We start from the raw sequence: 57,671 nt of genomic DNA on the forward strand, positions 1-57,671 counted from the left end.
CGCCTAATGCCGACTCTATACATTTGCTATGTGGCTCTCTACCGCTGTGGGCACCACGACACTACCAGGCTCCAAATAAGAGAAAGCCCGACTAGCAATAGTCGGGCTTTTTTACGTCTGCAGGAAAGTGAAAATATTAGTTATAAGCCGTCAGCTATCAGCTGCACAGCGTTAACTTGACCACCTTATCATGGGTTGAGTATCTCGAAATCTATGGGTAAAAGAACGCGACGACCACCTCAGAGCCTAATACATACTCTACCGCTGTAGGTACCGCGACATTCTACTGCGTTGTCGCTAAGAATAACGTATCAGCATCAGGTAGCAAATCCATATAATACCAATCCGCAATAATACTCAATCATTTTGCGGGGCTAAACGTGCCGCTACCTGTGTTAAAAAATTCTCATTTAGAACAACTAAATAGCGAATTTTTTGCCTAGCTATCACCCCGTTTTTCCTGCCTCAAAATAGACCGCTTAATTAAGCGAATTGGTATAAATTGGTAATAAATACTCAAATAAGGGGATTGCACCCTTATTTTTGCATGATACATTTCTGATCTTACTTGAAAAAAAACCAATGAGCCCAAAGTCTACTTAATCAACACTTATTTTAATAGAGCCTATCATGTCGTTATTACCTTCATCTTCCAGCGTTAAACAATTCGTATATTTAGCACAGCAAATAAGAGAGCATGAGGGTAATGCTGCAAAAGCCAGTGGTTGTGATCTGTTTAGCCTAATGGAACGAGCGGGGCATGCCGCCTTTTTAAATTGGAAGTCATTCAATGCACAGCAGACTCTAGTACTAGTAGGGAGTGGCAATAACGCAGGAGATGGCTATATTGCGGCTAGCCTTATTAAGCAAGCCGATAGACATGTAGTGGTGTGTGCCGTAGATGAAAATAAAGAATTAACCGGCGATGCTGCAAAAGCACAAAAGCGCTGGATTGATGCCGGTGGTGAAATTTGTAACTTTAGCGCTGATGCACTCGATGAGTGTGATGTAATCATTGATGCATTACTGGGCACTGGTCTTGAAAATACGGTACGCGATAATGTTGCCACTTTAATTAAAGCGGCGAATGAAAGCACTAAACCAATACTCAGTATTGATGTGCCATCAGGTATAAATGCTGATACAGGCCAACCTTTAGGTATTGCAATTAAAGCCACTAAAACAATTACTTTTGTAGGGGTAAAACAAGGGTTAACAACGGCTGCGGGTAAACAGTATGTTGGTGAACTTATCTTTGATGACTTGGCTATTGGCGAGTCATTCGTAGAATTAGCAAGCCCTTCGGGTAAGCTTATTAATATCAATAGATTTAAAGGCTTAGGCCCACGTGCTCTGAATAGTCATAAAGGTAGTTATGGAAAATTACTGTGTATTGGTGGGAATCAAGGAACGGCAGGTGCTATCAGATTAACAAGCGAGGCAGCGCTTAGAGCTGGTGCTGGAATGGTCAGAGTGTATACCCATGAAAGCTTAATTATGCCAGTCAGTTTTGGCCGACCAGAGCTTATGGTAAGTAGTAATAACTTGCAACACGCATTGGAGTGGGCAAGCTGTGCTGTTATTGGCCCAGGCCTTGGACAAGACGAATGGGCGCAAAATACCTTTAATCAAGTCATTGAGTATTGTACACGTAATAATATGCCTTTAGTTATTGATGCTGATGCACTTAATTTACTCGCTAAACAAGCTTCACCGAAAATGCCCATGCGGTGTGTACTTACCCCGCATCCGGGCGAAGCCTCTCGATTATTAAAGATGTCGACTGGGGAGATAGAGTCTGATCGGTTCAGCTATGTTCAACAATGTGCTAAACGTTACTCAGCAGTTTGTATTTTAAAAGGCGCAGGAACTTTAATAGCCGATGGTAAGCATACTTGGGTTTGTGAAGAAGGAAGCCCTGCGCTTGCTGTTGGCGGTAGCGGTGATGTTCTTACTGGTATTGTAGGGGCATTACTTGCTCAAGGGTTAGATTGTGCTGAGGCGACTTGCTATGGTGTTACACTGCATGCTAAAGCGGGTGATATTGCTGGGCAAAAAAATGGAGAGCGAGGTATGCTACCTAGCGATCTGTTTTGTATAATAAGGCGGTTAATTAATAATATAAAACCATAAGATAAAAGCATTCATATTAATTTTGTTCTTTTTTGATAAATCCATTAACCTTCTTATACTTAGTTAACGCTGTTTGGTTGTAACTGAGGTTAAAAATGTTAATACAGAAAAAAATGTATGCGGGAAGCTTATTACTTATCGTTTTCTCTTTGCTCGTTTTAACCGTAATTATGCAATGGGTAATAACGCCAATTATAAAAAATGAAGCTATTTCTGCAGCTAAGTTACAGGCTAAAGTAATCGGAGAATCATTTGCTAAGGATTTAGGAAAAAGTGCAGCATTAACTAAAAGCTTATCTGTTGTTGCTCAAACACTTCCCCTTGATAAAGATCAATTTATTAAAAATTTGGCACCGTTAATTGCTAGTGGTACAGGTATTGCCGGTGGTGGAATATGGCCAGAGCCAAATATGTTAGATGCATCAGCACAAAGGGCATCTTTGTTTTGGGCTAAGGGCGATAATGGTCAATACACTTTATTAGATGACTACAACCAAGCTGATAGCAGTCCATATCAACAAGAAAGCTGGTATACAAGTGCTGCTAACGCTCAACCAGGCGCATGTGTTTGGTCTGAGGCTTATGTTGATGCAGTTTCGAATGTGCCTATGGTAACTTGTTCCGTTAAAATTGAGCGTAATAATCAGTTTTGGGGAGTCGCTACTTTAGATATAGAGCTTTCTCATATTGAAAAGTCACTCCTTGCTGAAAACCAAGCAACCGGTACCTACAGTTTTATTATTGATAGTGCGCAGCAGTTTGTTTCTATTCCTGCATTTAGAGATACGAATTTAGCCATGCTAAATTTTTCACAAGCTGTAAGTAAAGATAGCTCTTTACAGCCTTTAGTTAACGCCTTGAAAAATGAAGATAGACTCGTAGCTGAGTTTAGTTCAGGTGTCATAAAGGGGGATAGCTCAATTCTAGTGACATTCTCACTGCCGGAGCAAAAGTGGCGCTCTGGCGTGATAATTCCAACAGCGATTGCAAAAAAAGCAGCTAATACGCTGACATATTATTTGTATGGTTCATTCATTGTACTCATTGTTATATTTATATCGGCATTATTAGTCTTTGGTAAGCGATTAGTTAAGCAAATAGAGCAGACTTCGGCGCAAGTTAGGTCATTAATGCAAGGGCAAACAGATTCTAAATTACCAATATCAGGGGATGATGAAATGAGTCATCTTTGCGAAGCTATTAATGATTACGGTGATCATCTTATTAAAATTCTTGGGCTGATTAAAGAAGAGGCGGCCTCAGTAAAAAACAATGCTGAATCTATTGATAACTTGAGTAGTAATAGTCAGCAACGCGCACATGAACTAATGCAAGAAAATGAACTGTTAGCCACGGCTATCAATGAAATGTCGATAGCGGCTTCATCGGCATCAGAAGATATTGGTGGCGTTGCAGATATCACCGCTAAGTCATCAGATCTTGTAAACTCTGGATTTAATGTTATTGAACAAAACGCAGAATCTATCCAGCTGTTGTTCAATAAACTAACTGAGTCGTCCAATGCAATATCACAAATCTCTGAAGATTCACAGCAGGTTGGTTCGGTATTAGATGTGATTATGAATATTTCTGAGCAAACTAATTTACTTGCGCTTAATGCTGCTATTGAGGCTGCTCGTGCTGGTGATTCTGGAAGGGGGTTTGCGGTCGTTGCTGATGAAGTTAGAACACTGGCACAAAGAACGCAACAATCAGCTGGTGAAATTGAAACCATGATCAGTCAGTTACAACAAGCGGCTGCAAAAGGAGTCAGTGTTATTCAAGAATGCCGAGAGTTCTCAGAAGTGGTCAATGATCGTTCAAATACAACACGCACGCAATATGAAAATATAGTCGATGCATTTAACGACATTAAAGGGCGCTCAGCAAGTATTGCCGTAGCCACTGAAGAACAGGCTCAAGTAACCGTCAATGTTAAAAAACTAGCGGAACGGATCCGAGAAATATCAGGGCAAAATGCCGCCGATGCCGAAGACTTTAGAGAAGTAAGTAAAGCCTCTAATAGTCAAGCACAAAGGCTATACGACATTAGTCAGCAGTAACTCAATAAAAAAATCCAAGCCTTGCTTGGATTTTTTATATAAATTTGTTTATTAATTTAAAATTGTGAGGATTTAAAAGTCTATCTATGAAGCTCGCCAGCTCTTTCTGGTTGATAAGTTACCTCTTTAATAGTTACTGTTATTAACCCTCCGCCTGGCTTTGGCCATTCAATTTGATCTCCTTGTGAAAGGCCAAGCAATGCACTACCAACAGGGGCTAAGATTGATATTTTGTTGCCACTTGAGTCAATATTCTTCGGGTAAACAAGCGTTAAAGTAAACTCCTCACCTGTAGACTCAACAACAAAGTTCACTGTTGAATTCATAGTTACCACGTTTGAGGGAACTTCGTGTGGCTCCACTATGTTAGCTCTACCAAGTTCTGCTTCAAGTTCTTTTTCACCCGCAAAACTGTTCGCAGGTAATGATTCCATTAGCGCATACAATCGATCTGCATCCAGTGATGAGATGATTATTTCAGGTTTAGTATTCAACTTAATATCCTTAATCATGTTAAATAAAATTTACTCTGGGTATAGCTTGCAGGAACTCAGTTGCATTGGAATACACTGAGATAATTTTATTGTTGCCTTAGTGAGTATATTTTATCTCTATTGCTAAAAACCCAGCCGAAGCTGGGTTTTTATTTGAGCTAAGTGTTTAGGGGATGATTACATCATGCCGCCCATGCCAAATATAAGTTATTGATATTAATGCTAGTTTAGGTAATTTAAGTATGGGGTACCCTGTTTTGTACCCCCGAGCATGAGTTATGACTTATTTTTTAATAAATTAGTAGGCAACAGATCTAGTCCCAGTTCCTTTAAGTACGAATTATGCTCATCTAAGGCCTTAGAAATATCTTTTTCAATACTTGTCAGTTGCTCATGCACTTCTTTTAAATCGACTTTAGCCTCGGCAACTGCGGTACTAACATAACGCGAGATATTCAGGTTAAATTCGTTCTTTTCAATTTCCTCTAAGCTAACTCGACGTGCATAGCGCTCCTCTTCTTTACGAAATTGATAGGTATCAACGATCTTGTCAATATCTTCATCACGCAATTGATTTTGGCGCTTGCCGCTACCAAAATGCTCACTAGCATTTATAAAAAGTACATCATCGTATTTTTTGCATTTCTTCAAAACTAAAATACAAACAGGAATACCTGTTGAAAAGAACAAGTTTGAAGGTAGACCGATTATCGTATCAATATGCCCATCTTTCAGTAATTTAGTACGGATACGAGCTTCGGAGCCTCCTCTAAACAGTACACCATGAGGCAGTATAATTGCCATCGTTCCTTCATCACTTAAGAAGTGGAAACCGTGAAGTAAAAAGGCAAAATCGGCAGCAGATTTAGGTGCTAGCCCGTGGCTTTTAAAACGGAAATCTTCTCCTTGCGCTTCAGTTGGTTCCCAACGATAGCTGAAGGGTGGATTTGCGACTATCGCGTCACATTTTAACTTTTTAGCAGGGTTCATTTCATTGAGCATATCCCAGTCATTGAGAAGGGTATCACCGTGGTGAATATCGAACTCAGTATCTTTAACCCCGTGTAGCAGCATGTTCATTCTGGCGAGATTATAAGTTGTTATGTTCTTCTCTTGTCCGTATATTTTACCAATGCCATCGGTGCCAAGACGTTTACGAACGTTCAATAATAATGAGCCTGAACCACATGCAAAATCCATTACTTTATCTAATTTTTTCTTAAGTCCCGTTGCAGGCTCTTGACTATCTAAAACCACTATACGCGACAAAATATCGGAAATCGGTTGAGGAGTGTAAAACTCCCCTGCTTTTTTACCGGAGCCAGCTGCAAACTCACCTATTAGATACTCATAAGCATCACCTAAAATATCTGTATTTGTTGAAAACTGGGCAATACCCTCAGATATTTTTTGAATGATAATGCATAACTTAGCGTTACGATCTGCTGGCTTTTTGCCTAACTTTTCTGAGTTAAGATTTATTTCCGAGAATAGGCCTTGAAAACTACTATCAAAGCTGTGATTTTCAATGTATTTAAAACCTACCTCTAAGGTTCGCAGCAATTCATCATCTTGCTTACGTGCCATTTCAGCGATACTTGTCCATAAATGATTTGGCTCAATGACATAATGCAACTTACGGCGCATTTGTTTCTCAAAAAAGGCTTTATCTTGATCAGATAATTCTTGGTAAAAAACAGAAAGTGGTGCTCTTTTATCGTCCTCGTCAAGATTGGGATAATCTCTGCCTAATTCCTTTTTTGCTGCTGTTTCATAGTTATCCGACAGATAACGTAGAAATAGAAATGACAACATATAGTCACGAAAATCATCAGCATTCATTGCCCCGCGTAAGCTATTGGCGATATCCCAAAGGGTCGTGCCTAATTTGTTAAGTTGTTCTTGCGTCATGTTAGTTGGTCTCTGCTAGCTGTTCTATCTGCTCTAATTGTGCTGTTGGCTGTTCTTGTGCCTCAGCTTCTGGAAAAAGTTCTGGGTTAAATCGGTAGTTATTTAAAAAGTCACTTAAAATACGTCTAAAGTGACCCTTGTTTTCATCAGTCATTTCCATGGGTTCAAATAGGGAGTAATTACCATGGCTCAAAATATTGATTATTCGTGCATGCAAAATACCATCAGGATCATCTTGCCCTTGTTTTATACACGCAGAAAAACTTTTAAAACCATGAAAAGTTGCGGTTTTTTCAAGAATGCTACGCAGAATAGTGAAGTGATATGTAAATAAACCACCGGATTCAGATGCTTGGTATAATTGCTCTAATAAAGCTACATGATGAAAAAAAGGGGTTGAATTTGTATAACGTAATTTATAAGTCTGAATAGCTTTGTCATAGCTTAAAAAATAAGGTTGGAGTTTTTTCTTTTCGTTAAGCTCATTCCACATCACATTGAAAAATAAAGTGTGATGTGATGAAATTACCGTTTTGATTGTACCATTCGCATTTTTAAGTAATTGAGCTAAATGGCTAGCTACAGCTATTGCGTTGTTGTCATCCAATGATGAAATAGGATCATCTATATACAAATATTTAACCCAATCATAGGCTTCCTGTTGATCTACTGCTAGTTGAGCTACAGCCAAAAAGAAACACCAAATAAAAATATTCTCTTCCCCACGAGAAACTTTGATTTGTTCAACAGTTTCAGCACCTGCTACACCCATTATTTCCCGAGTGAAACTCACAACGGAATTATCATAATCTATAATAAAATCAAAATCTGCATAGCGACGTAAAAGTGGACGTATACGATTTTCCATTTCTAACTCTTGCAAGCCGTTAAAAAACCGGGAGTCTTGATTGAGCTTTAATACTCGTTGTTCGTCATTTTCTAAATCGTTGTCCCATCGGAATAGATCTTCAGTAAAGGCATTAAAATAAAGAGTATCGCGGTTGTCATCTTGTTTACCTATATCTTTAAACGCCATTGATAGACGCGTTTTACCAGTGCCATTGTAAGCAAATAGTAGAACTTGATTAATGCTAAGTGTTTTATTACCACGTTGAACTCCATTGTCCAACACATCGCGTAACCGAGCGGATACAGAGTCTAGTGAAGGGAAAATTAATTCACTCATACATTTATTTCATCCATTTTGGGTAAAATACTTTGTATCAAACCCTTTTTGTGTAATTTGAGTGTTTCTACCTTTTTATTTTGCAAAGAAATAAGTTTATCTAGCGATGAAAGAAAATTTGCAATTTTTTGTTGTTCATTAGGATTCGGGATATAAAATTTATATTTAATGAATCGCTTGCCATTAATAGAATTTATAGTTGCCCCTAAATCAGAATTCACCTGTTTTTTATAAGCATAGGTCTGAAAAAGTTGAAAGAGGAACTTTGCGGAGGGTGCTCTAAAAACGGTCATAAATGCGCCATGAGTGCAGATTGGTAATCCATCTGGAATTAATGCATTCTTCCCAATTAGCTTTTTAGAACCGTTGCGGACACAGATCAGAATATCATTTGGTTTTGAAAGGTTGATACCATTTACACTTGGGTCGACATAGACATTGTCATCAAGTTTGATTTCATTATCCTGAACATTTGATGATCTAAGAACTAGTAACCCTTCATCTTTAACATCAGTAGGCTTGTACGTTAGACCAGAAACAAGCTCACCTAATTCATTCAATGACGTTTCCTTCCAAGCTTCGTCTTCGTTAAATTCAGGAAACCTTAATTCTGGCACCTTTTCTCCTTCTACGGGGAAAAGTTGTTGCATAAGAGCTTTTTTATATGTTTTTAAGACTTCGTATTTTTGGCTTTGCGCAATGATTAACTGCTCTAAGGATGATAAGCAATCAGCAACTTTTCGTTGTTCAAGTAATTCATTTGGTGTTGGTAGTACGATGCTAAAAAAATCATTTGGTTTAATATTTAATAGTCCATCGCTTCTTGCTCCACTTGTAATAAAACGGCGTAATTGTTTCCCATGAGCATTACTGTCAAAATATCCCTGATAGAAATCTGGGATATAGTCTTCCTTGAACGTAAAACTTAGAAAAGCATTTGGAGCTGCTACTTCATCAAACTCCTTTAGTTTGTATACACACCCTTGAGCAAATTTTTTTGAATTTCCTTTGTTGTATGAAAAATCTCCTCTTTTTAGATGGATGTAATTTTTATATTGTTTACCAGAAATATCCCTACTAAATTTTGAAGTCTGCGAAACAAAGCCTTTACCAGCTGTAATACTTACAGTGATCAGTTTTTTTTCACCTACTTTAGTAACTATACGATTACTTAGTTCGGATAATGTTAATGGTTCCCATGGTAAAGACTTATTAAATTCAGGAAACCTCAACTCTGGTGCTAAGTATCTTTTTTCTTGCTTACTCATATGCTGCTAGCCCTGAAATTTCACGCCCTTGGGCTAATTTATGTAAGTGTGGAATGAGATCTTCCATTAATGCTCGCTCTACTGACCCACGCTCGCGCCAACTTAACTCAAGTGGCTCTAGAAAGTCAGTTAATTGTTCGCCATCAAAAATCATACGGTGCATTATGTTATCGACAAAGGTTTGAAGGTTTTCGTGATCAAGTGAGTGTTTAACTGCTATGTCATTTAATTCTTTGGTGAATTTATTTGCTTTAAATAGTTGATAACCTTCTCGAATTTGCTTTTCACTCAGCGCTACGTCAGTACTTAGGCTATTGATATAGTCAATAATATCGTCACGCTCTTCCATCAAATTTGCGTTGGCGTTGATCATATCGATTAGCTCTTTACGGGTCATTTTTTGTCTACTTGAACTCTGAGTTGAGTTAGCTATTAATCCAACAATATAATCATAATCAATTACTGCTGAAGCGAAGAGTACAAACTCAAAATCTAACTGTTGAACTTCATCTGTTGTCTCTTCACTATTTTGATCTTGTTTACGTTTAAGCTCTTGGGCGATTTCTAAGTATTGCCCTTTAAAACCACGTAAAGCGTCTACAGGTAATGCTTTTTCAACTGCTTGATGTTGCTCATTATTAAGCTCTGTATATTGATCAATTTGGGTCTTGAGCTTTTGTAACTCTTTAAAGTGGTTGATGAAGTCAACTTTGGCCGCATCGCCTTTTAAGTTGACTACATCAGATGGCGTGCATTCTAAGCCTTTGCCTGCCATAAAGGTATTTAACTTTTCAACCGCTGTTTTGTACTTTTCAACTACGACAGGCGCTGGGTCGACTAACCAAATCTCTTTGTCTTCATTTTCAGGGTTGTGACCAGAGAAACGAGCTATGGCTTTATCAACTTCGTCTTCTTGGCCGCGAAAATCGAGAATATTGCCCCATGGCTTGCTATCGTTTAATACACGGTTAGTACGAGAAAATGCTTGAATTAATCCATGATATTTAAGATTTTTATCCACATAAAGGGTATTAAGATATTTTGAATCAAATCCTGTAAGCAGCATATCGACCACTATGACAATATCGATTTTATTTTTATGTGGATAATCGGCGTTACTATATTTTTGGTCTTTAATACGTTGCTGTACATCTTGGTAATATAGGTCGAACTCGTTAATGGTATGATTAGTACCATATTGAGTATTGTAGTCGGCCAATATAGCTTTTAATGCTGCCTTTTTCTTTTCTGGTTCAACCAAGTTGTCGGCTTTTTCTTGTGGTAAATCGTCTTGTAATTGCTTTATGTCTTTTACGTTTTTTTCTACCGTTTTTACATCTGCTCCTTTATCGTCAGTCGTATTTACAGTATCTCCATCTTTTTCTTTTGGCGGTAGTGCGGGAGGGGAGAATACACAAGCAATATTCAGCGGCTTATAATTACCATCCTCAGCTTTCTTTTGCGTTTGTAAGAGCTTAAATTGCTCTACATATTCAATAGCATTATTAATCGAAGCAGTGGCTAATACTGCGTTAAAACGGCGTTCATTAGTAGCAGAGTCGTGTTTCGCTATAATCTCTTGCACCACCGCTTCTGGGGGGGGGATTACTTTTTTAGGCTTCTTCGTTTTTTTGGTACTGTTTCCATTATCTAAGCTCGCCTTTGTATTATTTTTACCAAAATAATCGATATGAAAACTCAATACGTTTTTATCTTCTATGGCATGAGTGATTGTATAAGCATGTAGTTCTTTTTCGAATATGGCCTCAGTGGTGACATACGATGCTTGCTTGCCATCCACTTGGATATAATTTGAGTTGTCAGTAAATATTGGTGTACCTGTAAAGCCAAATAATTGCGCTTCAGGGAAAAAGCTCTTAATAGCTTTGTGGTTATCACCAAATTGAGAGCGGTGGCATTCATCAAATATAAAGACAATACGCTTATCTCGTAGGGGTTCTAAGCGTTCTTTAAACGTTTGCTTACCTTCTTTGGTTTTGCTTTTATTGCGAACGCTGTTTTCGTCAAGAGCAAGGCCAAGTTTTTGTATAGTGGTGACTATAACTTTGTCAGCATAATCTTCTGAAAGCATTCGTCTTACAAGGGTTTCGGTATTGGTGTTTTCTTCAACACAACCTTCTTGAAACTTGTTAAATTCTTCTCTGGTTTGACGATCTAGATCTTTACGATCAACAACGAATAAGCATTTTTCAATATCTGGATTATCTTTTAAAAGCGTTGATGCTTTAAAGGAAGTAAGCGTTTTTCCTGAACCCGTTGTATGCCATATATAACCATTGCCTCGATTTTGATGGATACAATCGACAATAGCCTTCACTGCATATATTTGATATGGACGCATCATTAATAGTTTTTGTTCTGATTGCACCAGTACCATATAGCGGCTGATCATTTGACCCAATGTACATTTAGCTAAAAAGGCGTTGGCAAATTTATGTAAATCTCCAATTTTTTCGTTGTCTTCCTTAGCCATTTCATAGATTGGTAAAAATCGCTCATCGGCATTAAAACTAAAGTGCTCATTTCTGTTATTCGCAAAATAATAAGTACGGTGTTCATTACTGACAATAAATAACTGCATGAAACACATGAGTGTATTGCTATAGCCATTACCGATATCACTTTTATAGTTAACAATCTGCTCCATAGCACGACGTGTAACAATTTGATGATTTTTTAACTCGATTTGTACGACTGGAACACCGTTAATAAGCAAAATAACATCGTATCGATGGTGGCTATTGTCAGTGTTTATGCGTAATTGATTGATGACTTCAAATTCGTTTTTACACCAATCTTTGATATTAACTAAGGTGTAATGCAATGGCGTGCCATCTTCACGCTGAAAATAGCCTTGCTCACGCAGTGTTTGGGCGGCTGTGAATACATCGGCTGTCACTATTTCATCACGCAGACGCGCAAACTCAGCGTCTGTTAGTTTTACATAATTTAGTGCTTCAAATTTTTTACGGAAGTTTTCTTCAAGTGCCGCCTTATCGCGGATGTCTGGACGGTAGGTATACTTGAGGTCTTGAAGCTTGGTGATCAGGGCGTCTTCGATTTGTTGTTCTTTAGCCATTAATATCGTCCCTAGTTTGTTTTTGTATCCATGTGTTAATATCTTTACGCCTGAAGCGCCAACTGCCGCCAACCTTGAAGCCGGGGAGTTTGCCCTCAGCAGCTAATCTATAAGCAGTTTTCTCAGTAAGTTTGAGGTATTCCGCAAGTTCTTTAAGAGTGAGTATTTCGTCAGACATTTTGAGTTCCCAATTTTCTTGCGTATAGATTATGAGAAAATTGGGGAATAAACAAGAATTATAGGTTTTTTTGGTGAGACTTGGTTAACTCTTTTTCATGTTGTAGAAATTCACTCGCTAGCTTTGTGCCTTCATCTCGTTCACACCAGCTAGCAACAGCCTCTAGTCTAGTTCGCTCAGTAATATCCTTTCCTTCACTAAGCAGCGAGAGATCTGTTTCTTCAGAGTTGAAAAACCAATGGCAAGCCTGTTTGTGCCTGCTTCCTGCAACATAGCTATTTGCCCTATCAAAGTATGAGTTAGCTAGAATTAGACTGGAGTCAACTGTAAGCCCTTGAGCAGAGTAAATAGTGCTAGCATACGCCTGTACAACAGAGAAATTCCCTTCTTCAGATTTATAGTCATTGGTCGATATTAAAACTTCACGCTTATCATCCAGCTCAATTCTAAAGACCCAATCATCTCTATTTTTCTTAATATCTAAGATAGCCCCCTGCATGCCATTACTTAGCCCTAGAGGGTAATCATTTTTAGACAACCTGACTCTATCCCCAACAGCAAATTTCTGTTTGAACGTTTTATCAGATACAGAGCATTCAAGCTCGACAATATCCTCTTTTACTAGCTTCCTTTTTTGAAGATCATCCCGTATTAGCTGGCTAATAGCTTTTACATCTCTCCACGACTTAGCCAGTACTAAACGAGTCATATCAGGATTAGCTTCTTCCAGAGAAAAATATTTATCAACGAGGCTACTCAATGTTTTCACGTAGCCCTCATTAAACGCCACAAAACCTTTTTCATGTAACTCTATAAATGCAGGTAACGCTGTTCCAACCTTGAATTGGTTGACGATTGTCCTTGACCAGTCAGACGATTGTCTTCGAATATTCTCTAATTGAGCAGCTTGAGCTATACCATTGTTCAATAAGTAATTAAACGCTCCAGCTTGTTCTATTGCTTGTAGTTGGAATGGGTCGCCCGCTAAAACAATCTTCGTTTTAGTCTCTGAAGCCATTTTAAACAACATGTTTAATTGAAATAATGTAAGTAAACTTGCCTCATCAACGATGAGCGAAGCATGATGTTGTAAGCGATTAAAACCTGTTTTGTATTGGGTTATGAGCTTATCAACGGTAAACGTTGATATGTCGGCACTCTCAGCCAACGCATCAGCAGCTTTTTTACTCACGGAAGCACCAATAATAGATTGCCCTCGCTCGGCATAAATATATTTGGTAGCTAAAAAACTTGTGCTTTTACCTGTGCCTGCCGTACCTGCAATAAGCACTAATTGTTGAGTGTTCGTTGCCAATTTTGTTGCTACAACTTGTTCATCGTCCAGTTCAAACCCCAAACGCTCTTCAGCTTTATTAAGTCCTACTTCAAAACTACTTGCAAACTTAATAGGTATAAAGAACTTTGTGTTGCTTAGATCAATGGCTTGCTGAATCATCGTTTGCTCAGCCTGCAAAGCTTCAGGTGTTGTGAAGCATTGATTGTTACTTTTATCAAAGCCAATCTTGATGACTCTGTCGCTATTTTTTGTTCTATCCGCTAGCATTTTCACGTCACGCGCGGTCAGAAATGACGCTTGGCCTTTAATAGCTAATCGTTGATATAGATCTTGCTCCCGAAAATAAGTTTTTTGAGTTGTCAGCTCTTTCAGCACTTCTGTTGGCAAAACATACATTTGTGCAGATATAGAATCTTGATCCAAGCTTCGCTTGGGGGGAGCTAAACTACCAATTTCTTTTGTCCATTTTTCAAATAACTCCTCTGTAGTTAAAGTCGATTTTGATTGCCTTCCTTGCATCGATAACTTGTCGCCTGTCCTGTTTGAAGAGTTTTTGAGTCTCAATTTATTGAGTTTTTCCGATATCTCTCTTTCTCTTGCAGAGTACTCTTCTATAAGCTCATCTGAAATACCGGTAATCTCAAAAAAGTCACCTTCTTGTGTTAACTCATATCCGAGTTTCCTTAGGTTTTGAGCGAATTGGCAACGATAGATAGCGCCAGCCGCCATCTTCCATTTGTAAAAATGTTGGTAGTTCAATGTTCCCCATGATCCGTCATCACGCTCGCACAGGTTATATACTAAACAATGAGTATGTAGTTGCGGCTGCTCGGCACGAGACTCGTAGTGAGTATGTTTAGAAACCAAGAGGCTATGCACTTTTTCGAGCTGGTATCCATTTTTCCCTCTTCGAGTGAAGGCAGCTTTCTCTTCCAAGAATGAAATAGCGGCATCCACCGCCTTTTCGTGAGCTTCAACTAGCTCGTCTTTATTTAATACCATCGTGAGAGAGGCACTTTTACAAGCTGAGAAAGTAAAATCTTGTGCGCCCATGTGATTTCTACCGTTATCTTGATAAAGTCGTGTTTTGCCATCTGGACTGTATCCTCTGATAAGATTCCAGTAGTGTTTCTCGGTGACTTCGTCAGGTAAATTTAGAGTTGGCTTCAATGAGCCAGCCCAATCACCAATTTTTCCGGTTTCCAGATATTTTGCGTAATATTTTGGGTCAGCAGCTTTGAATATCGTTAACAACTCGATTCCCTCCGCCTTTTTATCCGATTGGGAGTCCTATCGTCATTTTTTGTCTGATCAACTTTGGAGCTACTTACCGTTCTTTCTGCAATTTTATTTATTTTTGGATAAGGCCAAACCAAGCGGAACACCGTGTTATAGCCATTAACGTACAGAAAGCCTGAAACTCCTTTTTTACTTGGCGCAGGCAAGTTAACTAGATCATTTGGCTCTACAGCAGCTTTTCGTTCTTTCTGCCACGTAACTAGGGACTCTGAGTTTTTAGAATTTATGCTTGGTCGCTCAATAACCTGTTCTCCTAGCGACTTACTAAAAAAGTTTGCGTCTTCTCCTGTGCTGCTCATTGCTAAGCAAACTAGATTACCGCACATGCTCAACAGTGAATTGGTTTGATCTTTACCGTAAATATCGTATATCTGATGAACCGATTGCGTTCCAATAATTGTTCTAGCTTCATACTCGCGACTTGTAGAAAGCCACTCATTTAAAGCTTCTGTTTTTGGTAAGTTTCCAAACTCGTCTAATACTAACCATGTAGGCTTGTAGTTAATTCCTCCTGTTGATAGAAATTCAGTGCAGAAGACAGAAAAAAGTGCTGAGAAATAAGGTGCTGCAAGTGATCTATAACGATTATCGGATTGAACAATTACTTTTGCAGTGGAGCCATTACCTGAAACATATTCAGTCAGCGAGAAAGCTTCAGAATTTGGATCTTCTAGTTTTGCTAACTGTTCAATCCAGCCGATGTTACTTGTCAGATTCATCATTACGTTAGCCGAAGTTTCATTGCCCTCCTTGATAAACCTGATCAACGAAGGGCGATATACAGCGAGTAATGCTTTTAATTCTTCTTCATCCAAAGTTGTAAGCGCGACAAAATCCGACCAAGTCCAATATCCCTTTTTATCTTTCAGACTAGTTACCAACCCTGTAAATAACTCTACCGCTGATTGATGCCAAAATGGCTTATCTTTGTCAGCAATAATCATGTGTGCAAAATTATGGATTTTACTTTCAGTATCTAGATCTTTCGCAACATCCCATCGAACGCTTCGTGAATCCCAAGGTGCTATGAGTACAGCTCGTTCATCATATAAAAACTCGGTATATTCTTTCTTTTCATCAAACAAGAAAATATGTTCTTTTTTGTCATCAATTTGAGCAAGTGAGTATTTAAAGTAAGTAGTTTTCCCTGCCCCAGTTGTGCCAAATACCCCAGTGTTTCGCTTTTCTCTCAGCCTCGAAATCTGCACTAGAGGATGTAGTCTTATTCCAATATCAGTGCTTTCATGAGCGAGTTTAGTTTTAGCCGTTCTCTTGATTTCACTAACCTCTCGCAACAGGGTAGGGCCAGAGACATGAACTTCTGCCGTTTTACCTCCTTTTTTGTAGAAAAACTTCTTGGTTAAATAACCAGCCACAACTAATGCGATTAGCAATGTGATCGTTAAACATCTAATGAACTCAGATAGCAAACTTTCAGACCTGAGAAAGTCCACATATTGGGGTAGTAGTGATAATTGAGCTAACTTGTAAGCATACTTCAAGTGCTCACTAATACTTCCTAGATTTGAAAAGCAAGGCCAAATGACAGCCAAGGTTAAAATGTAACTAATGCAGAAAAGCAATGAGAATCCAAAAGGAATGACTATCCAGTCATTCCTTTTTAAGCTTGGAGGCTGGCTATGAAGAGGCATCACAATACCTCTTGCATAAATGAGTCATTGCAGGCTCGCTTTGCTTTTTCTTTTTCAGAGGAGCTGAGTCCAACCGTTGCCGAACAAATTTCGAAAGTCTTCCGCAAAATTCTAACTTCAGTGTCATGTAAAAGTTGCTCATATGATTTTGCATTAAGAGCTTGTTCCGCTAGATAGCGAAAAGTTTCGGGCATGGACATGCCCATTTGGTCTGCAAGAGCTAATATTTTTGACTCAAGCGGTTTACTGGTGCGTACGAAATACCCCTTATTATTTGTCATCGCAACTCTCCTTACAGCTGATATCAAAGATATCTCTAAACCTTTCAGCAACTTCAGGCTCATAAACCGCCATGTCTGATATCAGACTCGATATCTTTTTAAATTGCGGTTTTCCTTGGCTTATAGCTTGAATTAACTCTTGGTAGATATCATCGAAGATGCAACGGGTATATTCATTCTCTAGAGCACCAGAGAGACCATTAGAGAAGTCAAAATCTACTAAGACATAGTCTATGAAGCTTTGGTAGCTGAGACCCTCCACAGCCTCTAAATAGCTTAGAAAAAGCAATAGAATCTGGCAGTGAAGCCTATCACTCAGAATAGATAAGTTTGAAGGCTCACCATTTAGAAGCCTTTCAAGCTCAATACTAAATGACACTAACTCACGATCTGAGAATACTTCATTCGTCAGCTGCTCTACTTTTGTGACAGCTTTACCGAAATGAAAAGCTAATTCTAAAGACTCTATATCAGACTTAAAATTACCTCCAAACATCCAACATTGACTAGCAATGTAAATAAATCTAGCGTTGTTGTTATACATTAAGCAGCCTCCTCTAAAGATTCTAACCACTCAAGAATGGTGCTTTTTCTCCAGCCCAAAACACGATTACCTATATAAAGTGGCTTAGGCAGAATTTTGTCCCGATTCCAGCGAAAAACTGTACTCTTGCTGATGGATAGCATTTCCATAATGTCTGCGATTCGTAAAACTTCTTTGTCTTTCATAAATAACCTCTTCTGTTAGTAGATGAAATCTATGCTAATTGAATGAAAAGTCTTGCGCAGGAACAGTTTTTCTGTTTAAAATGAGAAAAGTTTACTTGACATTTGAATATAAGATATAGATTAATTTTGACCTTAAAAAAGAAATCTCCATTTTTAAAAATTAAAACTGTCCTTTGGTGTCACCAAATTTTAAAACTTTGGGGAATAACTGACTCATCAATATTTCTGAACAATAAAAAAGCTAATGATTTACTTATTGAATATCGGGACAAACTATCAGCTGACGCATACGACTTGATATCTGACCCAGACATCAAGTGGACTAGGTACATAAAAGGCGCAACATCTCCTTATCAAGAGCAGAACTCAAATTCTGCATATCGCAGGATTTTACTTGAAGTTGATACGCTTCTACCCGGCACTAAAAACTACTTCCTTGATGGCCCACTAGGAACTTTCACCGTACTGGAATCACATTCAGAATTAGAAGCCCACAGGAATTTTGCATTAAACGTTAAAACTTATTGTAAAGAATATGAAGGCTTTGTCAGAGAAGCCGATATTCCCTCAGAAGGGTTTGAGTCGGATCATTATGAGTGGATTGCTGACTGGGAAGAAATTAGAGAAGAACTGGTTGCTAGTGACTCCGTTAAGAGCTTTAGAGCATTGCAAGGCATTGTAGGTTATACAGGGCCTAAGCGGCAGTTTTACGACAAAGACGAAATGTACGACGTTCATAGCTCAACAATCGGAAAAAATGAAGAAAGTTTGTTTTGGATACGTCTTCAAGCGGCATTCATCGATGCTAAATTTTACGAAAAGTATAATCAACTCATTGAGCTTCTATTCATAAATAGGCGCGGTATACATTATTTTTTGAAGCATTACGGTATTGATAAGCAATACTGGTTCAAATCAAATGAAGTGTGTACGGCTTTTTCCTACCTATCTGAGAATAGTCAAGACTTTGTGATTGAAGAATATGACTACACCTTCTTTCAAGATAACTTCTTAGCTCTGAAATCACAGCCACAAATTTCGATAACATTATTACCGCAGGCTAAATTGGAGAAACATTACGTTCAGAATAGCTACGAAGAATTTTTCGAGGAAAAACTCCGAGCTATTGAAGAATGGAAAAAAGAAAACAGCTAGGAAACTGCGTTTTCTTTTAGTTTTTCTAAATAGTCTGACCATTCTTGCATCATCTTTCTTCTTTGAGATAGATATTTGGCTCTGTTATAGGCTCTTGATGTTTCGGTACCTGTTAAATGAGCTAGTTGGGTTTCTATAATGTCTGATTCCCAACCTTGCTCATGCAGGATCGTTGACGCTGTGCTTCTGAATCCATGAGCTGTCATGACATCGGCTCCATAACCGAGAGATCTCAGACGATTTGTCATTACATTCTTGCTAATTGGATTATTACTGTTGTGCTGGCCGGGAAATACAAAAGGCGAGTAGCCTGTAACTTCTCGCACTGCCTCCAGCTGCTTCAACACCTGAGTAGACAATGGTACTAAGTGATCGCGATCACGTTTCATAAGATCTTCTGGAATTCTAATCAACTTATCTTCGAAATCTACGAATTCCCATTTTAGATTCCTTATTTCATTGGGGCGCAGAAAAACTCGTGGGATTAGCTTTAGTGCTTCCGCAGTGCAAAATGTACCACTGTCAGTGCTGTCGATATCAGTAATTAAATTGGCTAGCTCCTTGGGCGTCACGATAGCAGCAAACGATTTAACCTTTGGTAGGGGAGATAGAATATCTTTAAGAACTAGCCCTTGAGCAGGATTGTGACGTGTTAAACGCAAGCCCAGCGCAAAAGCAAAAATGCGGTTTAGTATAGACAAGATGACAGGTGCTTTTTTAGGGTGTCCCGATGATTCAATATCCAACATCAACTCTGTGATGTGGCCTGCATCTATTTCGTCCACTGCTAGCGAGCAAACTTTTTTGGAGTCAATGGTAAGCCATCTGTAAATGCGCTTTGCGTGATCTTCGCTCCAAGACCCCTTTTGTTTTTCCCACCACTTTGTAGCAACAACAACAAACGTTTTTTCGCCAATTTCTGAAGATTTCTTAAGAGCTTTTCTCTCTGCCATGGGATCAATCCCTTGTGACAGCAGTATTCGTGCATCTTCAGCTGACTTTCTGGCATTAGCTAGCTTTATTGAGGGGTACTGACCCAATGCCATTTCTTTGTTTTTTCCAGCGTATACGTACCGAAACCGCCAGAGCTTGGAACCATTCGGTTTTATCAATAAATACAAGCCTTTGCCATCATGCTTCTTTATCTGCTTCTTATCTTCTGGGCACTTTAAGCCATTGATTTCTGCTGCTTCAATAGGCATTACTTTATTCCTTTCGGGGTATCTAATGGGGTATATGGGAGAATATACTGGAATTGCTGTTCTATGGGTAGTGGCAATACCCCGTAAAGTACCCCGACAAAATCGAGATCTAAAGAGCTTTTATGAAACCTAATGAAATGAAAGTAATAATAAAAAAGCCCGAAAAACATAGTTTTACGGGCCTTTTTGAAATCGAATGGTATTCGATGAAATGGTTGTGGGTAGATTACATCATGCCGCCCATACCACCCATACCACCCATGCCACCCATATCAGGAGCGCCCGCTTCTTCTTTAGGAATTTCAGCGACCATTGCTTCTGTGGTGATCATTAGACCGGCAATCGATCCTGCAAATTGTAATGCAGAACGGGTTACTTTCGTTGGATCTAGGATACCCATTTCAATCATGTCGTTGTATTCGCCAGTGGCTGCGTTGTAACCGTAGTTACCTTCACCGCCTTTCACTGCGTTAATCACAACAGATGCTTCGTCGCCTGCGTTTGTAACGATTTGACGAAGTGGTGCTTCCATCGCGCGAAGTGCCACTTTAATACCGTGGTTTTGGTCTTCGTTATCGCCTAGTAAATCTGCTAATTTGCTAGCAGCACGCACTAAGGCAACACCGCCACCTGGTACAACACCTTCTTCAACCGCTGCGCGAGTTGCATGTAATGCATCTTCAACACGATCTTTTTTCTCTTTCATTTCAATTTCAGTAGCGGCACCTACTTTGATTACTGCAACACCGCCAGCTAATTTAGCCATGCGCTCTTGTAGCTTTTCTTTATCGTAGTCTGAAGTCGCTTCTTCAATTTGTGCTTTGATTTGTGCAACACGGCCGTTAATACCGTCTTCTTCACCAGCACCATCAATGATTGTTGTGTCATCTTTAGTGATTACTACGCGTTTAGCTGTCCCTAAGTCTTCAACTGTTGCTTTTTCAAGCTCAAGGCCGATTTCTTCAGAAATCACAGTACCGCCAGTTAATACCGCGATATCTTGTAGCATTGCTTTACGGCGATCGCCAAAACCAGGTGCTTTAACCGCTGATACTTTTACAATACCACGCATGTTATTCACTACTAGTGTCGCTAACGCTTCACCTTCAAGGTCTTCTGCGATGATGAGCAGAGGTTTACTTGCTTTAGCAACCGCTTCTAATGTTGGTAATAATTCACGGATGTTAGATATTTTTTTATCTACAAGTAAGATAAATGGGTTATCTAGCTCAACCGCGCCTTTTTCAGCGTTGTTGATAAAGTATGGAGATAAGTAACCACGGTCAAACTGCATGCCTTCTACAACATCTAATTCGTTTTCAAGTGATTGCCCTTCTTCAACCGTAATAACACCTGTGTTACGGCCTACTTTTTCCATTGCATCAGCAATGATTTCACCAATTTCTTTATCAGAGTTAGCTGAAATAGTACCTACTTGTGCAATCGCTTTAGTATCAGCACATGGAACAGAAAGCGCTTTAAGTTCTGCAACTGCAGCAATGATTGCTTTATCAATACCGCGCTTAAGATCCATAGGGTTCATACCCGCAGCAACCGCTTTAAGACCTTCGTTTACAATAGACTGAGCAAGCACAGTTGCGGTAGTGGTACCGTCACCAGCAGCATCATTTGCTTTAGACGCTACTTCTTTAACCATTTGTGCGCCCATATTTTCAAACTTGTCTTCAAGTTCGATTTCTTTTGCTACAGATACACCATCTTTGGTGATCACAGGAGAGCCAAATGATTTGTCTAATACAACGTTACGACCTTTAGGGCCTAATGTTACTTTTACTGCATTTGCTAGAATATTTACGCCAGTTAGCATTTTTGCACGTGCGTCGCCTGCAAACAGTACTTCTTTTGCTGCCATGTTTAATTTCCTCTAAATTCTTAAAATGTGTGTTAAACGAAAAGTAGGTTTAGCCTACAATGCCTAAAATATTGTCTTCACGCATGATCAGGTACTCTTGACCTTCGATCTTTTCTGTTTTTTCAACATATGAGCCAAATAACACAGTGTCACCGGCTTTCACTTCTAATGCTCGAACGTCACCGTTTTCTAAAACGCGACCATTACCTACGGCAACAACTTCTCCGCGAGTTGATTTTTCAGCTGCAGAGCCAGTTAATACAATACCGCCAGCAGACTTGGTTTCTTCTTCTAGACGCTTGATGATTACGCGATCTTGTAAAGGACGAATGTTCATGTTTTTAGTTCTCCTAACAGTTTCTGAACAGTACAGAAAAAAGTGTATCTAATTTGCTTTCATTAATGGGGGTGGAGTGAAAAATTCCAAGAGAAAAAATGATAAATTTTTAATCTTTTCGCTCGTATTCACCATCTATGGTCTTAGGGCGGTTTTCATCTTGCTCGTGATGCATTGATTGATGAGTTTGCGAAAACCCTGAAGTGCCAGTTTGATGCATGCTGGCGCTCATTCTTACAGTTGCTTGACTAGCAAGTCCTGCAGCTAATTTGTTTCGAATAGCAGGGGTAAGGAGTAGTAAGCCAAATACATCTGTCATAATGCCGGGTGTTAATAAAAGTACCCCTGCAATAATTACGCAAATACCGGTAAACAATTCTTTAGCAGGCATTTGCCCTTGAGCCATTTGCATTTGTACGTTTTGTAGTGCGCCCATTCCTTGCTGTTTCACCATTTTTGCACCCACAATGGCGGTTAGTACCACTAAAGCGATTGTTGCAAAGCCACCTATCACGTCACTAACCTGAATTAGTAAGGCAATTTCAATAATAGGGATGATGATAAACAGCAAAAATAAAATTCTAAACATAAGACTCTCTAAAAAATGACACTTATTAAGGTGCTAATGAAATATAAGTGAGGGTTGTCGGGTCTATTTTCAAGCTAATAAGAGTAAGTAATAAACTTTAGTGTTAGTAAAGTTATAGGTAGCGGGTTTAAATCAATTTACTGCAAAGACCCAAAATGTAGACAGAGTTCGTGTCTACACATTATACCCGCTATCAGCTACTATGGGGCTAGACCCCCGTAAACAAGTAAAGGTTCACTATGACAACGCAATTTAAACTTATTTTTACCACTTGCAAAGATAACGATGAAGCCCGTTTATTGGCTATGGCGCTAATTGAAAAGAAATTAGCTGCTTGTGTAAATATTTTACCGGCCATGACTTCTATTTACATATGGGAAGGTGAAGTAGCTGAAGCAACTGAAGTAAAGCTGCTAATTAAAACTAAGGCTGACAAAATGAACGATGTATTTTTAACCTTAAAAGATCTTCACAGCTACGAAGTACCAGAAATACAAGTTGTTGATGTGGCAACGGGTAACTTGGCTTACTTTAATTGGATGGACGAGGTGCTTCATTAATGCGCTTTATTTTATTTTTTTTATTAAGCGTATTAATGGCGCCTGCTTGGGCAGCACAAAATACCCTTGATGATTTTCTAAAACCGACTCAGCACACATTTTTACCGGTAAATGAAGCGTTTGTATTTGATTTTGACCAGCAAGGAAGTACGTTATTTGTTGGTTGGGATATCGCTGATGACTATTACCTATATAAAGATAAAATAGAAATTATTGCCAAAGGTGCCAGCATTGACGTGCCTGAGTTGGGCGCTGGTGAAATAATTGAAGATGAATTTTTTGGCAAAACTGAGGTGTTTTTTAATTCTCTTAGCGTTATCAGCAAACTAAGTAATGTGAGTGAAGATGGCGTTGTTAAGGTGCGTTATCAAGGCTGTGCAAAAGCAGGGCTGTGTTATCCACCTGAAATCATCAGCATTCCATTAAGTGTACTGGCAAGTGAAACTAATACTAATGACAATACCGCAGCAAGCAGTGCATTTGCAGCACTTAGCCAATCTGCAGAAAAACCAGCAACTGCATCAACACCTGATAAAGAGCTCACATTTACAGAGCAGTTAGCTAGCCAAAGCTTAATGGTTAACTTAGCTATTTTCTTTGCCGTGGGTGTGGGTTTGGCATTTACACCGTGTGTATTTCCGATGTTCCCTATTTTATCTAGCTTAATTGCGGGTCAAAAGAACCTGTCTACTAAAAAAGCATTTGCCCTATCATTTGTTTATATTCAAGGCATGGCGGTTACCTATGCAGCATTAGGGCTTGTGGTTGCTGCGTTAGGCGGGCAAGTGCAAGGCTATTTACAGCATCCATATGTATTAATTAGCTTTAGCTTATTGTTTGTACTGCTGGCTATGTCGATGTTTGGTTGGTACGAAATAAAGTTACCCAGCGGCATGATGAACAAGCTAACCCAAGTGAGCAACAACCAAAAAGGCGGTAACTATATTGGGGTGTTCTTGATGGGGGTTTTATCAGGGCTTATTGCATCTCCTTGCACTACAGCGCCTTTATCAGCCGCATTATTATTTGTGGCACAAAGCGGCGATTACCTAGTCGGCGGGCTAACACTTTACGTACTGAGTTTAGGTATGGGGCTACCGCTGTTATTATTAGGTACATCGGGAGGTAAGCTATTACCGAAAGCTGGCGGCTGGATGGAACAAGTTAAAACCTTATTTGGTTTTATTATGTTAGTTGTGCCACTTATTTTGCTAGAGCGCATTATAGATATTGAAATTATTATGCTTATGGCAGGCTTATTAGCTATCGCCACAGCGCTTTATTTCCATTATTGGCAAAGCGCCCAAACTCAAGGCAAATTAAAAACCTTATTGTGGTTTATGGCTGTTTTATTGATGCTTACTGGCTTTAATTTAACCAAAAACTATTTTTGGCCAACACAAGCCGTGAGTTTACAAACAACCTCGCAAAGCAATGAGTTTAAACACGTTGCCAATTTAGCCGAGCTTAAACAAGCCGTATCACAAGCAAATAGCGAAGGGCGCATGGTTATGGTGGACTTATACGCTGACTGGTGTGTAGCGTGTAAAGAGTTTGAGCATTACACCTTTCCCGACCCGCAAGTACAAAGTGAGTTTAGCCATTACCAACTGATTCAAATTGACTTAACCCAAAGCGATAATGAAACAATTGAGCTAATGGAAGCATATTCAGTGTTTGGTTTACCGAGTATTCTATTCTTTAATACTCAAGGTGAAGAGCTAAGTGCACAACGTGTTACTGGCTTTTTAAATGCGGATGATTTCGCTAAGCACCTTGCTGCAGTGCGTGCCAGCGCTGAATAACCATTCTATATGGCACAACATGATTGTTAATGTTGTGCCATTATTCCCCCTTAAGATACGTCCCCAAAATAGAGATTAGACCAGTATTTTGCTGCTATTTACTTCGAAATCACTATAATAGTTGGTTAACGTGAGAAATTGTTGCTATCTTACTTTTTTCAGCTTACTTTTTAGTGAAAAATTAGTTAGTAACCGCTTAACTCATTACTTATAGGATATATCGCGTATTATGGCTGCAAAATTAAAGATTTTAGTTATAAATGGCCCAAATTTAAACATGCTAGGAAAGCGTGAGCCCGATAAGTACGGTTCACACTCTTTAGAGCATATTATGAGCGATTTAAACAACGCTGCTAATAGTTTAGATGTGGCGTTAACGCATTTTCAAAGTAATAGTGAGCAAGCGCTCATTGAACGCATTCATGATGCTTGGCAAGCGGTTGATTACATCATTATTAACCCTGCAGCATTTACGCACACAAGCGTCGCATTACGTGATGCATTGCTAAGCGTTGATATTCCGTTTTTTGAAGTGCATTTAAGTAATGTGCATGCACGTGAAACGTTTCGCCATCATTCTTATTTTTCTGATGTGGCGCAAGGCGTTATTTGTGGATTAGGTGCAATGGGCTATCACGCTGCTTTACATGCAGCGGTGAGCCGATTGCAAAACTCAAACTAAATTTAAACTAACAAACTAATAGGCGGGTCGTTTATGGATATTCGCAAGATCAAAAAACTAATTGAATTAGTAGAAGAATCAGGTATTGCAGAACTAGAAATCACTGAAGGTGAAGAATCAGTACGTATTAACCGTAACAACATGAGTGCCGGTCCTGCATACGCGCAATTTGCTCCACAGCAATATGCTCCAGCACCCGCTCCTGCGGCTGCACCAGCAGCACCTGTAGCAGAGTCTGAAGCACCAGCGGCAGGTCCTACAGGACACCAAGTTAAATCACCTATGGTAGGTTCTTTTTACGCAGCAGCTTCTCCAGAAGCGCCAGCATATGTTGAAGTCGGTTCACAGGTTAAAGTTGGCGACACATTATGTATCGTTGAAGCAATGAAAATGATGAACCAAATTGAGTCAGATAAAGCCGGTACAGTAAAAGCTATTTTAGTAGAAAACGGCGAGCCAGTAGAATTTGATCAACCTTTATTCATCATTGAATAATAGCGCAACGTAAAAGGCCAACTCTCATGTTAGATAAAGTAGTCATTGCAAACCGAGGTGAAATTGCACTTCGTATATTGCGCGCCTGCAAAGAGCTTGGGATCAAAACGGTTGCTGTGCATTCAACGGCGGATCGCGATCTTAAGCACGTATTACTAGCAGATGAAACCATCTGTATTGGTAAACCAGCAGCAACTGAAAGTTACTTAGACATTCCACGCATTATTGCCGCAGCTGAAATAACTGATGCGGTCGCTATTCACCCAGGTTATGGTTTTCTTGCTGAAAATGCCGACTTTGCCGACCAAGTTGAGCAAAGTGGCTTTGTATTTATTGGTCCTCGTGGCGACACTATTCGCCTAATGGGCGACAAAGTATCAGCTATCGAAGCGATGCGTAAAGCCGGTGTTCCATGTGTGCCAGGTTCTGATGGTCCGGTATCGGATGATAAAGAACGCAACATGCAAATTGCTAAGCGTATTGGTTACCCGGTAATTATTAAAGCAGCTGGCGGCGGCGGTGGTCGTGGTATGCGTGTTGTACGCAACGAGGCTGAGTTAATCAACTCGATTGCGCTTACGCAGCAAGAAGCTAAGCAGTTCTTTGGCAACAGCATGGTTTACATGGAAAAATTCCTTGAAAACCCACGCCACATTGAAGTGCAAGTATTGGCCGATGGTCAAGGTAACGCGGTTCATCTAGGTGAGCGTGATTGTTCAATGCAACGTCGCCACCAAAAAGTAGTGGAAGAGGCGCCAGCACCAGGGATTACTGCAGAAGTACGTAAGTTCATTGGTGAGCGTTGTACACGTGCGTGTATCGAAATTGGTTATCGTGGTGCAGGTACGTTTGAGTTTTTATACGAAAACGGCGAGTTTTACTTCATTGAAATGAATACCCGTATTCAGGTTGAACACCCAGTGACTGAAATGGTTACCGGTGTGGATTTAATCAAAGAGCAGCTAAAAATTGCCGCTGGTCAGCCATTATCATTCACTCAAGACGACGTTGTTATTCGTGGCCACGCTATTGAGTGTCGTATTAATGCTGAAGACCCTGAAACCTTTATTCCATCACCAGGTAAAATCACTCGCTTTCATCCAGCTGGTGGTTTAGGTATTCGTTGGGACAGCCATATTTATGCTGATTACACGGTACCGCCACATTACGATTCTATGATTGGTAAGCTGATCACTTACGGTGAAAACCGTGATGTTGCTATTGCTCGCGCTCGTAATGCATTGAATGAGTTGGTAATCGACGGTATTAAAACGAATACGCCATTGCATAAACGCATTCTTGCAGATGAAAACTTCAAAAACGGTGGTACAAATATCCACTACCTTGAGAAGAAATTAGGGCTGTAAAGTCTATGCTAATTAAAAACCGGCTCAGGCCGGTTTTTTTATCTTTAAAAAAGAGGCAGTATCACCTTAAATAAATAATCTGGTATGATTAACAAATATGCGCTTTTCGTAAATTTTGAGGTAATCATGTCGTGTAGTTTTGATTTTCATTTAGTCGATGAAAATGCCACTGTTGCTATGGGTAATAAATTAGCTGCCATAATAGAACAGGGCGCAGTTATTTATTTGCATGGTGATTTGGGGGCCGGTAAAACGACATTTACTCGCGGTATAGTGCAAGGTTTTGGTCATACAGGTAAGGTTAAAAGTCCCACTTATACACTTGTTGAACCTTACGAGCTTGTGCGTGGCAATGTCTATCATTTTGACTTATACCGATTAGGTGACCCAGAAGAGCTTGAATTTATGGGAATTCGTGATTATTTTTCAGAAACGGCAACTTGTATTGTTGAGTGGCCGGAAAAAGGCGGAGAATTTATTCCTGTTCCCGATCTAAATGCTACGCTAAGTTATGTAGGTGATGAGCGTAAAATTGTTATTAACAGTGCGAGTGAGCGTGGTGTAGCAATTGTCGAAAAACTAAATAATAGATAATAAAATAGTTAAGGCAGTGATTATCAAAATGAGTCGTGGTTTAGTTAAACTTTTTATTTACCTCATGGTTTTTACAGTGAGCTTGCCATTGTGGGCGCAAAACACTATTAATAGTGTGCGTGTCTGGCCATCCCCTGATAGCACCCGGGTGGTGTTTGATCTCGACGATAAACCCGATTTCAGCTACTTTATGCTAAAAAATCCAAGCCGTTTAGTGGTTGATTTAGAAAACACTGATGAGTTGAAAACATTGCCAGGTGTGCCACCAAAACACCAAATTGTTAGTAAGTTACGTTACTCAAAACCTAAAAATAACCACAGCGTGCGTTTAGTGTTTGAATTAAATGGGCCAGTTAAACCGGTTATATTTGCACTAGCCCCCACAGGCCCTTATAAAAATAGATTGGTGGTCGATTTATACGATAAAAGCCAAGCTAAAGGTGCAATTACCCCTGCGCAAACGGCGGCTAAAAAACGGCAATTAAGCCAAGAGCGCGATATTGTAATTGCTATTGATGCAGGGCATGGCGGTGAAGACCCTGGCTCCATTGGCCCGTCAGGCACTTACGAAAAAGACATTACACTGCAAATTGCCAAGCGTTTAGAGCGGATGATTGATGCTGAGCGAGGCATGATTTCGCGTATGGTTCGCAGTGGCGATTACTTTGTAAAACTCAATACACGTACCAACCGCGCACGTCAGAAAAAAGCAGACTTTTTTGTTTCTATTCATGCAGATGCGTTTACCAGCCCTGGGCCAAATGGTGCTTCTGTATGGGTGTTGTCGCTGCGACGTGCCAATTCAGAAATTGGTAAATGGATTGAGGATAAAGAAAAACACTCTGAGTTACTTGGCGGTGCTGCCGATGTAATTAAAGATGCTGCAAATGAAAAGTACTTAGCTCAAGCCTTGCTTGATATGTCGATGGATCACTCCATGAAAACCGGCTTAAATGTGGCTGAGGAAGTAGTTAAAGAGCTACGAAAGGTGGCTAAACTTCATAAAAAAGAGCCGCAACATGCCAGTCTTGCAGTATTAAAGTCGCCAGATATTCCGTCTATTTTGGTTGAAACTGGGTTTATCTCTAATCCACGTGAAGAGCGACTGCTTAAAAGTGCCAATCATCAAGAGCGCTTAGCTAAAGCCATGTTTACCTCAATTAAAAATTACTATTTACGTAACCCGCCTGACGACTCACTGTTTGCGTCATTAAAGTCTCAATACCCAACAAAACATAAAGTACGCCCTGGTGAGTCACTGAGCATGTTGGCAGGTCGATATGGCGTGAGTATCAGTAAAATAAAACAAGTTAATAAGCTCAGTTCAAATACGCTATTTATTGGTCAGGAACTTGATATTCCTCAGAGTTAATTTTAAAAGCGCACACATTTAAGGTTGTTATGAGTATTGAAATATTACCTGCGCGCTTAGCAAACCAAATTGCGGCGGGTGAAGTTGTTGAGCGTCCCGCATCGGTGGTTAAAGAGTTAGTAGAAAACAGCCTTGATGCAGGCGCGACACGTATTCAAATAGATATTGAACGCGGGGGCCACAAGTTAATTCGTATTCGCGACAATGGAGCGGGTATTGCAAAGGATGAGCTCACATTAGCGCTCTCTCGCCATGCAACCAGTAAACTAAAGTCCTTAGACGACCTAGAAAATATTTGTTCTCTTGGTTTTAGGGGGGAAGCCTTAGCATCTATTAGTTCGGTATCTCGCTTAACCTTAAGCTCTAAACCCGAAAATCAAGAAGCTGCGTGGCAAGCCTTTGCACAAGGCCGAGATATGGCCGTAGAGGTAAAGCCGGTTGCTCACCCTAGCGGTACCACAATTGAAGTTAAAGATTTATTTTTTAACACCCCAGCAAGACGTAAGTTTTTACGCACTGAAAAAACCGAATTTAGTCATATTGATGAGCTTATTAAGCGTATTGCGCTGAGCCGTTTTGATGTATCAATTACATTAACCCATAATGAAAAAGTGGTGCGCCAGTATCGCGCTAAAACTGATCCCGCTCAAGCGATTACGCGAGTCGCACAAGTGGCGGGTAAAGCGTTTGCTGAGCAAGGATTGCATATTCAATCGGGTGAGGCTGGGTTGCAACTACACGGTTGGGTATTGCCAGTTGGATCGGCTAATACTACTCAGTATACCTATGTAAATAATCGTATGATGCGCGACAAACTTATTCTGCATGCTATTCGTCAAGCATTTGAAGAGGTCAGTGGCGAGCAGGAACTTCCCGGATTTGTGATTTACATTGATATAGACCCACGCCAAGTGGATGTTAACGTGCACCCGGCAAAGCATGAGGTACGTTTTCATCAAGGTCGTTTGGTACATGACTTTATTTTACAAGCTATTAAACAAGTTGTGGTGCCACTTCAAGCTGAGTTTGTTAATTCGCCAGCCGCTCACACGCATCAATCACCGGTTACATCGTTTAACCAAGAACACACGACCAATAGTGAACTTTTTGATTATCCTAAGTCGTCATTACAACCAAGTCATTCGCCATCCACAAGTAGTGCCTCTTATGGTGGCAGTCGTCAAGGTGGGGGTAGACAGGTGCGTACTGAAAGCCAAAATTACCATGATGTGAATGCGTTTTATCAGGGCGTGAATGAGCAACAAGCGCAGCACTTTGATACTGCGGCAGCATTTGTACAATCTAATGAGACGCAAGTATCAGATACAGCACTGCGCACTGTCGATATAATAAGCATTGAAAAGGGCGTTTGCGTGTTCAATAATGAAAATCAACTTTATTGTTCACACTTTAAATACGCATTAGCGGATGATTGGCATACACAAATAAAAGAGCATGGCAGCCTTGAAGGTAAAGCACTTCTATTGCCTGTGCGTGTCAACGTATCAAAACAAGACACGGCGCTTCTTGCTGCTCAGCAGTCTTGGTTTACCTTACTAGGTTTTGAGTTATTAATAGAAAAGCAGTTTGTTATGGTAAAGAAGCTGCCTACAAGTCTGTACTTATTAGATGTAAGTGCTGCAATAGATGCATTGCTTGAGGGATGTAAGGCTCAGTTAGCAAGTATTGATGAATGGCTACAATGGCAGGTAAATATAATTCCCGCACGGTTCTATGCGAGCAATGCCTTTTTAGAGCAGCAAACGCGCTTACAAAATAATCCGCAAACAATTGAACGCTTGCGAGAAAAAGCAGTTAAAATAGATCTAAACTCTTATCTAACGCAATTTAATTAAGGTATTCGTGTTGAGTAATTTACCGGTCATATTTTTAATGGGCCCAACCGCTGCTGGTAAAACAGCATTGGCAATTTCACTGTGTGAGTATTTAAATACTGAGATTATTAGCGTTGATTCTGCGCTTGTTTATAAAGGTATGGATATTGGTACGGCTAAGCCTGATGCCGACGAATTAGCTCGTGCCCCACATCATTTAATTGACTTACTTGATCCGAGTGAAACGTATTCGGTTGCTGATTTTAGACGTGATGCTATAGAAAAAATTGATAAATTTCATCAACAAGGTAAAGTGCCTGTATTGGTTGGAGGTACAATGATGTACTTCAAAGCGCTAATTGATGGGTTGTCGCCATTACCTGAGGCCGATGCAAACGTTAGAGCCGAACTAGAAACACAAGCTAAAGAGCATGGCTGGCCTTATTTATACAAAGAGCTGGTTAAAGTTGATCCGCAAGCCGCACAAAAGATGAGTGAAAATGATTCGCAGCGAATTAATCGTGCTTTGGAAGTTTACCGTATAACAGGTAAAACGATGACTGAATTGCAAAAGCAAAAGCAGCCAGCATTACCCTATACTTTTCATCAATTTGCAATTGCCCCCGATGATCGCAGTGAATTACATCATCGAATTGAAGAAAGGTTTAAAATAATGATTGAACAGGGGTTTGAAAAAGAAGTTTCGACCCTATATCTACGTGAGGATTTACATCCCAATATGCCTTCTATTCGTTGTGTAGGTTATAGACAGATGTGGGATTACCTTGCGGGTGAAATTGATCATGATGAAATGATTTTTCGCGGCATTGCAGCCACACGTCAATTGGCTAAACGTCAATTAACGTGGTTAAGAAGCTGGCCTGATGTTACATGGTTAACAACAGGTGATGAAGAAAACTTGCATCGTGTAGTAAGTTCGCTAAGCTAGTAGTAGTTGGACAAAATTTATCTTTGTTAAATCAGTTCAGCCACTTAATTATAATAACACCTAGAACGAAGGAATAATAACATGGCAAAAGGCCAATCGTTACAAGACCCATTTTTAAATGCACTACGCCGTGAGCGCATTCCAGTATCAATTTTTTTGGTAAATGGCATAAAATTACAAGGTAAAATTCAGTCATTTGACCAATTTGTAATTTTGCTGGAAAACACTGTTAACCAAATGGTGTATAAACATGCAATTTCTACAGTTGTACCTGCACGCGCAGTCAACTTCCAAGGTGTTCAGGGAAATGAAGACACTGAAGAACCTGAAGCTGGAAACTTTTAAATTAGGAGCGTAATGCTTGTTTGACCGCTATGAATCTGGCGAACAGGCAATTTTAGTCCATATCGACTTACCTAAAGAGGGGGATCGTGAAGATCTCCACGAATTAGAAATGTTGGTATCTTCTGCTGGTGTTAGTAGTTTGGCGGTTGTGCAAGGCAGCCGTCAAGCACCACATCCGAAGCTATTTGTCGGTACCGGCAAAGCAGAAGAAATAGCTGAAATTGTCAAAATCCACAATGCCGATGTTGTCATTTTTAACCATCAGTTAAGTCCGTCTCAAGAACGTAATTTAGAGCGTGTTTGCCAATGTCGGGTGCTTGATAGAACCACACTTATCCTTGATATTTTTGCTCAGCGCGCACGTACTCACGAAGGTAAACTTCAAGTTGAGTTAGCGCAGCTTCGTCATATGTCGACTCGTTTAATCCGAGGTTGGACCCACCTTGAACGCCAAAAAGGCGGTATTGGTTTACGTGGTCCTGGTGAAACGCAGTTAGAAACCGATCGACGTTTATTACGTGCACGTATTAAAAATATACGCGCCCGTTTGGCTAAAGTTGGCGTACAACGTGAGCAAGGTAGACGAGCACGTACTCGTAATGAGATCCCAACGGTTTCTTTAGTGGGTTATACTAATGCGGGTAAATCAACCTTATTTAACCGTATTACAAATTCTGATGTGTATGCCGCTGATCAGTTGTTTGCAACACTAGACCCAACCTTACGCAAATTAGATATTGGCGATGTTGGTTCGGTTATTTTAGCGGATACTGTAGGGTTTATTCGCCACTTACCGCATGACTTAGTGGCTGCATTTAAAGCAACGCTGACAGAAACGCGAGAGGCTGATTTACAATTACACGTGATAGATGTAGCCGACCCTCGTCGAAAAGAAAATATTGAACAGGTACAAGAAGTACTCAAAGAAATTGAAGCTGATGATGTACCGCAATTACTTGTATACAACAAAATTGATGCGCTGGATGATGTAACCCCACGTATTGATCGCGATGACGAAGGCCAACCTATAAGGGTATGGTTATCAGCAAAAACAGGTGAAGGTTGCGAGCTGTTAAGTGAGGCTATTAGTGACCTACTAGCTAAAAAGATGTTGAGTGAAACTTTACTACTGGCTCCTCAGTATGGACGTTTAAGAGCATCTTTATTTAACTTAAGTGCAGTACATAACGAACGTTTTGATGAGCAAGGTAATTGGTTGCTAGATGTGCGATTACCTATGATTGAGTGGAATCGTTTGATTAAAGATTTTGGCCCAGAGATTGAAAGTTTTATTAGCTGCGACTAAAAACTGAAAGATTAATGTCGGTTTTAGTATAAGAAATGCATAAGATTTGTTAGATTTAACACAATTTCCGAATTTATTTAGATAACAATGGAGTATAGCTATGGCCTGGAATGAACCGGGTAATAATGGCAATGACAAAGATCCGTGGAATAACAAAGGCGGACGTGATCAAGGCCCACCTGATTTAGACGAGGTGTTCCGTAAATTCAGTAACAAGTTTAACGGCTTATTTGGCGGTAAAAAATCCGGCAATGGTAGCGGCGGTGGACTTGGCGGAGCCGGTATTTCATTTGTACTTATTATCGCTGCCATTGTGTGGGCGTTAAGCGGTATTTATACGGTGAAAGAAGCTGAGCGCGGTGTCGTTCTTCAATTTGGTAAGTTTGACCGAATTGCAGATCCAGGCTTGCGTTGGAAGATGACCTTTGTTGAGACGGTTATTCCAGTCGATATCGAAGCTGTTCGTTCGTTATCAGCATCAGGTTTTATGCTAACTGAAGATGAAAACGTAGTAAGCGTTGAGTTTGAAGTACAGTATCGAGTAATCGACCCATACTTATACAAGTTTAGTGTCACCAACGCTGACAGCAGCCTTGAAGAAGCATTAGATAGTGCGCTGCGTTATGTTGTTGGCCATTCAAAAATGGACCAAGTACTGACTAACGGCCGTGAAGTTGTGCGTCAAAATACCTGGGATGAGCTAAATCAAATCATCGAACCTTATAATTTAGGTTTAATCGTAACTGACGTTAACTTCAAGGATTCACGTCCGCCAATGGAAGTTAAAGATGCGTTTGATGATGCAATTGCAGCCCAAGAGGATGAACAACGCTTTATTCGTGAAGCCGAAGCGTATGCCCGTGAAATTGAACCGCGTGCGCGTGGTCAAGTAACGCGTATGACGCAAGAGGCTGAAGGTTACCAAGAGCGTATTACTTTAGAAGCGCAAGGTGAAGTGGCTCGTTTTGAGAAATTACTTCCAGAATACCAAGCAGCTAAAGAAGTAACACGCGAGCGTTTATACATAGATGCAATGCAAGAAGTATTAGGTAATAGCTCTAAAATATTGGTTGACGTTAAGGGCGGTAACAACATGATGTATTTACCACTTGATAAAATCATGGAAAAACAGGGTTCATCAACACGCGTTGCTTTACCTAGCTCAAGCGATATTAACGATTTACGTAACAAGGTAAATACGTCACGTAACAGTACTGTTAATAGTGGTAACGATCGCTTTAACAATGATCGCTTCAACGACGGGAGATAAGCATAATGAAAAACTTTAGTTTAGTAATCCTATTAGCTGCCATTGTAATGTGTTTCTCGTCAGTATTTGTGGTTTCTGAAGGCCAAAAGGCGATTGTACTTTTATTTAGTAAAGTACAAAAAGACAGCGATGATCAAGCGGTAGTTTATGGTCCAGGTCTACATCTAAAAGTGCCATTTTTTAGCCAAGTGCGCCGCATTGATGCGCGTATTCAAACGCTAGATGGCACACCGGATCGCTTTGTAACTAGCGAGAAAAAAGACTTAATTGTTGATTCGTTTGTAAAATGGCGTGTTAACGACTTTAGCTCTTTTTACCTGCGTGCACGTGGTGATAAGCAATACGCTGAAACACTGCTTAAGCAAAAAGTAAATAATGGCCTACGTACTAACTTTGGTACTCGTACTATTCGTGAAATTGTATCGGGTGAACGTAGCGAGCTGATGGAAGAAGCGTTAGTACAAGCCTCTGAAAGTGCTAGTGAGCTGGGTATTGAAGTACTTGATGTACGTGTTAAGCAAATTAACTTACCTCAAGAGGTGAGTAGCTCTATTTACCAACGTATGCGTGCTGAGCGTACTGCCGTTGCTAAAGAGCACCGCTCTGAAGGTCAGGAAAAAGCAGAAACGATTCGTGCAGGTGTTGACCGCCGTGTAACAGTAATGCTTGCTGATGCAGAACGTAATGCGCGTTCTGTTCGTGGTCAAGGCGATGCTGATGCTGCTGCGATTTACGCTAGTGCTTATAATAAAGACCCTGAGTTCTTTAGCTTTGTTCGCTCTTTAGAAGCTTACAAGCAAACTTTCAAAGGAAAGCAAGACGTGATGGTGTTATCACCGGATAGCGACTTCTTCCAATACATGAAAGGCGCGAAAGCTCAGTAATCACAGCTTTAGTTAAATTTAAAAAGCCCTGCAATTGCAGGGCTTTTTGTTATCTGAATTTTAATCTTATAAATCACTGTTATTTATGTGATTATTAGCTAAACACTGATGTTTACTAAGGGCACGAGGAAAAAATAAGCTAAACGGGGGTGAACTTTGCTTTAGTTTTCTGGTAAAATCTCGTCCTAATTTTCTCTAAGTGAATTTGCAATGGGTAAAAACGTTGTTGTACTAGGCACCCAATGGGGTGACGAAGGTAAGGGTAAGGTAGTTGACCTCCTTACAGATAAAGCATCTTTAGTAGTTCGTTATCAAGGTGGTCATAACGCTGGCCATACCTTAGTGATCGACGGTGAAAAGACAGTTCTACACCTTATTCCATCGGGTGTATTACGTGACAATGTTAAATGTGTGATTGGTAATGGTGTTGTTTTATCACCAGAAGCGCTAATGAAAGAAATTGGCATGCTTGAAGAGCGTGGCGTACCAGTACGCGAACGTCTTTTAATCAGTGAAGCATGTCCGCTAATATTGCCTTTCCATGTTGCATTAGATGTAGCTCGCGAAACAGCGCGTGGCGATAAACCAATCGGTACAACGGGTCGTGGTATCGGTCCAGCGTATGAAGATAAAGTAGCACGTCGTGGTTTACGTGTTGGCGATTTATTCAATCCTGAATTATTTGCTACTAAGTTAAAAGAAGTATTGGAATACCACAACTTCACATTAGTGAACTACTACAAAGTAGATGCAGTAGATTTTCAAAAAACGTTTGATGACGCAATGGCTGTTGCTGACATCTTAAAAGCAATGGTAGTTGATGTAACTGAGCTTTTAGATCAAACGCGTAAAGCCGGTGACAACATCTTATTTGAAGGTGCACAAGGTACATTACTTGATATCGATCACGGTACTTATCCTTATGTTACATCTTCAAACACTACTGCTGGTGGCGTTGCTACAGGTGCGGGTTTTGGCCCATTACACCTTGATTATGTACTAGGTATCATTAAAGCGTACACAACACGTGTAGGTTCAGGTCCTTTTCCTACAGAGCTTTACGATGGCCTTGAAAAACAAGACCCAGTAGGTAAGCATTTAGGTGACAAAGGTCATGAGTTTGGTGCTACTACTGGTCGTTTACGTCGTACTGGCTGGTTAGATGCAGTGGCTATGCGCCGTGCAGTTCAAATTAACAGCATTTCAGGTTTTTGTTTAACTAAACTTGACGTTCTAGACGGTTTAGAAACACTTAAAATCTGTACTGGTTATAAGCTTGAAGATGGTACTGTGACTAACGTTACGCCATTAGCGGCTGAAGGTTACGATAAAGTAACACCAGTATACGAAGAAATGCCTGGTTGGTCTGAAAATACCGTGGGTGTAACATCGCTTGAAGGTTTACCTAAAGCAGCAATTGATTACATTAAACGTATTGAAGAAATCACGGGCGTCCCTGTTGATATTATCTCTACAGGTCCAGATCGTGTTGAAACCATGATACTTCGTAGCCCATTTGCATAATTGGGTTTATGTTGAAAAGAAGCTGCCATGTGCAGCTTTTTTTATGCCTATAAAAAAGCACACCTATTAATAGTGGAACGATCTTTGTATATTATTTGGTAAGTTTATTTTTAAAGTGGTTAATATGCGTTTATCTTCTCGTTGCTCAGTGTGGTCATTATCACTACTTACACTTTCTTTATTTAATATAAGCAATAGCTTAGCTGAAGAAAGCCCTGCAGCTGTGCCGCTGTATACCGAATCTGAGTTAATAGCTTTAATTAATGAGAACACTCATCTAGCCCGCGTGAAGGCAGATAATTGCCAGTTAGTGCAAGATATAGAAGCACGAGCCAATAAAATGGCATTGCCGTCGTATCAATTTTTATACGGTGATATGCTTGCCTACAAGGTGTGTGTTGAGCGTGATGTAGCTCTAGGTGTGTATTACATGAAAAAAGCGGCTGAGCAGGGCTTAGCGGCAGCATTAGAGCAACTAGGTCGCTACTACGATGTTGGGCAGTTAGTCCAAAAAGACAAAGCCATGGCAATAACCTACCTCCGTGAGGCCTCAGCGCAAGGTAACTTAAAAGCGCAATTACGATTAGTGGGCTTGTTTAATCAAGGCTATGGTAGTCCAAGAGACTTTGAAGATGCTTATCGTTGGCTGTTTAACACCACGGTAGCCGATAAAGCGACACATAAAAAAATAGAGCGAGCATTAACTAAACTTGCTGAAAAAATGCCAGCTAGTGTCGTTACCCGCGCGCGCTTACCTATGTAACCTAAACTCTGGCTAGAGAAAATAAACCTAATTATGACTATGATTTAATATGTTAGTAAATCTTTTAATCAGAGTTCAGGTTTGTAAATAAAAAAGCGAGAGTGCTTTTTAGTTATTACTCGTCTTTTTTATTGTCTTTGGCTTTGTTATTGGCCGGATCTTTTAATAGCGATATTTTAGGCGGTTGCAATGCAACTACTCGTTCACCCTCTTGTGGTGGCTTTTCCATATCACTGGTAAAAGGCCTCATTTTCACTGGTGCGTCTTCATCACTGTCTTTATCCCCTTTGAGAATAAACAGTGGGATCGCTTCAGGATTCATTTCTAAATACTGCTGCCAGCTAAACTCTTCAGATATACGTGTTGCACTCACTTTACCGCCTTTGGCAATAACACTGCTTAAGCGTGCATATGCGCCGTTCTCACCAAACAGAATTTGTCGTGATAAAAACGTCGCACTGTCTTTATTTGCTTTGGCGTGCGAAGAAGAGGAACGTAGTGAAAATACATTTTTTTCATTTAATAAATGAGAGAAGTACTGCACCCCTAATGCGTTGTGGTGGCGATTAGGTGAAAGCGCTAAAACACTGCGAATCGTGGTTAAAGGTAAATAACGTTCAGCATGCTCCGATTGCGGGTTACCGTAATAACAAGGCAGGCCATCCATGCGCGCCATTCTACAGTTCTCCCAAGCAGGATCTGATAGATGAACAGGAATATTTTGCTCTTTTAAGCCACGTGCAATTGCACGCGATACATGGTTTGCACCAATGATTAAAATAGTATTAGGGGATGGTTGACGCACTCCAAGTAGTTTCGCAACAGGGATAGCCGTTAAGCTTTGCAGTACCACAGTAACAATAATAACAGTAAATATGAGTGGCACCATTTTTTCGGCATCGGCCACTCCCGCTTCCATCATACTCAGCGCAAATACTGAACCAACGGCTGCTGCAACAATACCGCGAGGTGCAATCCAAGCAAGTACTAGGCGCGATTTCATCGGTAAGTCTGTACCAAAGGTTGAAATAGCAATACACAATGGGCGGGCGATAAATAGCACAATAGCTAAAAATATAAATACGTCGCTGTCGAGCATCATTAAATCAGAGAGTTGTAGTCTTGCGGCCAATAAAATAAATAAAGTCGAGATTAAAATCATTGACAAATCTTCTTTAAACTCGAGTACCGAATCTATTTCCAAGTCATCTTGATTAGCTAACCAAATGCCAAACACCGTCACAGCCAGTAAGCCTGACTCATGGCTTATGTGGTTTGAAATAGAAAAGCTAATTAACACTAACGCTAAAATACCAAACTTATGTAGCTCAAATGGCAGCCATTCTCGGCGCATTAGTTGTGTCGTGATCCAACCCGAAACCACACCAATACTTAAACCAACGCCAACGGTTTTAACCAGTGCAACGATAGTGTGGCTAAGTACTTCACCCTGACCAACCAGCATTACGGCTTCAAACACTAACACTGCAAATAAAGCGCCAATGGGGTCTATTACTATGCCTTCCCAGCGTAAAATACGATCGATATCCTGGGTAGGTCGCATCGAGTTAAGTAATGGAGCAATAACGGTTGGCCCCGTAACAACAAGTACTGCGCCAAGTACTGCAGCAACTCGCCAATTTAACTCGAGTAACCAATAGGCGCTAAAACTAATAACAATACAAGTTGTAAGCATACCAATAGAGCAGAGGTTTCTGACGACTTTACTGATCCCTTTAAGTTCTCGAAAATGTAAAGTTAAGGACCCTTCAAATAAAATCACAGCGACACTCAAAGAGACCACAGGAAAAAGTAAATCACCTAATAATGCATCAGGGTCTAATACGCCACTAAATGGCCCTAATAAAAGCCCTGTAAGCAATAAAAACAGAATAGCGGGTACTCTAAACGCCCAAGCGACCCATTGGGCTAACACTGAACACAGTGCAATACCGGCTATATAAATTGCTGACATAGAGTAAAAACTCCTTAATTTTAATAATGTTTAAAAGTATAACGGTTACCAACCAGTAATACAGTGGGTATACACGTGTAAATTAAATTTAGCTAATAAATAATGTTTATTTATTTAGTGTTAACGTCTTTTTTGAGAGTGTTATCAAAGTTATAGTCTCTATAATCACCATTTATAGTAGTCTAACTTTATGATATCTATTGCAAAATGTGCATGCCTTGTCTGTTATGACCTATTTAGCTTTAATTTTAGCCTTGATCTAAGCGGCTATTTTAACGTATTATACTTCGTGTTCGAATAATTAGTTATCTAATAAAGTTTATTGTTTAAGTAAGTAAACGTGTTAGATATAAACATTTTAACTCTCTTAGTGATTGTTTCAGCGATGTTTTATAATGTTCGAACGTAAAATATCATTTACCGAACTCTTTGGTATAGTTTTGCTCAAGGTGTTTATCTGCGTAACGCACATAAATTAAAGTTTGAGTTGAATTATTACCTTTCAATATTTAATCCCCATCGTGGCGGTTAAATCTCGGTCCTTAAGTCATCACCCTATCTGTTGGTGTACCAGACTTAAGAGGCTCTATGTATGTTGTTAATAAAAAAGCCGCACACAGCTTTTTACAGCGATACATAAACAACACTTTATATTTTTTTAGTTAGTACAATCCAATTTTATTGGGTTAATACTATTTATTTTTTGCATCTCAATTTAAAACAATGGTTTTAGAGACGGTGTACGCGTGTGTAAAAAAAGTGTGGGCAATGATAAACAAATTCGACGTTATGTTTTAAACATAGCGACCTGGTTTCATTCATCAGTGTGATGAATACAAATAAAATGGAAAGTTGAGCATTTATGCAAAAGTTAAATTGGCGACGTATCGTACTTAAAGTGGGCAGTGCCTTAATTGCACCCGATCAAGATGGCTGTCGTTCACGCTACTTGTTAACCATCGCACAGTTTATCGTTCACTGTCGCGCACGTGGTATAGAGGTTATTTTAGTGTCATCAGGCTCTGTAGCGGCAGGCTCGCATTTATTTCCATCAGAGAAGCCGCGCTCAGTTGTTATGAAAAAAGCCATGGCAGCAGCAGGGCAAACAGAAATGATGGCCATGTGGGATCGTTTCTTTGATTTTCCTTCGGCGCAGCTACTATTAACTCATGGTGACCTACGTGACCGTGAGCGCTATCAAAGTATTCGTGAAACTGTATTTACCTTGTTAGAACACGGCGTGCTACCTATCATTAATGAAAATGATGCGGTGACAACAGATGATTTAAAAGTGGGTGATAACGATAACTTATCAGCGATGGTGGCAGCTGCCGCTGACGCTGACGCATTAATGATTTTTTCAGATGTAGATGGGCTGTACGACAAAAACCCAAATCTGCATGACGATGCCGTATTATTGCCTGAAATAAAATCAATTGATGATTCTATTTATGCTATGGCAGGATGTGCTACCAGTGCAGTAGGCACCGGTGGTATGAAAACCAAGATTGAAGCGGCAGAAAAAGCCACATCACATGGTATTGCAACGTATATTATTAACGGCTTTAAAGAAGAAACCTTTACTAGTTTATTAGCGGGCGAAAATCCAGGTAGTGTGTTCTTGCCTTATGAAAAACCAATGCAAGACTCTATTCACTGGATGACACATACCGCAAATGAACAAGGTGAAGTGGTTGTCGATGGGTCATTTGATGATTCGCTAGAAGGCGAAGATGGCTGTTTACGAGGCGATGAGATCAAGGAAGTACATGGCGAGTTTGCTGTGGGCGATACTATCTTAGTTCGCAGTGAAGATGGTACGCGTTTAGCTAAAGCCACAGCAAATTACAGTAGCTGCTTGTTAAACTTTATTGCAGACAACGAGCAGAGTGAATTCAGCGAAAAAATGCAGGATTCAATTGGACCAATTATTTCAGAAAAAGATATCGCATTATTGGAGAAGTCATGAGTTTAATTACGGATATATCACGCCAAGCAGCAAAAGCTGCACATACACTTGCTTTACTCGATACCGAGACTAAAAACAACGTGTTAACCGATATGGCAGCGGCATTAAGAGATCAAAAAGAATTTATAATCAAAGAAAACGAAAGTGACCTAAGCGCTGCGCGTGACAATAATTTAGCAGCGTCAATGATAGACCGTTTAACATTGAATGATGAGCGCATTGAAGCGATGGCTGAAGGTATCGAAGTGATTGTTTCACTTGATGATCCGGTTGGCCAGTTACGAGATATCACTGAACGTCCAAATGGCATTAAAATTCGAAAAATGCGTGTACCACTGGGCGTGGTATGTATGATTTACGAAGCACGACCTAATGTAACGGCTGATGCTGGCGCATTGTGCTTTAAATCGGGTAATGGTGTTATTTTGCGCGGTGGTAAAGAAGCGCTTAAAAGCTCACAAGCCATTGCTAGTGTAATGCACAGCGTGCTTACTAAACATGGTTTGCCAACGGCGCTAATTTCAGTTATTCCAGATCCTGACCGTGCTTTACTAATGGAATTAATGCAGCAACGCGACAGTATTGATTTAATTATCCCACGTGGCGGTGAAGGGCTTATTAACTATGTAACAGAAAACAGTACAATTCCTGTTATTCAGCACTTTAAAGGCGTGTGTCATTTATACGTAGATAAAGATGCAGACTTAGAAGTGGCACTTAATCTACTACTTAATGGTAAGACTCAGCGTACTGGTGTATGTAATGCCTTAGAAGGGTTAGTAGTACACCAAGATGTTGCTGATGAGTTTTTAAATTTGTGTGCAGTTGTACTTCGTCAAGAAGGTGTAAAAATTAATGCTGACGCTAAAGCGGCTGAATATTTTGATAATGCCACTGTACTTGCAGATAACGAATTTGGTGAAGAGTACTTAGACTTAGAGTTAGCAATTCGTATTGTGCCAAGTTTTGATGCAGCCGTTGAGCACATTGCTCAATTCGGTTCAAATCATACTGAAGTTATCTGTACTAAGAACGATGCGGCGGCAGAGTTATTCCAACGTAGTGTTGATGCGTCGGTTGTTATGGTTAATGCGTCATCACGCTTTTCTGATGGCTCACAACTAGGCTTAGGTGCAGAGATTGGTATTGCAACGACTAAGCTACATGCTTATGGTCCTATGGGGCTTGAGTCATTAACCACTGAAAAATATTTAGTTAATGGTGTTGGTCAAGTTCGCGAATAACTTACCCAACCTAATAAACGATAAAAATGCCGGGCTTTTGCTCGGCATTTTTGATCTCGATTTAGCAAAATCAAACAACTAAGCAAACATAAAGATTAAAACAGGGCAAAAAATTATTAACAGAGAAATTTATTTAGAATATAAAAATAAGGATATTACTTAGGGGAGAGAGTAGGAAAGTGGTGGAGCTAAGCAGGATCGAACTGCTGACCTCCTGCGTGCAAGGCAGGCGCTCTCCCAGCTGAGCTATAGCCCCACATTCCTAATTTACATACAATGTAAATGCTTAAGTGCTGAGTCTCAAGCGGGGTGAACTTTAAATATTTTTACGTTTTTGGTCAAGTATTTTTTCACAAATTTTTCCGTTTTAACTAATTTTTGTTAAACTCGAGCTAAATATTTACTAAAACGACAATACATAATGAAAAAATACGCGTTAGTTTTCATGATTTTCCTTTTTGGTTGTGCCAGTTCAGTAGATGAACCGCCCTACGAAATTAATAATAAACAATTTTATGACACCCTTGATGAGCAAGGTAACAAGCTTTTTGCTTATGTGGTTTCTGTAAAGGCTAAAAGTCGTGAGCAAATTAATATTAATAAAAAACTAACCCGCAGTGATGTTCAGCGTTTTGCTGAGCAAGAGCATTTTGAAGAGTCGAGTGTTTTAAAATTACAATTAGAAGATCAAGCGGTAGAGTTTCTTAATAAAGAACTAGCACAGCGTAACTATTGTGCAGATAAGCATGAAATAAACGAAGTACTATGGCGTGATTTAAGTGTGCAATTAAGAGGGCGTTGTTTGTAATATGTTAGCGGATAAACAAAAACTAGCGGCAGTGTTAACCCAACTAAATATAGAATATGACGTAATAGAACATCCAGCGCTACATGGCAGTTTAGATGCCGATGAACTGATGGTAAACCGCCCAGGAACACGCTTAAAAAACCTATTTTTGCGAGACAATGAAGGTAAGCGTCATTTTTTAGTGATCACCGCGCATGATAAACAGTTGGATTTAAAGTCACTTGCCAAACAGCAAGGGCTATCGCGCTTAGGCTTTGCCTCTAATGAGCGCTTGGCTAAGTACTTAAAGGTTGCACCGGGTTGCGTGTCAATGCTCAGCTTAATGAACGACAAACAGCGTGATGTAACGCTTTGGCTTGATCAAGATATTTGGTTTGGCGATTTATTTCATTGCCACCCGTTTGAAAATACCCAAACATGGTTATTAACTAAGCCTGATTTACTGCGTTTTTTTGACTTTACTGAGCATCAGCCGCGGGTGATGTTTTTGCCATCGCGTTGAGCCCACAAAATAAGCCCCAGTCCACACAAACATACAGCGAGTAATGTTGCCATAAACGCCGTTTGTCCATGAGTTTGATAAACCACCCCTGGTAATAACGAGCCCAGTGCGCCGCCGCTGTAATAAAATGATACATAGCACCCGTTGGTAACGCTTGGCGGTGCGTGACTGATTTTATTAACCAGTGGTGCCGCTGTGGAATGAATCACAAACATAGCGCCGCAAAAGAGTGTGAATGCAATTAAAAACAACAACAGTGAATGACTCATTAATAACACAATACTGAGGTTATAAAACACGAATACCGCGGCCAACAATCGCCAGGCTGAAGTCATTTTTTTTAATAGCCAAGGAGTGAAAATAGAAGCCAAAGCCCCCACCAAATAGCCACTATAAACAAAGCCAATGTCGCGCGTGTTATTAATTAAAAAGGTATTTTTTAAAATAAAAGGCAAGTAGTTTAATAATGCTGCAAAGCAAAAAAACATACAAAAAATGGCACCATAGAGCTTAAGTGCAGAGCCCTCTTTAAGTTGTTTTATATAATCTAATGGTGATAAAACCTCGGTTGATTTAACGAGATTAAAACGTTTATGGGGAATACTTAACGCTAGAATAATCAGCATGGCTGCTATTAGGTAATAAAAACTCTGCCACGACCAAACATCGCTAAAGAGCGCAGCCAATACACGACCAAAATAACCACCGACAATCGTACTACCTATATATAGCGTCATATTTTTTTGTAATGTATCGGCTTGATAGCTCATACCAATAAAGCTGGTCATGGCAGTCAATGCGGCAGGTAAAGTCAGTCCTTGTAAAAACCTTACCAGTAGAAGTAATTCAAAACTCGGGGCATAAATAAATAAGATACAACCCACACCCAGTAACAACATAGCGAAGCGTAATATCAATAAAGGGTTTCGCTTAGCTAAAAACAGTCCATATACCAAAGGGGCAATAGCTAAAGGCAACATAGTGGCCGTCATTAAGCTGCCTGCAACAGCAGGAGCAACATTAAATTCAGTTGCAAATAAACTTAATAATGGCTGTGGTGCGTATAAAACAAAAAAAATGAAAACTGAACAGATGAGTAGGTGAGGTAAGCGCATTAACTGCCATATACATTGCTTATTAGTTGAGCTGCATTATATACAAAACTGCTAGGGTTTTCATAAATTAACCTTTATTGCGCTAAATCATGCTTTGTTTTCAGTAGTTTGTTAGATTAATACCAATAGCGCTGTTATTTACGCTCGTTGGTGATTAAAATAGCATTAATATTCGTTTTTAGTGGGAACACGCCATGGGGTCACTACAAGAGCAATTGCTCCAAGCTGGTTTAACAACATCACATAAAGCTAAAGTTGCTAAATCAGAAAAGCGCAAGCAACAGAAAAAGCAAAAGAAGGGAGCGACGAGCAACCCGAACGATTTACAAAAGCATATTCAGCAAACTAAGTTGGAGCAGCAGCAAAAAGCTGAAGAGCTCAATAAAGCGCGCCAAGAAGAATTAAAGCAGCGCGAGCAAGTCGCCCGTGTTAAGCAAATTTTAGAGCATCATAATCAAGAGTCAATTCGCGGTGAGCGTACCTTTAACTTCACTTATGAAAATAAAGTGAAAGGGCTTGATGTGAATGAGCAAACGCAAAAGGCGCTCTCGGGCGGGCGTTTAGCTATTTGTGTGTTAGAAGGTCAGTTTTACGTATTAGAAGATGAGCCTGCGCGTAAAGTGGCTGAGGTGGATGAAAAGTATATTGTGTTTCATGTTGAGCCTGAAAATAAAGCCAAAGATGAAGACGATCCGTATGCTGATTTTGAAGTGCCAGACGATCTTATTTGGTAAGCCTATTAAGTATCTGCTCAGTTAAAGCAAGCTAGTATGTGTTTTATGAGGGATACACGTATTTGTTCTGATTGATCGTCAAACCTTACCAAGGACGTATGCTTTTTAAAGATTTATTGACTACAATAATCACAACCGTTTTTTTTAACCGTAAAAAGAAGAGTAAATACAATGAGCAAGATAAAAACACTTTTATTAGGCGCGGGTATTGGTTTAGCCGCAAGTTTTTCATATTCAGCAGCCGCTGCAGATGGCGCTGCACTTTACACAGCTAAAAATTGTCAAACATGTCATGGTGCAGAAGGTAAAGCACCTATAATGGCGATGTACCCTAAACTAAATGGTCAAAACAAAGAATATTTAGTAGCGCAAATGAAAGACATCAAGTCAGGCGCTCGTAACAACGGTATGTCTATGGCGATGAAAGCGATGGTTGCGACTGTGACTGATGAAGAATTTGAAGCGATTGCCGATTACCTATCAAAAGTACAATAACCGTTAACGCTAATTAAAAAGAGCCACACCTATGTGTGGCTTTTTTATTTGGTGATTGCCATCATGCTAATACTCATTTAGACTTCTAAACATCTACAATCACTAGCGCTATGCTGTGTTTTAAAAGGCTTGTTATGTTTGATTTACCCCAGCTCAATTTAAAAAATAAAGTATCAGAACAAGAGTGGCAACTACGTGTTGATTTAGCCGCATGTTATCGATTAGTTGACCATTTTCGTTGGGGGGATTTAATTTATACGCACCTTTCTGCTCGCCTACCGGGCACTGATCATTATTTAGTAAACGCGTTTGGTTTAACGTTTGATGAGATCACTGCATCTAACTTAGTTAAAGTTGATTTAAATGGCCGCATTATTGACGACACTCCATTTGATATTAACCCTGCGGGGTTCACCATTCACAGTGCCATTCATGAAGTACGCGAGGATGCCCATTGCGTAATACACCTACACACTAAAGAAACCATTGCAGTTGCAACACAAAAAGAAGGGCTGTTACCGTTAAGTCAGTATTCGATGTTTTCATTGCCATCTCTGTCTTACCATGGTTATGAAGGCCTAGCGGTGAATGACGATGAGCGTAAACGCCTGCAAACAGATTTAGGTAGCACCAATCATATGCTATTGGTGAATCATGGCGGTTTAACAGTAGGCCCAACGGTAGGCGATGCGTTTATGCGCTTTTATGACCTTCAGCGTGCCTGTGAAATACAGTTAGCCATTCAATCAAGTGCGCAAGAAGCGACTGCTGTGCCTCAAGCTATTATTGATAACATTTATAACCAAGCGAACGTCGTTCACAGCGGAAGTACAGGGGGCCAGCTAGCATGGCCTGCCATGTTACGAAAAGCGTATCGTCTTGATCCTAGTTTTGCAAAATAACCCACTGAAGGTTAATAAGGAATTTTTATGAAAGTAAATCGCGTTGAAGTCTTTGATATTCATTGCCCTGATCGTCCTGCATGGACGCCGGTATTTGTTCGAATTCATACCGATGAAGGTATTAGCGGTGTGGGTGAAGCAGGTCTTGCGTACGATTTAGGCCACAGTGCCGCTGCTGCGATGATCAAAGAAATGGCCGATGCCTTTTTAATTGGCCATGACCCGTTTCAAACTGAAAAACTATGGTCGCGAATGTTACGTGAAAGTTTTTGGGGTCTAGGCGGTGGGCCGGTGGTTTACGCAGCAATGAGTGCGATTGATACGGCACTTTGGGATATAAAAGGTAAAGCATTAGGTTTACCGGTTTATCAGTTGCTTGGCGGTAAAGTTAACGACAAGCTGCGTACTTATGCATCACAGCTGCAGTTTGACTGGGACAGTGAATTTAAAGCGCTGGTACAGCCACAAGAATATGCAGAAGCGGCACTAAAAGCGGTGGCGGAAGGTTACGATGCGGTAAAGGTCGATCCAATTCAATACGATAAAGACGGCAACACCTATTACGACCGCACAAATATTATTTCTCGTCCAGAAATGAAACTATACCGCGCTCGTATGCAGGCTATTCGTGAAGCCGTGGGTGACGAAGTAGATATTATTTTTGAATGTCATAGCTTACCAGGGGCGACATCGGCAATTCAAATTGGTGAAATTGCAGAAGAATTTGACTGTATGTATTTTGAAGAGCCGGTGAATTACCTAAACCATTCATTACATGCAAAAGTGGCTGACAAAGTGGCTGTGCCTATTGCAGGCGGCGAGCGCTTGTATAACCGCTGGGGTGTACGTCCTTATTTAGAAGATCAAAGTATTGATGTATTACAGCCAGATATCGGCTTATGTGGTGGCTTTACCGAAACTAAAAAAGTATGTGATTACGCTGATATTTTTGATGTGCGTATTCAGGCACACGTATGTGGAGGGCCGGTTGCAACGGCGGCATCATTGCACTTAGAAACAGCGATCCCTAACTTTTTAATTCACGAGCATCATACTTACGCGATTAAAAAGTGGAATAGAGAGCTATGCTTACAAGATCCACAACCTAAAAATGGTTTTTTTGAAGTATCTGAAGAACCAGGCCTTGGGATTGAGCTTAATGATGAAATTGTAATGCGCTCACAACGCGTAGAAATAAAATAAATAACCTGAACTCTGCTTGAGATGGATTTATTATCCAGAGTTCAGGTTAAATAGCTCTATTTATGAATAGCCGGTAAGTGAGTTGTCACTTACCGGCTTTTTTATCGCTGTGGGTTTATTTTACAAAGTACTTGTTTTAGTTCAATGGTTGCTTTGCTATCAAGGTGGCGAACAAAACAGCGCTCTCCCTTAGTCACGAGCTCAAACTGGTCAGGCATATTAAGTTGCTTGCCCATAATAGGGTTGCCCTGAGGATCTTTATGATTAAGTTGCTCAAGGGTAACCGAGCTTGAGGTGACAAAAACATCGTCTGCTAATTGAACCTGCGAGCTATGCAGCAGCTGCGCAATTGCGTCGGCTACTTTAGCGCTATTAGGCTCAATTAGTAACGCATGTTGCAATTTAGGTGTGGGCTCTGAGCTTTGTGCTAAGCACCCACTTAAAAATAGCGAAATTGCAGTTATTGCTAATAAAATCTTCATTGCTTATCTCATGTTATCGCTAAGAATAATATTCTGTTTAAGTACAGTCTGAATTCGCGCGTCTTTTACTTCAGGCATATCGGTGGCGATAGTGGGCGCAAAACCGAGAACACTATTTATTGAGCTTGGGGCTGGGCAACTGCCGGTTGCTCTATAACTAAGTGCGGTATTAAGTAAGCCTTCACTTGCATCACCTAAGCGTTTGCTAAAGTCATCGGCAACAGCACAGCCTGCAATAAGTACGGGCTGGCGCGCATTATCAATGGTATTTTGCGGTGCAAAGCCATCTGAATATTCACCAAAACCTTTGTTATTTTCGCCAGTAAATTGAATGGTAAAATAAGTAGTGTCGCAGTTATCGGTTGGGTAAAAGCCATACGGTTTACCACAGGTGCCAGCCCCTATCTGAATGATTTCAACATCGGCTCCGCGCAGCCCGTTAATTATAGCCTCACTGGCTGAGCAGGTACTGCTGGTGGTGAGTACAAATACCCGATCTAAATTTAACGTTGGTAATGGGGTGCCTGCAGCTATTGCAGGGTTATTTTCAAACCCGACAAAACGATTTGTAAAGGGCATGGGGGTCAGTGTTTGCCCTGTGATAGGGTTGGTATTGGGGTATTTATCGTTAAAAATAGTGCGTTCAAATATTTTGCCTTGGGTATTGCTACCTGCCACCATATAGCCTACTTGGCTGGCCATTTGTAACAAACCACCGCCGTTATAGCGCACATCAATGACTAAATCTTTAATGCTGCTGGCAGCGAGTTGGTTAAAGGCGTTGTAAAGCTGCGTTTCGGCTATCGCGTTGTGGCTATTAAATTGAAAGTAACCCACATCGCCGTTTGCTAAATCAGTACGTACGTTCATTACTGGTTGCGACTCGATATTTTGAGATGTGAGCGTAACAATGCGATTTTCATTAGTGCTGATATCCCTAAATACAAATTCGGTAACTTTACCTGTTTGTTCTGGGAATAAACCTGCGTTAATAATAGCTACCTCGCTTGATGAGGTCGTGTTAATAAAATCAACACCATCAACTTCTAAAAGCTCAAAGCCCCTAATAATATTTTGATTACTAGCAGGGGTATTTGGCTCGGTATAGCTAACAATTGCTTGGCGCGGCGCACTACCAGCGATTATTTTTATATTAAAGCCATAACCAAAGCTTAGGCCTGATTGATTTTGCCTTTGCCACTCATCGGTTGGCAAACTAAAGTGAAAGTTATCTTTTTTCGCACCCGACTCAGTCAGTTGCTCCGTTTTTAAAGTATTAAAGTAATCAATGACGCCTGACGTTAATGCCGGATTAGTATCAATAATTTCGTCGTACCATAAGTAGGTTTCGTTACTCCAAGAGCGTAGCCAGTTTTTTTCATTAATTGCTTGGCATTGACCTTTAAATTGCTCTGAGCTGGCAAATACGCCTGAAGTCCAGCCACCGTTGTTAGTTGTTGGGTTGGTCGCATTGTCACTGCCCCCACCGCCACAACCGGTCAATAAAGTGGCTAGCGATAAAGAGAGTAATGTGTATTTGAGAGAAGATGAATTAAAAATGGCCATACGTATGCTCGTTTTTTAAACTGTTGAGCTAAATATAGCGGTTTTCATTTAGAGTTGATAGAGGCGCGCAGCATTTTTGTAACTCAAATGTTGCCATGTAAGATCATCGCTACATAGGCTTCGATAATGATGCCATAACTCATTGTAGTTAAAATAAATTTGGCACACGGGGAAGTTGCTGGCAAGCATCACTCTATGCATACCAAAATGCTTTAAAATATGTGTAAAGCATTGGGTTTGCTGCTCGCTATTAAGCATAAGCAATTCAAAACCTGAAAACTTAATCGCAATATTAGGTTGCTGTGCGAGTAATTCAATGGCGCGTTGCCAGTTAGTAAGGTTGTGTGCAAGCCCCGCGTGATTAATGATGATTTGTAAATCAGTAATTTGGCTGGCATAAGAGATGAGCTGTTCGGTGATGTTGAGGTTTTCTACTTCAAATTGCGCTTCAAAATGCAGTTTTAAGTGGCTCAAGTGGCGCAGGTTATCGAGACAATGAGGGTTCAATAAGCGCGTGGCATCATGACCTTCAGTGATATCTCTAATGCCGACAAGGGATGAATGTTTTAGATGTTTAAGTGCTAGTTTAAATGCGTTATTTGGCTGGTTAATTGTTGCAAAGCTAATCGCTTTGTAAGGTAGCCTTTTTATATGCTTTGCTAACCAGTTTAATTCATTAATAGGTTGCTCATTATCAAAGCCAGCTTCTATATGCACTAAACCAACGAGTTCAAAGTCCGTACTTTTGATTAGTTTAGCAACGCTAATCGGTTGTTTTATTTTATCTAAGTTAGGCCAAGCGGGTGGGTTAGCACCTTGCAGCCAGGTGTATTGACCCTCCAGCAAATTAAAAAAATGCACATGCGGGTCAATAATTTTAGTACTCATTGCGCTGTGTAACCGCCATCAATGCGTTGCAAACTGCCGGTAATAAAGCTGGCTTCTGGACTTACTAAAAAGTTTACCAGTGCTGCAACTTCATCGGCTTGACCTAAACGATTAAGTGGTTGTAAAGCAGCTTCTTCGGCAACAATATCTGCCTTATTTGCGCCACTTTTTTTGCAGTATGCATCAATCGCATTATGAAATAATGGCGTTTCTATGGTGCCAGGACACACGGCATTAGTGCGAATATTAAAGCTTGCGTAATCTAAGGCGGTGGTTTTAGCCATCGAAGCCAATGCATGTTTAGTCAGGTTATAAGCAAATGAGTTTTGTTTGCCAATAATGGCCTGATCTGAGGCAATTAACACAATAGCGCCATCATGTTGTGCTTTCATGGCTGGTAATACGCTTTGTATAGCCGCGTACGCACCTTTAACATTCAGTGCCATTAACGCATCGAATGTCGCTTCATCGGTTTGCTCAATTGTGGCACTTAGGTGCTTGCCAGCATTTGAAACAAGTACATCAATGCGTTGTGTTTTTTCAATAATAGCCTGTATACACTGACGTACGGCGGTTACATTACTAACATCACATTGATGAAAAGCACCACTCTCACTGGGTTCAATATCTAGGTTATGAACCTGATAGCCGCTCGTTAATAATCGCTGAACCACAGCAAAGCCAATGCCTTTAGAGCCACCGGTTACTATTGCAACTTTTGACATACTTGTTCCTTTAATTAGCAATTAATGTGCGTGGCCGCAACCACCTTCAGCATGAACATGGCCGTGAGAAATCTCTTCGTTTGTTGCTTCTCGAACTGAGACAACCTCAACATCAAAAGTCAGCGTTTTACCAGCAAATGGGTGGTTTAAATCACAATCAGCATTAAAGCGGCCTACTTTTACAATGGTTACTTGGTGGCGACCTTGGTTTGATTGCACCATAGCAGTCATGCCTGGTTTCCATACTTTTACATCACCTTGAAGGTGCTTAAGCGGAATGCGCTGAATTAAGTCATCAACACGCTCACCGTATGATTCACTTGGAGATAACGTAACGCTAAATTTATCACCAGCGGCTTTACCTTCAAGTGCGGTTTCTAAACCTGGAAGCATGCCTTCGCTGCCGTGAATATAACTTAATGGCGCGTCGTTTAGGCTGCTTTCGATTTGTTCACCCGCTTCGCTTAGGGTGTAATGAAATTCAACGGCCGAATTTTTACTGATTTGCATGCTTGTCTCTTTGAGTTTTAAATTAATTAAAGGCAATTTTACGCGAAATACTGCGCTTTAGAAACTTAACGTGGATGATTTAATGTATTTTGTAAGTCGAGTAACAGGTCTTTTTTCGCCGGTGTAGTTTTAGGTGTCGCGGCTTGAGGTATAAATAAAACCAACTGAGTACCAGGTTTTAATACGCTTGAGGCAGATAATTTATTCCAACGCGCTAAATCGCTATGAGCAACGCCGTATAACTGACTTATATTCCAAAGGTTGTCACCGGGTTTTACGTGGTAATCTACCTCGATGGTTGGAATGATTTGCTCTTTTTGTTCTAGATAAGGGCTTATTTTATAGTTAATAGTGAGCGACTCAGGCAAAGTTTGCGGCTCCCCTAAAATAAGCTTTTCGCCAACGCCAATAAAGTTATTTTGCTTATTATTGAGCTGTTTTAATACTTCTAAAGGCAGGCCAAAATGCCTAGCAATACCGTACAGCGTGTCATTTTTCTTAACGATGTATTCGCCTGCAAAATTGGCTTTAAAAAAGCGGTTTTTTAATAAAGCTTGTTGCTCTATAGGTAATAACAGAGTGTGCGGTCCATGGGGAGAGCTTTGATTTTTTAAATAACCCCGATTAAGGGCATGCAGTTGTTTGGCGCCCATGCCAGAGAGCTTGGCCATAACTGAAAAATCAAACTGTTTTGCCACATTTAGCGAGGTAGTCAGTGCTTTATAAGGAAGCTTTGGCCGTTTAAAATTTGCCTTAGGGTGTTTCACTAAATAGCTCAGTGCTAATAGTTTTGGTACATAGTCAGCGGTTTCTTTTGGCAGTGTTAGTGCCCAAAAGTCAGTTGATTTACCTCGTTTTTGATTGCGTTTTATAGCGCGCTTAACTCGGCCTTCACCGGTATTATAGGCCGCAAGTGCATGTAGCCAATTACCATCAAAACGTTTATGTAAATAGCTCAAGTAATCAAGTGCCGCATCGGTTGAGGCTAATACATCCTGGCGTCCGTCGTACCATTGATCTGATTTAACCCCAAAATGATGCGCGGTTGCTGCAACGAGTTGCCACACTCCCACAGCGTGCTCGCTTGAGCGTGCGGTAGGTCTAAAGCCACTTTCTACAAACGGTAACAAGGCGAGCTCCATCGGCAAGCGCTTTTGCTCAACTTTTTTTACAATATGGTATAAAAAAGGCGCTGCACGTCGAGACACTATTTTTAAATAATTAGGCTGTTTTAAATACCAGTTAATGCGTTTTTTTAACGCCTGATTTTGCTCAACCGGTAAATGTAAGTTATCAGCAATATGTGCCCATAACTCTGTGGGTTGAGCTATTTCAGGGGCTTTGGGGGGGGCTTTTTTATTAATGACTTTGTGAGTGTTTTTAGAGGTCGGCGTATTTGATAATGCCGGTTTTGACTCTACAGGTGTGGGAACTGCAGGCGCAATGATCTCTGGCTGAGTGGTTTTACAGCTGCATAGCAATACAATGGCAAAGCATAAGATCAAGTGACGCATTTTGTTCCTTTTTAAAAAATATATTTCCATATTTTAACACAATCCATTGTGTTCAGTTATTGACTGTTTTTAGCGCGAAGTAATCCCGATTGCAAAAATAAGTGACTTGATTTTATATCAAGTGGTTCTTGTTGATAAGGTTTTAGTGCCTCAATAGGGAAGTTTTTTTGTAATTGCTCAATACTAGCTTCAGGGTTGTTTTTAGCATGCTCCGTAATCGCTTCTAAAAACGTGAGTGACTGTTTTAGTTTAACTTTATCGACTAAATCGCCATGCCCAGGAATAAAAAGTGACAGCGTATTATTATTTATATATTTTTTTAATAAGCGTTGCCATTGCTTAAGCTCGCCATGCCCAGGGTAGGGTAACCAATCGATGATATCACCACCAATTAAGGTTTTACCTTTGTCGGCAAGTAGTGTTAAATCGCCATTAGTATGTGCCTGGTGCGGGTTTATAGTGAGTGTATAGCCACCTAAATCTAACGTTTTAGATTCACTAATACTCATTTTTGGTGGTGTTAATTGATAGTCTTGCCAGCGAAATAAGCGCTTTTTAGCGCGGGTAAGCTTTTCTCGCCATTGAACTTGCTCAGCATCGGGTAAGGTGGCTAATCGTTGATAGCTCAGCTCAATGCTTTTCTCGAATCCCTCTAGCTTGTCTGTTAAAGCTTGCTGGTAAAGCGAAAAGTCGTTAGCGACTTGTTGGTGAGTAATAAGTTTTGCGTCTGGGAAGTAATGCTGCATAACCGCCATCCCCAGTAAGTGATCGTCATGAAAGTGGGTTGCAACTAAATAACACAAAGGCGTCTTTAGACGTTGTTTTAGCTCAGTTACCAGTTGTTCTACTGCCGCAAAGTTACCACTGGCATCAACGAGTAATGCACATTCACTGCCTTCAATTAATACTTGGTTAGAGTCGTAAAAACGAAGCCTTTCAGGTTGCTTAAGAAATTGAATATTAGCTGACAACGGTTGCCACTCAATTGCTGCCTCGCTTTTTGTTTGCATAAACAAGCAAATTAAAGGCAGTAAGCACTTACCTATTTTTTGAGCTTTACTTAAAAATAGTTGCATCTTTATCTCTAGCTGTATTTTTGACGGTAAAAACAATAAAAGCGCAAAATGCGCTTTTATTTAGTGTGCTCAGAGTTCGAGCTTAAGTACTGACTCAATTTATCAATCAGTTGATCTTGATATTCAAGCTCAACTGATTTTTGAGTTTTCGCTTCAAGCAATTCGTGGCTTAAATTTAAGGCAGCCATAAGTAATGCTTTTTGATCGTTTCTGACTGTTGAACGTTGTTTCATTTGTTCAACTAAATCATTCAGATTTTTGGCGGCCGCTTTTAGTGCCTCTTCTTGCCCCGCAGGACAAGCAAATTGCTGCTCTTTACCAAGCAATTCAACAGTGACTCGCTGGTTTTGCAGCTCAGACATTAGCTTGCCTGTTGCGCGCTTTGTAATTTATCTAACAATGATGACAAGGTAGTACTTGCATCTTTTTGTTTTTCTTCATTTTCAAGGGCTTCTAACTGCAATAACTCATTTTCATCAAGTAGCTTGCTGTTTTGCTCTTTAAGCTCTGAAATATCAGTTTGTAACTGATTATTACGGGTAATTAGTTGGTCGATCAGTTGTTCGAGTTGTTGAAGAGTGTTGTTGTTCATAAATGCGCTCATATAACTGTAATTAATGTCATGCAAATGTAAAGCAAAGTGTGTTTATTTGCCAGCATTTACGCTGGTTTTAGGTGATTTTTATTCTATGTTAAGGGATAATTCACGCTATTGGCTTTTTCATTCAGAAGCGGTTCACGTAAACCCCCGCTTTTGCTGGTATCGATTGTCAAAGTAGTGTGCTTATGGTTCACTGATTTTATTAAATAGCGTATGGTGAAAATAAATAATGCTTAGTTACAGACACTCCTTTCATGCGGGCAACCCTGCCGATGTACTTAAACATTTAGTGTTAGCGCAAGTACTGGGTTATCAAACAATTAAAGATAAGCCGCTTGACTATATTGATACGCATTCGGGGGCTGGTTTTTTTGAGCTTGCTGCACCTGACGCGCAAAAAACCCAAGAGTACCAAGATGGCATTGAAAAACTGTGGCAACATACTAGCCAACACAGTGCCTTAAATGACTATATTGAGCTAATAAAATCATTTAATGAGAGCGCATCGCTGGCGTTTTACCCAGGCTCACCAAAAATAGCCGAGCACTTTTTACGCCGTCAAGATAAGGGCTGGTTTTTTGAGCTGCATCCGCGAGATTTAGTCTTACTTGAAGAAAACATGCAAGGTAAGCGCTCTATTCGTGTACGCGGCGAAAATGGGTTTGCAGGCTTAATTGGTTTGTTACCGCCAGCTTCGCGCAGAGCCTGTGTGTTAATAGACCCACCTTATGAAATAAAAGACGATTACAATACGGTAGTACAAACCATTGTTAAAGCACATCAACGCTTTGCAACAGGGACTTACATGATCTGGTATCCGGTTGTGGACAGAGAACGTATTGATAATATGGAGCAGGGTTTAAT

General features: G+C 40.2%; 53 protein-coding genes and 1 tRNA gene (1 of these 54 running past the window's edge). 27 read left to right on the plus strand and 27 right to left on the minus strand.

The genetic code is table 11. The annotated features are described in order from the left end of the window. The first annotated feature begins 630 nt into the window (after nt 1-630). Together N523_RS0100005 and N523_RS0100010 are read left to right on the plus strand one after the other, a co-directional pair. Nucleotides 631-2,133, plus strand: a complete 1,503-nt coding sequence (locus tag N523_RS0100005; RefSeq protein ID WP_028835531.1) for a bifunctional ADP-dependent NAD(P)H-hydrate dehydratase/NAD(P)H-hydrate epimerase — start codon at nt 631-633, stop codon at nt 2,131-2,133. A gap of 95 nt (nt 2,134-2,228) precedes the next feature. After that, a complete protein-coding gene (locus tag N523_RS0100010) occupies nt 2,229-4,196 on the plus strand; it encodes a methyl-accepting chemotaxis protein (RefSeq protein ID WP_028835532.1) in 1,968 nt (655 codons plus the stop codon). A gap of 80 nt (nt 4,197-4,276) precedes the next feature. On the opposite strand, the gene rnk is transcribed toward N523_RS0100010, so the two are convergent. From rnk to N523_RS0100065, 11 genes are all read right to left on the minus strand, one after another. Next, nucleotides 4,277-4,690 (minus strand): nucleoside diphosphate kinase regulator, encoded by a 414-nt coding sequence (rnk, locus tag N523_RS0100015; RefSeq protein WP_028835533.1) that lies wholly within the window; start codon nt 4,688-4,690, stop codon nt 4,277-4,279. 276 nt (nt 4,691-4,966) lie between these two features. Further along, nucleotides 4,967-6,601 (minus strand): type I restriction-modification system subunit M, encoded by a 1,635-nt coding sequence (locus tag N523_RS0100020; protein ID WP_028835534.1) that lies wholly within the window; start codon nt 6,599-6,601, stop codon nt 4,967-4,969. 1 nt (nt 6,602) lies between these two features. Then, nucleotides 6,603-7,787, minus strand: a complete 1,185-nt coding sequence (locus tag N523_RS0100025; RefSeq protein WP_028835535.1) for an AAA family ATPase — start codon at nt 7,785-7,787, stop codon at nt 6,603-6,605. After that, complete coding sequence (locus N523_RS0100030) at nt 7,784-9,055, minus strand: restriction endonuclease subunit S (protein WP_028835536.1); 1,272 nt, start codon at nt 9,053-9,055, stop codon at nt 7,784-7,786. The genes N523_RS0100025 and N523_RS0100030 overlap by 4 nt, the downstream gene beginning before the upstream one ends. After that, nucleotides 9,048-12,155 (minus strand): type I restriction endonuclease subunit R, encoded by a 3,108-nt coding sequence (locus N523_RS0100035; protein ID WP_028835537.1) that lies wholly within the window; start codon nt 12,153-12,155, stop codon nt 9,048-9,050. Before N523_RS0100035 ends, N523_RS0100030 begins: the two co-directional genes overlap by 8 nt. After that, nucleotides 12,148-12,333, minus strand: a complete 186-nt coding sequence (gene mads1 / locus N523_RS0100040; RefSeq protein ID WP_028835538.1) for a methylation-associated defense system helix-turn-helix domain-containing protein MAD1 — start codon at nt 12,331-12,333, stop codon at nt 12,148-12,150. Before mads1 ends, N523_RS0100035 begins: the two co-directional genes overlap by 8 nt. Nucleotides 12,334-12,391: 58 nt before the next feature. Next, nucleotides 12,392-14,884, minus strand: a complete 2,493-nt coding sequence (mobF, locus tag N523_RS0100045) for a MobF family relaxase (protein WP_028835539.1) — start codon at nt 14,882-14,884, stop codon at nt 12,392-12,394. Beyond that, nucleotides 14,878-16,581 carry a type IV secretion system DNA-binding domain-containing protein gene (locus N523_RS0100050; RefSeq protein WP_028835540.1) on the minus strand — a complete coding sequence of 568 codons (1,704 nt, stop codon included), beginning with the start codon at nt 16,579-16,581 and terminating at the stop codon, nt 14,878-14,880. Before N523_RS0100050 ends, mobF begins: the two co-directional genes overlap by 7 nt. Continuing rightward, nucleotides 16,581-16,862: a hypothetical protein gene (locus N523_RS0100055; RefSeq protein WP_028835541.1), complete on the minus strand. Its 282-nt coding sequence runs from the start codon at nt 16,860-16,862 to the stop codon at nt 16,581-16,583. Before N523_RS0100055 ends, N523_RS0100050 begins: the two co-directional genes overlap by 1 nt. Then, nucleotides 16,852-17,406, minus strand: a complete 555-nt coding sequence (locus N523_RS0100060) for a hypothetical protein (protein ID WP_028835542.1) — start codon at nt 17,404-17,406, stop codon at nt 16,852-16,854. The genes N523_RS0100055 and N523_RS0100060 overlap by 11 nt, the downstream gene beginning before the upstream one ends. Next, nucleotides 17,406-17,591 (minus strand): helix-turn-helix transcriptional regulator, encoded by a 186-nt coding sequence (locus N523_RS0100065; RefSeq protein WP_028835543.1) that lies wholly within the window; start codon nt 17,589-17,591, stop codon nt 17,406-17,408. The genes N523_RS0100060 and N523_RS0100065 overlap by 1 nt, the downstream gene beginning before the upstream one ends. A gap of 126 nt (nt 17,592-17,717) precedes the next feature. On the opposite strand from N523_RS0100065, the gene N523_RS0100070 reads away from it, so the two are divergent. Then, complete coding sequence (locus N523_RS0100070) at nt 17,718-18,746, plus strand: hypothetical protein (protein ID WP_028835544.1); 1,029 nt, start codon at nt 17,718-17,720, stop codon at nt 18,744-18,746. Here N523_RS0100070 and N523_RS0100075 read toward each other — a convergent pair. From N523_RS0100075 to N523_RS0100090, 4 genes are all read right to left on the minus strand, one after another. Further along, the gene (locus N523_RS0100075; RefSeq protein ID WP_028835545.1) at nt 18,743-19,948 is read right to left on the minus strand and encodes a tyrosine-type recombinase/integrase; all 1,206 of its coding nucleotides are present in this window, start codon (nt 19,946-19,948) and stop codon (nt 18,743-18,745) included. The genes N523_RS0100070 and N523_RS0100075 overlap by 4 nt on opposite strands. Before the next feature lie 226 nt (nt 19,949-20,174). Further along, nucleotides 20,175-21,821: a chaperonin GroEL gene (gene groL, locus N523_RS0100080; RefSeq protein WP_013466037.1), complete on the minus strand. Its 1,647-nt coding sequence runs from the start codon at nt 21,819-21,821 to the stop codon at nt 20,175-20,177. 49 nt (nt 21,822-21,870) lie between these two features. Beyond that, nucleotides 21,871-22,158, minus strand: coding sequence for a co-chaperone GroES (locus tag N523_RS0100085; protein ID WP_008113511.1), 288 nt, complete (start codon nt 22,156-22,158; stop codon nt 21,871-21,873). A 109-nt stretch (nt 22,159-22,267) separates the two neighbouring features. Then, nucleotides 22,268-22,747, minus strand: coding sequence for an FxsA family protein (locus tag N523_RS0100090; RefSeq protein WP_013466036.1), 480 nt, complete (start codon nt 22,745-22,747; stop codon nt 22,268-22,270). Nucleotides 22,748-22,986: 239 nt separating this feature from the next. On the opposite strand from N523_RS0100090, the gene cutA reads away from it, so the two are divergent. From cutA to N523_RS0100165, 15 genes are all read left to right on the plus strand, one after another. Next, nucleotides 22,987-23,307 (plus strand): divalent-cation tolerance protein CutA, encoded by a 321-nt coding sequence (cutA, locus tag N523_RS0100095; protein ID WP_013466035.1) that lies wholly within the window; start codon nt 22,987-22,989, stop codon nt 23,305-23,307. Then, nucleotides 23,307-25,112, plus strand: coding sequence for a protein-disulfide reductase DsbD (locus N523_RS0100100; RefSeq protein ID WP_028835546.1), 1,806 nt, complete (start codon nt 23,307-23,309; stop codon nt 25,110-25,112). Before cutA ends, N523_RS0100100 begins: the two co-directional genes overlap by 1 nt. A 229-nt stretch (nt 25,113-25,341) precedes the next feature. Continuing rightward, nucleotides 25,342-25,794 (plus strand): type II 3-dehydroquinate dehydratase, encoded by a 453-nt coding sequence (aroQ, locus tag N523_RS0100105; RefSeq protein ID WP_028835547.1) that lies wholly within the window; start codon nt 25,342-25,344, stop codon nt 25,792-25,794. Nucleotides 25,795-25,827: 33 nt separating this feature from the next. Then, nucleotides 25,828-26,289 carry an acetyl-CoA carboxylase biotin carboxyl carrier protein gene (gene accB / locus N523_RS0100110; RefSeq protein ID WP_024601932.1) on the plus strand — a complete coding sequence of 154 codons (462 nt, stop codon included), beginning with the start codon at nt 25,828-25,830 and terminating at the stop codon, nt 26,287-26,289. A gap of 26 nt (nt 26,290-26,315) precedes the next feature. Beyond that, the gene (accC, locus tag N523_RS0100115) at nt 26,316-27,656 is read left to right on the plus strand and encodes an acetyl-CoA carboxylase biotin carboxylase subunit (RefSeq protein ID WP_013466031.1); all 1,341 of its coding nucleotides are present in this window, start codon (nt 26,316-26,318) and stop codon (nt 27,654-27,656) included. A gap of 126 nt (nt 27,657-27,782) precedes the next feature. Beyond that, entirely contained in the window at nt 27,783-28,250 is a 468-nt protein-coding gene (tsaE, locus tag N523_RS0100120; protein ID WP_013466030.1) for a tRNA (adenosine(37)-N6)-threonylcarbamoyltransferase complex ATPase subunit type 1 TsaE, read from the plus strand. Nucleotides 28,251-28,278: 28 nt separating this feature from the next. Beyond that, the gene (locus N523_RS0100125; RefSeq protein WP_028835548.1) at nt 28,279-29,622 is read left to right on the plus strand and encodes an N-acetylmuramoyl-L-alanine amidase; all 1,344 of its coding nucleotides are present in this window, start codon (nt 28,279-28,281) and stop codon (nt 29,620-29,622) included. A gap of 29 nt (nt 29,623-29,651) precedes the next feature. Next, nucleotides 29,652-31,478 (plus strand): DNA mismatch repair endonuclease MutL, encoded by a 1,827-nt coding sequence (gene mutL, locus N523_RS0100130; protein WP_028835549.1) that lies wholly within the window; start codon nt 29,652-29,654, stop codon nt 31,476-31,478. A gap of 10 nt (nt 31,479-31,488) precedes the next feature. Continuing rightward, nucleotides 31,489-32,406, plus strand: coding sequence for a tRNA (adenosine(37)-N6)-dimethylallyltransferase MiaA (gene miaA, locus N523_RS0100135; protein ID WP_028835550.1), 918 nt, complete (start codon nt 31,489-31,491; stop codon nt 32,404-32,406). Nucleotides 32,407-32,487: 81 nt separating this feature from the next. Continuing rightward, complete coding sequence (gene hfq / locus N523_RS0100140; RefSeq protein ID WP_013466026.1) at nt 32,488-32,751, plus strand: RNA chaperone Hfq; 264 nt, start codon at nt 32,488-32,490, stop codon at nt 32,749-32,751. Nucleotides 32,752-32,767: 16 nt separating this feature from the next. Continuing rightward, on the plus strand, nt 32,768-34,057 hold the full coding sequence (hflX, locus tag N523_RS0100145; RefSeq protein WP_024601936.1) for a ribosome rescue GTPase HflX: 1,290 nt from the start codon (nt 32,768-32,770) through the stop codon (nt 34,055-34,057). Between the two features lie 100 nt (nt 34,058-34,157). Continuing rightward, nucleotides 34,158-35,327: an FtsH protease activity modulator HflK gene (gene hflK / locus N523_RS0100150; RefSeq protein WP_013466024.1), complete on the plus strand. Its 1,170-nt coding sequence runs from the start codon at nt 34,158-34,160 to the stop codon at nt 35,325-35,327. A gap of 5 nt (nt 35,328-35,332) precedes the next feature. Continuing rightward, nucleotides 35,333-36,211, plus strand: a complete 879-nt coding sequence (gene hflC / locus N523_RS0100155; protein WP_013466023.1) for a protease modulator HflC — start codon at nt 35,333-35,335, stop codon at nt 36,209-36,211. Between the two features lie 210 nt (nt 36,212-36,421). Beyond that, complete coding sequence (locus N523_RS0100160) at nt 36,422-37,735, plus strand: adenylosuccinate synthase (RefSeq protein WP_024601937.1); 1,314 nt, start codon at nt 36,422-36,424, stop codon at nt 37,733-37,735. A gap of 124 nt (nt 37,736-37,859) precedes the next feature. Further along, nucleotides 37,860-38,498 carry a tetratricopeptide repeat protein gene (locus tag N523_RS0100165; protein ID WP_013466021.1) on the plus strand — a complete coding sequence of 213 codons (639 nt, stop codon included), beginning with the start codon at nt 37,860-37,862 and terminating at the stop codon, nt 38,496-38,498. A gap of 115 nt (nt 38,499-38,613) precedes the next feature. Here the strand turns inward: N523_RS0100165 and N523_RS0100170 are convergent, their stop codons facing one another. Then, a complete protein-coding gene (locus N523_RS0100170) occupies nt 38,614-40,473 on the minus strand; it encodes a cation:proton antiporter (RefSeq protein ID WP_013466020.1) in 1,860 nt (619 codons plus the stop codon). A gap of 862 nt (nt 40,474-41,335) precedes the next feature. Between N523_RS0100170 and proB the strand changes: the two genes are divergently transcribed. Together proB and N523_RS0100185 are read left to right on the plus strand one after the other, a co-directional pair. Continuing rightward, nucleotides 41,336-42,442 (plus strand): glutamate 5-kinase, encoded by a 1,107-nt coding sequence (proB, locus tag N523_RS0100180; RefSeq protein WP_028835551.1) that lies wholly within the window; start codon nt 41,336-41,338, stop codon nt 42,440-42,442. Then, nucleotides 42,439-43,686 (plus strand): glutamate-5-semialdehyde dehydrogenase, encoded by a 1,248-nt coding sequence (locus N523_RS0100185; RefSeq protein WP_028835552.1) that lies wholly within the window; start codon nt 42,439-42,441, stop codon nt 43,684-43,686. Before proB ends, N523_RS0100185 begins: the two co-directional genes overlap by 4 nt. Nucleotides 43,687-43,866: 180 nt before the next feature. Here N523_RS0100185 and N523_RS0100190 read toward each other — a convergent pair. After that, a tRNA-Ala gene (locus tag N523_RS0100190) sits at nt 43,867-43,942 on the minus strand. Nucleotides 43,943-44,107: 165 nt separating this feature from the next. On the opposite strand from N523_RS0100190, the gene N523_RS0100195 reads away from it, so the two are divergent. Together N523_RS0100195 and N523_RS0100200 are read left to right on the plus strand one after the other, a co-directional pair. Beyond that, nucleotides 44,108-44,494 carry a hypothetical protein gene (locus tag N523_RS0100195; protein WP_013466017.1) on the plus strand — a complete coding sequence of 129 codons (387 nt, stop codon included), beginning with the start codon at nt 44,108-44,110 and terminating at the stop codon, nt 44,492-44,494. 1 nt (nt 44,495) lies between these two features. Further along, entirely contained in the window at nt 44,496-44,996 is a 501-nt protein-coding gene (locus N523_RS0100200) for a prolyl-tRNA synthetase associated domain-containing protein (RefSeq protein ID WP_013466016.1), read from the plus strand. Here N523_RS0100200 and N523_RS0100205 read toward each other — a convergent pair. Continuing rightward, nucleotides 44,963-46,111 (minus strand): MFS transporter, encoded by a 1,149-nt coding sequence (locus N523_RS0100205; protein WP_010391697.1) that lies wholly within the window; start codon nt 46,109-46,111, stop codon nt 44,963-44,965. The genes N523_RS0100200 and N523_RS0100205 overlap by 34 nt on opposite strands. A gap of 194 nt (nt 46,112-46,305) precedes the next feature. Here N523_RS0100205 and N523_RS0100210 point away from each other — a divergent pair, with 194 nt between their 5' ends. From N523_RS0100210 to N523_RS0100225, 4 genes are all read left to right on the plus strand, one after another. After that, on the plus strand, nt 46,306-46,845 hold the full coding sequence (locus N523_RS0100210; RefSeq protein WP_010391699.1) for a DUF2058 domain-containing protein: 540 nt from the start codon (nt 46,306-46,308) through the stop codon (nt 46,843-46,845). A 171-nt stretch (nt 46,846-47,016) separates the two neighbouring features. Beyond that, the gene (locus tag N523_RS0100215; RefSeq protein ID WP_028835553.1) at nt 47,017-47,340 is read left to right on the plus strand and encodes a c-type cytochrome; all 324 of its coding nucleotides are present in this window, start codon (nt 47,017-47,019) and stop codon (nt 47,338-47,340) included. A 134-nt stretch (nt 47,341-47,474) separates the two neighbouring features. Beyond that, nucleotides 47,475-48,242: a class II aldolase/adducin family protein gene (locus N523_RS0100220; protein ID WP_028835554.1), complete on the plus strand. Its 768-nt coding sequence runs from the start codon at nt 47,475-47,477 to the stop codon at nt 48,240-48,242. 27 nt (nt 48,243-48,269) lie between these two features. Then, nucleotides 48,270-49,445 carry a mandelate racemase/muconate lactonizing enzyme family protein gene (locus N523_RS0100225; RefSeq protein ID WP_010391702.1) on the plus strand — a complete coding sequence of 392 codons (1,176 nt, stop codon included), beginning with the start codon at nt 48,270-48,272 and terminating at the stop codon, nt 49,443-49,445. Nucleotides 49,446-49,546: 101 nt separating this feature from the next. Here N523_RS0100225 and N523_RS0100230 read toward each other — a convergent pair whose 3' ends face one another. The 9 genes from N523_RS0100230 to N523_RS0100270 form a co-directional block, all read right to left on the minus strand. Then, nucleotides 49,547-49,927, minus strand: a complete 381-nt coding sequence (locus tag N523_RS0100230; RefSeq protein WP_028835555.1) for a hypothetical protein — start codon at nt 49,925-49,927, stop codon at nt 49,547-49,549. A 3-nt stretch (nt 49,928-49,930) separates the two neighbouring features. Then, entirely contained in the window at nt 49,931-51,493 is a 1,563-nt protein-coding gene (locus N523_RS0100235) for a S41 family peptidase (RefSeq protein ID WP_028835556.1), read from the minus strand. Nucleotides 51,494-51,541: 48 nt separating this feature from the next. Beyond that, nucleotides 51,542-52,381 carry an amidohydrolase family protein gene (locus N523_RS0100240; RefSeq protein WP_028835557.1) on the minus strand — a complete coding sequence of 280 codons (840 nt, stop codon included), beginning with the start codon at nt 52,379-52,381 and terminating at the stop codon, nt 51,542-51,544. Then, on the minus strand, nt 52,378-53,106 hold the full coding sequence (locus tag N523_RS0100245; RefSeq protein WP_028835558.1) for an SDR family NAD(P)-dependent oxidoreductase: 729 nt from the start codon (nt 53,104-53,106) through the stop codon (nt 52,378-52,380). The genes N523_RS0100240 and N523_RS0100245 overlap by 4 nt, the downstream gene beginning before the upstream one ends. Before the next feature lie 21 nt (nt 53,107-53,127). Next, nucleotides 53,128-53,616, minus strand: coding sequence for an FKBP-type peptidyl-prolyl cis-trans isomerase (locus N523_RS0100250; RefSeq protein ID WP_008466307.1), 489 nt, complete (start codon nt 53,614-53,616; stop codon nt 53,128-53,130). Between the two features lie 65 nt (nt 53,617-53,681). Further along, nucleotides 53,682-55,130, minus strand: coding sequence for a transglycosylase SLT domain-containing protein (locus N523_RS0100255; protein ID WP_028835559.1), 1,449 nt, complete (start codon nt 55,128-55,130; stop codon nt 53,682-53,684). A 56-nt stretch (nt 55,131-55,186) separates the two neighbouring features. Continuing rightward, entirely contained in the window at nt 55,187-56,206 is a 1,020-nt protein-coding gene (locus N523_RS0100260; protein WP_028835560.1) for an MBL fold metallo-hydrolase, read from the minus strand. A 56-nt stretch (nt 56,207-56,262) separates the two neighbouring features. Further along, nucleotides 56,263-56,568 carry a cell division protein ZapA gene (locus N523_RS0100265; RefSeq protein WP_013466007.1) on the minus strand — a complete coding sequence of 102 codons (306 nt, stop codon included), beginning with the start codon at nt 56,566-56,568 and terminating at the stop codon, nt 56,263-56,265. Further along, nucleotides 56,568-56,798, minus strand: a complete 231-nt coding sequence (locus N523_RS0100270; RefSeq protein ID WP_008466311.1) for a hypothetical protein — start codon at nt 56,796-56,798, stop codon at nt 56,568-56,570. Before N523_RS0100270 ends, N523_RS0100265 begins: the two co-directional genes overlap by 1 nt. Before the next feature lie 238 nt (nt 56,799-57,036). On the opposite strand from N523_RS0100270, the gene N523_RS0100275 reads away from it, so the two are divergent. Beyond that, nucleotides 57,037-57,671, plus strand: the 5' portion of a protein-coding gene (locus tag N523_RS0100275; protein WP_028835561.1) for a 23S rRNA (adenine(2030)-N(6))-methyltransferase RlmJ. The gene runs 205 nt beyond the window's last position; the window shows 635 of its 840 coding nt (coding positions 1-635); it begins with the start codon at nt 57,037-57,039; the stop codon falls past the right edge of the window.

The organism is Pseudoalteromonas sp. 23_GOM-1509m, from assembly GCF_000518425.1.
Classification (GTDB): Bacteria; Pseudomonadota; Gammaproteobacteria; order Enterobacterales; family Alteromonadaceae; genus Pseudoalteromonas; species Pseudoalteromonas tetraodonis.

What these genes read in the sequence shown, in the direction of transcription:
- N523_RS0100220 (WP_028835554.1), top strand. Translation starts at nt 47,475, where the DNA reads ATGTTTGATTTACCCCAGCTCAATTTAAAAAATAAAGTATCAGAACAA.
- N523_RS0100010 (WP_028835532.1), top strand. Translation starts at nt 2,229, where the DNA reads ATGTTAATACAGAAAAAAATGTATGCGGGAAGCTTATTACTTATCGTT.
- mutL (WP_028835549.1), top strand. Translation starts at nt 29,652, where the DNA reads ATGAGTATTGAAATATTACCTGCGCGCTTAGCAAACCAAATTGCGGCG.
- aroQ (WP_028835547.1), top strand. Translation starts at nt 25,342, where the DNA reads ATGGCTGCAAAATTAAAGATTTTAGTTATAAATGGCCCAAATTTAAAC.
- groL (WP_013466037.1), bottom strand. Translation starts at nt 21,821, where the DNA reads ATGGCAGCAAAAGAAGTACTGTTTGCAGGCGACGCACGTGCAAAAATG.
- N523_RS0100065 (WP_028835543.1), bottom strand. Translation starts at nt 17,591, where the DNA reads ATGAAAGACAAAGAAGTTTTACGAATCGCAGACATTATGGAAATGCTA.
- N523_RS0100005 (WP_028835531.1), top strand. Translation starts at nt 631, where the DNA reads ATGTCGTTATTACCTTCATCTTCCAGCGTTAAACAATTCGTATATTTA.
- hfq (WP_013466026.1), top strand. Translation starts at nt 32,488, where the DNA reads ATGGCAAAAGGCCAATCGTTACAAGACCCATTTTTAAATGCACTACGC.
- cutA (WP_013466035.1), top strand. Translation starts at nt 22,987, where the DNA reads ATGACAACGCAATTTAAACTTATTTTTACCACTTGCAAAGATAACGAT.
- accC (WP_013466031.1), top strand. Translation starts at nt 26,316, where the DNA reads ATGTTAGATAAAGTAGTCATTGCAAACCGAGGTGAAATTGCACTTCGT.
- N523_RS0100170 (WP_013466020.1), bottom strand. Translation starts at nt 40,473, where the DNA reads ATGTCAGCAATTTATATAGCCGGTATTGCACTGTGTTCAGTGTTAGCC.
- N523_RS0100240 (WP_028835557.1), bottom strand. Translation starts at nt 52,381, where the DNA reads ATGAGTACTAAAATTATTGACCCGCATGTGCATTTTTTTAATTTGCTG.
- N523_RS0100205 (WP_010391697.1), bottom strand. Translation starts at nt 46,111, where the DNA reads ATGCGCTTACCTCACCTACTCATCTGTTCAGTTTTCATTTTTTTTGTT.
- N523_RS0100230 (WP_028835555.1), bottom strand. Translation starts at nt 49,927, where the DNA reads ATGAAGATTTTATTAGCAATAACTGCAATTTCGCTATTTTTAAGTGGG.
- N523_RS0100030 (WP_028835536.1), bottom strand. Translation starts at nt 9,055, where the DNA reads ATGAGTAAGCAAGAAAAAAGATACTTAGCACCAGAGTTGAGGTTTCCT.
- proB (WP_028835551.1), top strand. Translation starts at nt 41,336, where the DNA reads ATGCAAAAGTTAAATTGGCGACGTATCGTACTTAAAGTGGGCAGTGCC.
- N523_RS0100250 (WP_008466307.1), bottom strand. Translation starts at nt 53,616, where the DNA reads ATGCAAATCAGTAAAAATTCGGCCGTTGAATTTCATTACACCCTAAGC.
- N523_RS0100050 (WP_028835540.1), bottom strand. Translation starts at nt 16,581, where the DNA reads ATGCCTCTTCATAGCCAGCCTCCAAGCTTAAAAAGGAATGACTGGATA.
- N523_RS0100075 (WP_028835545.1), bottom strand. Translation starts at nt 19,948, where the DNA reads ATGCCTATTGAAGCAGCAGAAATCAATGGCTTAAAGTGCCCAGAAGAT.
- mads1 (WP_028835538.1), bottom strand. Translation starts at nt 12,333, where the DNA reads ATGTCTGACGAAATACTCACTCTTAAAGAACTTGCGGAATACCTCAAA.
- N523_RS0100165 (WP_013466021.1), top strand. Translation starts at nt 37,860, where the DNA reads ATGCGTTTATCTTCTCGTTGCTCAGTGTGGTCATTATCACTACTTACA.
- N523_RS0100270 (WP_008466311.1), bottom strand. Translation starts at nt 56,798, where the DNA reads ATGAACAACAACACTCTTCAACAACTCGAACAACTGATCGACCAACTA.
- N523_RS0100210 (WP_010391699.1), top strand. Translation starts at nt 46,306, where the DNA reads ATGGGGTCACTACAAGAGCAATTGCTCCAAGCTGGTTTAACAACATCA.
- N523_RS0100265 (WP_013466007.1), bottom strand. Translation starts at nt 56,568, where the DNA reads ATGTCTGAGCTGCAAAACCAGCGAGTCACTGTTGAATTGCTTGGTAAA.
- N523_RS0100160 (WP_024601937.1), top strand. Translation starts at nt 36,422, where the DNA reads ATGGGTAAAAACGTTGTTGTACTAGGCACCCAATGGGGTGACGAAGGT.
- hflK (WP_013466024.1), top strand. Translation starts at nt 34,158, where the DNA reads ATGGCCTGGAATGAACCGGGTAATAATGGCAATGACAAAGATCCGTGG.
- N523_RS0100185 (WP_028835552.1), top strand. Translation starts at nt 42,439, where the DNA reads ATGAGTTTAATTACGGATATATCACGCCAAGCAGCAAAAGCTGCACAT.
- N523_RS0100025 (WP_028835535.1), bottom strand. Translation starts at nt 7,787, where the DNA reads ATGAGTGAATTAATTTTCCCTTCACTAGACTCTGTATCCGCTCGGTTA.
- N523_RS0100020 (WP_028835534.1), bottom strand. Translation starts at nt 6,601, where the DNA reads ATGACGCAAGAACAACTTAACAAATTAGGCACGACCCTTTGGGATATC.
- N523_RS0100035 (WP_028835537.1), bottom strand. Translation starts at nt 12,155, where the DNA reads ATGGCTAAAGAACAACAAATCGAAGACGCCCTGATCACCAAGCTTCAA.
- N523_RS0100200 (WP_013466016.1), top strand. Translation starts at nt 44,496, where the DNA reads ATGTTAGCGGATAAACAAAAACTAGCGGCAGTGTTAACCCAACTAAAT.
- N523_RS0100235 (WP_028835556.1), bottom strand. Translation starts at nt 51,493, where the DNA reads ATGGCCATTTTTAATTCATCTTCTCTCAAATACACATTACTCTCTTTA.
- N523_RS0100225 (WP_010391702.1), top strand. Translation starts at nt 48,270, where the DNA reads ATGAAAGTAAATCGCGTTGAAGTCTTTGATATTCATTGCCCTGATCGT.
- N523_RS0100255 (WP_028835559.1), bottom strand. Translation starts at nt 55,130, where the DNA reads ATGCGTCACTTGATCTTATGCTTTGCCATTGTATTGCTATGCAGCTGT.
- N523_RS0100195 (WP_013466017.1), top strand. Translation starts at nt 44,108, where the DNA reads ATGAAAAAATACGCGTTAGTTTTCATGATTTTCCTTTTTGGTTGTGCC.
- tsaE (WP_013466030.1), top strand. Translation starts at nt 27,783, where the DNA reads ATGTCGTGTAGTTTTGATTTTCATTTAGTCGATGAAAATGCCACTGTT.
- N523_RS0100090 (WP_013466036.1), bottom strand. Translation starts at nt 22,747, where the DNA reads ATGTTTAGAATTTTATTTTTGCTGTTTATCATCATCCCTATTATTGAA.
- hflC (WP_013466023.1), top strand. Translation starts at nt 35,333, where the DNA reads ATGAAAAACTTTAGTTTAGTAATCCTATTAGCTGCCATTGTAATGTGT.
- N523_RS0100260 (WP_028835560.1), bottom strand. Translation starts at nt 56,206, where the DNA reads ATGCAACTATTTTTAAGTAAAGCTCAAAAAATAGGTAAGTGCTTACTG.
- N523_RS0100215 (WP_028835553.1), top strand. Translation starts at nt 47,017, where the DNA reads ATGAGCAAGATAAAAACACTTTTATTAGGCGCGGGTATTGGTTTAGCC.
- N523_RS0100125 (WP_028835548.1), top strand. Translation starts at nt 28,279, where the DNA reads ATGAGTCGTGGTTTAGTTAAACTTTTTATTTACCTCATGGTTTTTACA.
- N523_RS0100055 (WP_028835541.1), bottom strand. Translation starts at nt 16,862, where the DNA reads ATGACAAATAATAAGGGGTATTTCGTACGCACCAGTAAACCGCTTGAG.
- N523_RS0100100 (WP_028835546.1), top strand. Translation starts at nt 23,307, where the DNA reads ATGCGCTTTATTTTATTTTTTTTATTAAGCGTATTAATGGCGCCTGCT.
- accB (WP_024601932.1), top strand. Translation starts at nt 25,828, where the DNA reads ATGGATATTCGCAAGATCAAAAAACTAATTGAATTAGTAGAAGAATCA.
- N523_RS0100060 (WP_028835542.1), bottom strand. Translation starts at nt 17,406, where the DNA reads ATGTATAACAACAACGCTAGATTTATTTACATTGCTAGTCAATGTTGG.
- N523_RS0100245 (WP_028835558.1), bottom strand. Translation starts at nt 53,106, where the DNA reads ATGTCAAAAGTTGCAATAGTAACCGGTGGCTCTAAAGGCATTGGCTTT.
- N523_RS0100085 (WP_008113511.1), bottom strand. Translation starts at nt 22,158, where the DNA reads ATGAACATTCGTCCTTTACAAGATCGCGTAATCATCAAGCGTCTAGAA.